The organism is Mesorhizobium sp. P2_E9, from assembly GCF_056403815.1.
Genome location: NZ_JBFUET010000013.1, coordinates 55447 through 109867 on the forward strand (window position 1 = coordinate 55447; position 54421 = coordinate 109867).

At 63.1% G+C, this 54421-nt stretch carries 61 protein-coding genes and 1 pseudogene (2 of these 62 running past the window's edge); 42 read left to right on the forward strand and 20 right to left on the reverse strand.

Going from position 1 to position 54421, the window contains the following annotated elements; all coding sequences use genetic code 11:
• The 3 genes from AC1D05_RS23095 to AC1D05_RS23105 all read right to left on the reverse strand — a co-directional run.
• A protein-coding gene (locus AC1D05_RS23095) for a DUF1344 domain-containing protein (RefSeq protein WP_172348989.1) crosses the window boundary here: on the reverse strand, positions 1-163 show its 5' portion. The gene continues 80 nt to the left of window position 1, outside the view; only the first 163 of its 243 coding nucleotides appear in the window; the start codon lies at positions 161-163; its stop codon lies beyond the left edge, outside the window.
• Positions 164-620: 457 nt separating this feature from the next.
• Positions 621-1574, reverse strand: a complete 954-nt coding sequence (locus AC1D05_RS23100; protein WP_477444071.1) for a hypothetical protein — start codon at positions 1572-1574, stop codon at positions 621-623.
• An 80-nt stretch (positions 1575-1654) separates the two neighbouring features.
• On the reverse strand, positions 1655-2707 hold the full coding sequence (locus AC1D05_RS23105; RefSeq protein WP_477444072.1) for a CapA family protein: 1053 nt from the start codon (positions 2705-2707) through the stop codon (positions 1655-1657).
• A gap of 161 nt (positions 2708-2868) precedes the next feature.
• Here AC1D05_RS23105 and AC1D05_RS23110 point away from each other — a divergent pair, with 161 nt between their 5' ends.
• Complete coding sequence (locus AC1D05_RS23110) at positions 2869-4125, forward strand: hypothetical protein (protein ID WP_477444073.1); 1257 nt, start codon at positions 2869-2871, stop codon at positions 4123-4125.
• Between the two features lie 257 nt (positions 4126-4382).
• Here AC1D05_RS23110 and AC1D05_RS23115 read toward each other — a convergent pair whose 3' ends face one another.
• Positions 4383-5588, reverse strand: coding sequence for a clavaminate synthase family protein (locus AC1D05_RS23115; RefSeq protein ID WP_477444074.1), 1206 nt, complete (start codon positions 5586-5588; stop codon positions 4383-4385).
• 100 nt (positions 5589-5688) lie between these two features.
• Here AC1D05_RS23115 and AC1D05_RS23120 point away from each other — a divergent pair, with 100 nt between their 5' ends.
• Complete coding sequence (locus AC1D05_RS23120; RefSeq protein ID WP_477444075.1) at positions 5689-6618, forward strand: LysR substrate-binding domain-containing protein; 930 nt, start codon at positions 5689-5691, stop codon at positions 6616-6618.
• Positions 6619-6630: 12 nt separating this feature from the next.
• Here AC1D05_RS23120 and AC1D05_RS23125 read toward each other — a convergent pair whose 3' ends face one another.
• From AC1D05_RS23125 to AC1D05_RS23135, 3 genes are read right to left on the reverse strand one after another with little or no spacing between them, the layout of a single operon-like run.
• Positions 6631-7566: a hypothetical protein gene (locus AC1D05_RS23125; RefSeq protein WP_477444076.1), complete on the reverse strand. Its 936-nt coding sequence runs from the start codon at positions 7564-7566 to the stop codon at positions 6631-6633.
• Complete coding sequence (locus tag AC1D05_RS23130) at positions 7566-10265, reverse strand: hypothetical protein (protein ID WP_477444077.1); 2700 nt, start codon at positions 10263-10265, stop codon at positions 7566-7568. Before AC1D05_RS23130 ends, AC1D05_RS23125 begins: the two co-directional genes overlap by 1 nt.
• Before the next feature lie 22 nt (positions 10266-10287).
• A complete protein-coding gene (locus AC1D05_RS23135) occupies positions 10288-11157 on the reverse strand; it encodes a protein-L-isoaspartate O-methyltransferase family protein (RefSeq protein ID WP_477444078.1) in 870 nt (289 codons plus the stop codon).
• On the opposite strand from AC1D05_RS23135, the gene AC1D05_RS23140 reads away from it, so the two are divergent.
• From AC1D05_RS23140 to AC1D05_RS23175, 8 genes are all read left to right on the forward strand, one after another.
• Positions 11156-11461 (forward strand): hypothetical protein, encoded by a 306-nt coding sequence (locus AC1D05_RS23140; protein ID WP_477444079.1) that lies wholly within the window; start codon positions 11156-11158, stop codon positions 11459-11461. The genes AC1D05_RS23135 and AC1D05_RS23140 overlap by 2 nt on opposite strands.
• A gap of 213 nt (positions 11462-11674) precedes the next feature.
• Complete coding sequence (locus AC1D05_RS23145; RefSeq protein WP_477444080.1) at positions 11675-13285, forward strand: DUF2778 domain-containing protein; 1611 nt, start codon at positions 11675-11677, stop codon at positions 13283-13285.
• Between the two features lie 129 nt (positions 13286-13414).
• On the forward strand, positions 13415-16582 hold the full coding sequence (uvrB, locus tag AC1D05_RS23150) for an excinuclease ABC subunit UvrB (protein WP_477444081.1): 3168 nt from the start codon (positions 13415-13417) through the stop codon (positions 16580-16582).
• A 176-nt stretch (positions 16583-16758) separates the two neighbouring features.
• Complete coding sequence (locus AC1D05_RS23155; protein ID WP_477444082.1) at positions 16759-17298, forward strand: hypothetical protein; 540 nt, start codon at positions 16759-16761, stop codon at positions 17296-17298.
• A 354-nt stretch (positions 17299-17652) separates the two neighbouring features.
• Positions 17653-19179: an ABC-F family ATP-binding cassette domain-containing protein gene (locus tag AC1D05_RS23160; protein ID WP_477444083.1), complete on the forward strand. Its 1527-nt coding sequence runs from the start codon at positions 17653-17655 to the stop codon at positions 19177-19179.
• A 135-nt stretch (positions 19180-19314) separates the two neighbouring features.
• A complete protein-coding gene (locus AC1D05_RS23165) occupies positions 19315-19596 on the forward strand; it encodes a type II toxin-antitoxin system RelE/ParE family toxin (RefSeq protein ID WP_477444084.1) in 282 nt (93 codons plus the stop codon).
• A gap of 13 nt (positions 19597-19609) precedes the next feature.
• On the forward strand, positions 19610-19909 hold the full coding sequence (locus AC1D05_RS23170) for a HigA family addiction module antitoxin (RefSeq protein ID WP_477444085.1): 300 nt from the start codon (positions 19610-19612) through the stop codon (positions 19907-19909).
• A 127-nt stretch (positions 19910-20036) separates the two neighbouring features.
• Complete coding sequence (locus AC1D05_RS23175; protein WP_081850515.1) at positions 20037-20210, forward strand: hypothetical protein; 174 nt, start codon at positions 20037-20039, stop codon at positions 20208-20210.
• Positions 20211-20259: 49 nt separating this feature from the next.
• Here the strand turns inward: AC1D05_RS23175 and AC1D05_RS23180 are convergent, their stop codons facing one another.
• Complete coding sequence (locus AC1D05_RS23180) at positions 20260-20874, reverse strand: glutathione S-transferase family protein (protein WP_477444086.1); 615 nt, start codon at positions 20872-20874, stop codon at positions 20260-20262.
• 225 nt (positions 20875-21099) lie between these two features.
• Here AC1D05_RS23180 and AC1D05_RS23185 point away from each other — a divergent pair, with 225 nt between their 5' ends.
• The 3 genes from AC1D05_RS23185 to AC1D05_RS23195 all read left to right on the forward strand — a co-directional run bounded on the left by AC1D05_RS23185 (position 21100) and on the right by AC1D05_RS23195 (position 22627).
• The gene (locus AC1D05_RS23185) at positions 21100-21522 is read left to right on the forward strand and encodes a VOC family protein (protein ID WP_477444087.1); all 423 of its coding nucleotides are present in this window, start codon (positions 21100-21102) and stop codon (positions 21520-21522) included.
• Between the two features lie 103 nt (positions 21523-21625).
• On the forward strand, positions 21626-21979 hold the full coding sequence (locus AC1D05_RS23190; protein ID WP_477444088.1) for a DUF1428 domain-containing protein: 354 nt from the start codon (positions 21626-21628) through the stop codon (positions 21977-21979).
• Positions 21980-22072: 93 nt separating this feature from the next.
• On the forward strand, positions 22073-22627 hold the full coding sequence (locus AC1D05_RS23195) for a dihydrofolate reductase family protein (protein WP_477444089.1): 555 nt from the start codon (positions 22073-22075) through the stop codon (positions 22625-22627).
• A gap of 235 nt (positions 22628-22862) precedes the next feature.
• Here AC1D05_RS23195 and AC1D05_RS23200 read toward each other — a convergent pair.
• A pseudogene (locus AC1D05_RS23200) lies at positions 22863-23159 on the reverse strand (sulfotransferase); the annotation flags it as partial.
• An 80-nt stretch (positions 23160-23239) separates the two neighbouring features.
• On the reverse strand, positions 23240-23464 hold the full coding sequence (locus AC1D05_RS23205; protein WP_477444090.1) for a hypothetical protein: 225 nt from the start codon (positions 23462-23464) through the stop codon (positions 23240-23242).
• Between the two features lie 326 nt (positions 23465-23790).
• On the opposite strand from AC1D05_RS23205, the gene AC1D05_RS23210 reads away from it, so the two are divergent.
• From AC1D05_RS23210 to AC1D05_RS23230, 5 genes are all read left to right on the forward strand, one after another.
• Complete coding sequence (locus tag AC1D05_RS23210) at positions 23791-23997, forward strand: cold-shock protein (RefSeq protein ID WP_096449281.1); 207 nt, start codon at positions 23791-23793, stop codon at positions 23995-23997.
• 184 nt (positions 23998-24181) lie between these two features.
• Complete coding sequence (locus AC1D05_RS23215) at positions 24182-24451, forward strand: hypothetical protein (protein WP_477444091.1); 270 nt, start codon at positions 24182-24184, stop codon at positions 24449-24451.
• Positions 24448-24714, forward strand: coding sequence for a hypothetical protein (locus tag AC1D05_RS23220; protein WP_477444092.1), 267 nt, complete (start codon positions 24448-24450; stop codon positions 24712-24714). Before AC1D05_RS23215 ends, AC1D05_RS23220 begins: the two co-directional genes overlap by 4 nt.
• A gap of 45 nt (positions 24715-24759) precedes the next feature.
• Positions 24760-24897 (forward strand): hypothetical protein, encoded by a 138-nt coding sequence (locus AC1D05_RS23225; protein WP_197033284.1) that lies wholly within the window; start codon positions 24760-24762, stop codon positions 24895-24897.
• A 100-nt stretch (positions 24898-24997) separates the two neighbouring features.
• Positions 24998-25216, forward strand: coding sequence for a hypothetical protein (locus AC1D05_RS23230; RefSeq protein WP_172225382.1), 219 nt, complete (start codon positions 24998-25000; stop codon positions 25214-25216).
• 149 nt (positions 25217-25365) lie between these two features.
• Here AC1D05_RS23230 and AC1D05_RS23235 read toward each other — a convergent pair whose 3' ends face one another.
• Positions 25366-25788 carry a Kazal-type serine protease inhibitor domain-containing protein gene (locus tag AC1D05_RS23235; RefSeq protein ID WP_477444093.1) on the reverse strand — a complete coding sequence of 141 codons (423 nt, stop codon included), beginning with the start codon at positions 25786-25788 and terminating at the stop codon, positions 25366-25368.
• A gap of 503 nt (positions 25789-26291) precedes the next feature.
• Between AC1D05_RS23235 and AC1D05_RS23240 the strand changes: the two genes are divergently transcribed.
• The 3 genes from AC1D05_RS23240 to AC1D05_RS23250 all read left to right on the forward strand — a co-directional run bounded on the left by AC1D05_RS23240 (position 26292) and on the right by AC1D05_RS23250 (position 27671).
• On the forward strand, positions 26292-26504 hold the full coding sequence (locus tag AC1D05_RS23240; protein ID WP_006202520.1) for a cold-shock protein: 213 nt from the start codon (positions 26292-26294) through the stop codon (positions 26502-26504).
• A 325-nt stretch (positions 26505-26829) separates the two neighbouring features.
• Complete coding sequence (locus AC1D05_RS23245; protein ID WP_008877668.1) at positions 26830-27042, forward strand: cold-shock protein; 213 nt, start codon at positions 26830-26832, stop codon at positions 27040-27042.
• 200 nt (positions 27043-27242) lie between these two features.
• A complete protein-coding gene (locus AC1D05_RS23250) occupies positions 27243-27671 on the forward strand; it encodes a BA14K family protein (protein WP_477444094.1) in 429 nt (142 codons plus the stop codon).
• A 191-nt stretch (positions 27672-27862) separates the two neighbouring features.
• Here the strand turns inward: AC1D05_RS23250 and AC1D05_RS23255 are convergent, their stop codons facing one another.
• The 3 genes from AC1D05_RS23255 to AC1D05_RS23265 all read right to left on the reverse strand — a co-directional run bounded on the left by AC1D05_RS23255 (position 27863) and on the right by AC1D05_RS23265 (position 29999).
• Positions 27863-28501 (reverse strand): MBL fold metallo-hydrolase, encoded by a 639-nt coding sequence (locus AC1D05_RS23255; protein WP_027044078.1) that lies wholly within the window; start codon positions 28499-28501, stop codon positions 27863-27865.
• Between the two features lie 141 nt (positions 28502-28642).
• Positions 28643-28960 (reverse strand): hypothetical protein, encoded by a 318-nt coding sequence (locus tag AC1D05_RS23260; RefSeq protein WP_027044077.1) that lies wholly within the window; start codon positions 28958-28960, stop codon positions 28643-28645.
• 145 nt (positions 28961-29105) lie between these two features.
• Complete coding sequence (locus AC1D05_RS23265) at positions 29106-29999, reverse strand: branched-chain amino acid aminotransferase (RefSeq protein ID WP_477444095.1); 894 nt, start codon at positions 29997-29999, stop codon at positions 29106-29108.
• 260 nt (positions 30000-30259) lie between these two features.
• Between AC1D05_RS23265 and AC1D05_RS23270 the strand changes: the two genes are divergently transcribed.
• From AC1D05_RS23270 to AC1D05_RS23285, 4 genes are all read left to right on the forward strand, one after another.
• Entirely contained in the window at positions 30260-30793 is a 534-nt protein-coding gene (locus AC1D05_RS23270) for a MarR family winged helix-turn-helix transcriptional regulator (RefSeq protein ID WP_027044075.1), read from the forward strand.
• On the forward strand, positions 30780-31499 hold the full coding sequence (locus tag AC1D05_RS23275) for a response regulator (RefSeq protein ID WP_475458862.1): 720 nt from the start codon (positions 30780-30782) through the stop codon (positions 31497-31499). Before AC1D05_RS23270 ends, AC1D05_RS23275 begins: the two co-directional genes overlap by 14 nt.
• A 49-nt stretch (positions 31500-31548) precedes the next feature.
• Positions 31549-32964, forward strand: a complete 1416-nt coding sequence (locus AC1D05_RS23280; RefSeq protein WP_477444096.1) for an ATP-binding protein — start codon at positions 31549-31551, stop codon at positions 32962-32964.
• 207 nt (positions 32965-33171) lie between these two features.
• Positions 33172-34194 (forward strand): glycosyltransferase family 4 protein, encoded by a 1023-nt coding sequence (locus tag AC1D05_RS23285; RefSeq protein WP_477444097.1) that lies wholly within the window; start codon positions 33172-33174, stop codon positions 34192-34194.
• A 567-nt stretch (positions 34195-34761) separates the two neighbouring features.
• On the opposite strand, the gene AC1D05_RS23290 is transcribed toward AC1D05_RS23285, so the two are convergent.
• The 3 genes from AC1D05_RS23290 to AC1D05_RS23300 all read right to left on the reverse strand — a co-directional run bounded on the left by AC1D05_RS23290 (position 34762) and on the right by AC1D05_RS23300 (position 36280).
• The gene (locus AC1D05_RS23290; protein WP_477444098.1) at positions 34762-35121 is read right to left on the reverse strand and encodes a tRNA-binding protein; all 360 of its coding nucleotides are present in this window, start codon (positions 35119-35121) and stop codon (positions 34762-34764) included.
• A gap of 17 nt (positions 35122-35138) precedes the next feature.
• Positions 35139-35639, reverse strand: coding sequence for a type III secretion system chaperone family protein (locus AC1D05_RS23295; protein ID WP_027030631.1), 501 nt, complete (start codon positions 35637-35639; stop codon positions 35139-35141).
• Positions 35640-35977: 338 nt separating this feature from the next.
• Entirely contained in the window at positions 35978-36280 is a 303-nt protein-coding gene (locus AC1D05_RS23300; protein WP_477444099.1) for an accessory factor UbiK family protein, read from the reverse strand.
• 220 nt (positions 36281-36500) lie between these two features.
• On the opposite strand from AC1D05_RS23300, the gene AC1D05_RS23305 reads away from it, so the two are divergent.
• From AC1D05_RS23305 to AC1D05_RS23335, 7 genes are all read left to right on the forward strand, one after another.
• Positions 36501-36734 (forward strand): BrnA antitoxin family protein, encoded by a 234-nt coding sequence (locus AC1D05_RS23305; protein ID WP_477444100.1) that lies wholly within the window; start codon positions 36501-36503, stop codon positions 36732-36734.
• 134 nt (positions 36735-36868) lie between these two features.
• Positions 36869-37729: a prolipoprotein diacylglyceryl transferase gene (gene lgt / locus AC1D05_RS23310; RefSeq protein ID WP_477444101.1), complete on the forward strand. Its 861-nt coding sequence runs from the start codon at positions 36869-36871 to the stop codon at positions 37727-37729.
• Positions 37726-38814 (forward strand): class I SAM-dependent methyltransferase, encoded by a 1089-nt coding sequence (locus AC1D05_RS23315; RefSeq protein ID WP_477444102.1) that lies wholly within the window; start codon positions 37726-37728, stop codon positions 38812-38814. The genes lgt and AC1D05_RS23315 overlap by 4 nt, the downstream gene beginning before the upstream one ends.
• Positions 38815-38929: 115 nt before the next feature.
• Complete coding sequence (gene pgeF, locus AC1D05_RS23320; RefSeq protein WP_477444103.1) at positions 38930-39724, forward strand: peptidoglycan editing factor PgeF; 795 nt, start codon at positions 38930-38932, stop codon at positions 39722-39724.
• Positions 39724-40875, forward strand: coding sequence for a M24 family metallopeptidase (locus AC1D05_RS23325; protein ID WP_477444104.1), 1152 nt, complete (start codon positions 39724-39726; stop codon positions 40873-40875). Before pgeF ends, AC1D05_RS23325 begins: the two co-directional genes overlap by 1 nt.
• Positions 40876-40918: 43 nt before the next feature.
• On the forward strand, positions 40919-41521 hold the full coding sequence (locus AC1D05_RS23330; RefSeq protein WP_477444105.1) for a hypothetical protein: 603 nt from the start codon (positions 40919-40921) through the stop codon (positions 41519-41521).
• 168 nt (positions 41522-41689) lie between these two features.
• Positions 41690-42625, forward strand: coding sequence for a ribose-phosphate pyrophosphokinase (locus tag AC1D05_RS23335; RefSeq protein WP_015316090.1), 936 nt, complete (start codon positions 41690-41692; stop codon positions 42623-42625).
• On the opposite strand, the gene AC1D05_RS23340 is transcribed toward AC1D05_RS23335, so the two are convergent.
• The gene (locus AC1D05_RS23340) at positions 42622-43512 is read right to left on the reverse strand and encodes an AraC family transcriptional regulator (RefSeq protein ID WP_477444106.1); all 891 of its coding nucleotides are present in this window, start codon (positions 43510-43512) and stop codon (positions 42622-42624) included. The genes AC1D05_RS23335 and AC1D05_RS23340 overlap by 4 nt on opposite strands.
• 144 nt (positions 43513-43656) lie before the next feature.
• Between AC1D05_RS23340 and AC1D05_RS23345 the strand changes: the two genes are divergently transcribed.
• The gene (locus AC1D05_RS23345) at positions 43657-44898 is read left to right on the forward strand and encodes an MFS transporter (RefSeq protein WP_477444107.1); all 1242 of its coding nucleotides are present in this window, start codon (positions 43657-43659) and stop codon (positions 44896-44898) included.
• Between the two features lie 80 nt (positions 44899-44978).
• On the opposite strand, the gene AC1D05_RS23350 is transcribed toward AC1D05_RS23345, so the two are convergent.
• The gene (locus AC1D05_RS23350) at positions 44979-45836 is read right to left on the reverse strand and encodes an alpha/beta fold hydrolase (RefSeq protein WP_477444108.1); all 858 of its coding nucleotides are present in this window, start codon (positions 45834-45836) and stop codon (positions 44979-44981) included.
• Positions 45837-46005: 169 nt separating this feature from the next.
• On the opposite strand from AC1D05_RS23350, the gene AC1D05_RS23355 reads away from it, so the two are divergent.
• Positions 46006-46437, forward strand: a complete 432-nt coding sequence (locus AC1D05_RS23355; protein WP_477444109.1) for a MarR family winged helix-turn-helix transcriptional regulator — start codon at positions 46006-46008, stop codon at positions 46435-46437.
• Positions 46438-46502: 65 nt separating this feature from the next.
• Here the strand turns inward: AC1D05_RS23355 and AC1D05_RS23360 are convergent, their stop codons facing one another.
• Positions 46503-47540: a LacI family DNA-binding transcriptional regulator gene (locus AC1D05_RS23360; protein ID WP_477444110.1), complete on the reverse strand. Its 1038-nt coding sequence runs from the start codon at positions 47538-47540 to the stop codon at positions 46503-46505.
• A 285-nt stretch (positions 47541-47825) separates the two neighbouring features.
• Between AC1D05_RS23360 and AC1D05_RS23365 the strand changes: the two genes are divergently transcribed.
• From AC1D05_RS23365 to AC1D05_RS23400, 8 genes are all read left to right on the forward strand, one after another.
• Positions 47826-48845 (forward strand): sterol desaturase family protein, encoded by a 1020-nt coding sequence (locus AC1D05_RS23365; protein WP_477444111.1) that lies wholly within the window; start codon positions 47826-47828, stop codon positions 48843-48845.
• A gap of 94 nt (positions 48846-48939) precedes the next feature.
• Positions 48940-49920: a sugar ABC transporter substrate-binding protein gene (locus AC1D05_RS23370; protein ID WP_477444112.1), complete on the forward strand. Its 981-nt coding sequence runs from the start codon at positions 48940-48942 to the stop codon at positions 49918-49920.
• A gap of 174 nt (positions 49921-50094) precedes the next feature.
• Positions 50095-51096 (forward strand): ABC transporter permease, encoded by a 1002-nt coding sequence (locus AC1D05_RS23375; RefSeq protein ID WP_477444215.1) that lies wholly within the window; start codon positions 50095-50097, stop codon positions 51094-51096.
• Positions 51096-51920: an ATP-binding cassette domain-containing protein gene (locus tag AC1D05_RS23380; protein ID WP_477444113.1), complete on the forward strand. Its 825-nt coding sequence runs from the start codon at positions 51096-51098 to the stop codon at positions 51918-51920. The genes AC1D05_RS23375 and AC1D05_RS23380 overlap by 1 nt, the downstream gene beginning before the upstream one ends.
• A gap of 111 nt (positions 51921-52031) precedes the next feature.
• Positions 52032-52343, forward strand: coding sequence for a MocE family 2Fe-2S type ferredoxin (locus tag AC1D05_RS23385; RefSeq protein WP_477444114.1), 312 nt, complete (start codon positions 52032-52034; stop codon positions 52341-52343).
• Position 52344: 1 nt separating this feature from the next.
• Complete coding sequence (locus AC1D05_RS23390) at positions 52345-53127, forward strand: TIM barrel protein (protein WP_477444115.1); 783 nt, start codon at positions 52345-52347, stop codon at positions 53125-53127.
• Between the two features lie 10 nt (positions 53128-53137).
• Positions 53138-53950, forward strand: a complete 813-nt coding sequence (locus AC1D05_RS23395) for a 3-methyl-2-oxobutanoate hydroxymethyltransferase (RefSeq protein ID WP_477444116.1) — start codon at positions 53138-53140, stop codon at positions 53948-53950.
• 169 nt (positions 53951-54119) lie between these two features.
• Positions 54120-54421, forward strand: the beginning of a protein-coding gene (locus AC1D05_RS23400; protein WP_477444216.1) for an alpha/beta fold hydrolase. 514 nt of this gene lie beyond the right edge of the window; the window shows 302 of its 816 coding nt (coding positions 1-302); the start codon lies at positions 54120-54122; its stop codon lies beyond the right edge, outside the window.

Below are 54421 nucleotides of genomic sequence, written 5' to 3' on the forward strand. Positions count from 1 at the left end.
TACCGATCTTCGCTTCCGGCGACAGCTGGTAGATCTTGCCGTCGTCGAGCGTGATCGACTTGGTCGTCGGATCGACCGCCTGGATGGTGCCCTGAACGGACGCGGCATAGGCCGTGCCGAGGAAGGCGAGCAGAGCGGCGGTGGTTACGAGGGTTCTTTTCATCGGATGTACTCCGTGCTGTTTCGGTTTTCCGGGCCGTCGTCTTGGGTAACGACAGCACCGAACAAGCCGACACTGGGCCGGAAAGCCTGCTGGTCGCAAATCACGTTGGATGAATTTTCGCAAACAAAATCATAGGCTTAATTCTGACACATTGCTTGCGGGTCAACAACGCTGGTGTCATCTCGCGCCAATTGCGTCAGCGAATTCTGCCATGAAAAGAGTCGGTTAGATGCCACATGACTGTCATCATGCCACTGCCGTATTTGCCGTCCGGCGGGATCACAAAAAATGTTCCGAGAAATCGACAAGGACACGTTTTGTTTCGACGCCGGCCAGAGCAATTCCAGGAAAAGTGTGATCGGTTTTCTCGGGAAAAGCGCAGAGCGCTTTCCCTTGGGAATTGCGTGAAAACAAAGGCCTAGAGCAGTTCACCGTTTCCGTGAAACGGCGAACTGCCCTAGCCCGCGTCCTTGGCGCCGATCTTGCGCACCAGTGCCGCCGTCGCCAGCATGGCGCCCATGTCCGAGATCATCGGCGCAACATGCCTGGTATAGTCGAGCGGCACCGATATTTCGGGCAGCTCGAAGAAATTCTTCGCCTGCGGCAACAGCAGGAAACCGTCGCCGCCATTGAGCGCGACGCGGGCGGGATCGTCCGGCCAAGTCTCGCCCAGCCATTTCAGCGCCTGTGCCAGCCGGCCCATCACCAGCGGCCGCGCCGCCTCGACATTGTCGGTGCGGAATTCATAGGCCGCATCGAGTTCGGGCACGCCGGATGACAGTTCCTGGATTTTTTTGCTGGCGAACATGCCGCGGAAGAAGCCCATCACCGCATTGGTGCGCCGCGTCGCCACCAATATTCCCGGGAACGGCTCGATGGCCTCGAAAGCAACGATGACGCCCTTGAAGGTTGTCGCCTTGGTCTTGGTCGACGCCCCATCCCAAAGGTCGGCTTCGTAGAGTTCGAACGCAAACCCGTCATAGCGTCCCGAAATGATATCGTCGAAGCGGCTCATGCTGGCGCCGCCGACCGTCTCGCGCGGCAACCGGTCGAAGGAATTCGGCGTCACGTCGCGCTGGTAGCGCATATCCCCGATGAAGCCGAAGATGATCGGCATCAGCGTCTCGCGAAACGATTGCCGCAGCCGCGTCGCCGGCCGGATCGCCCGGAAATAGAGCAGGATCGCCGTCACGAAACCGATGATGTAGAGAAACACATGCGGCGTCGAAAACCATTGCTCGTTGGGGTCGGCGACCTTGTTGAACAGCCACGCGATCACTGCCACGGCCACCAGCACCAAGCCAACGAAAAGCGGCGTCCGCCAGCGCACCTGCCGCAGCGTCGAGGCCCTCGCCGCTTCATAGGCTTCGATGCCCCTCCGGATGGCTGCGATGACAGTCTCATCAGGCATGAAATCCGCTGTTTCCACTGCCATCTCTCCGCCGCCAGCACGCCTGCATGATAGCTGCTTTTGTGAGGGCCGCCAGACGGCTAGGCAGTGACATCCTCTTCGGTTGCCAGAGAAGGAAAGATCGCTCTCAGCCGCCCCTCGACCTTGTCGCGCATGCGGCCCTCCAACCCTGCCACCGGCACCAGCCGTTCATGATCCCCGGCCCGCAGCCGCACAAAGGGATGCAGCCGGTAGGACGCAACCACACCGCGCGTCCCCGCATCCGCGCTGACATCGACGACGAAAATCCCGCCAATGCGCCCCGGCCATGGCTGCCGGGCAAGGGCGGTGCCGAGGAAATCGCCGAGCCCGTAAGCGATGACCGCGTCACCAATCCGTTCCACCGGCTGCACGACATGGGCGTGATGGCCGGCGATCAGCCCGACGCCCTGCCCGGCCAGGCGCATGGCCAATGCCCTTGTTCCGGCGCGTGGAAAATGCCGGAACTCCCAGTCCCAATGCGGCACGGCGCAGAGAAGGTCGAAATGATCGCGCTGCCAGCCTGTCGGGTCCATCGACACACGCCCGGCGAACAGGTTTTCATCGGCATTGCGCCACAGCGTGAAGGCGGCGAAGCCGACATCCAGCGGCCCGACCTTGACCGGCTGCACCGGGCCGTCGGCGGCGAGGCCAATGGTGCGGATGCCAAGCCGCTTCAGCGCCGCCACCGTCTCCTCGAAACCGGCGACGCCCTGGTCCAGAACATGATTGTTGGCCAGCGACAGCACCAGTTTTTCGCGCGCAAGACCGACCGCCGCGAGCGCCTCGGCCAGAAACCGCTCGCTCATCGCATGATGCGTGCCGAGCTTCGTTCCGAGCACGGCGCTCGGCCTGTCCACGACAGGGCTTTCGCAATTGCCGATCACCAGATCGGCAGTGCCAAGCAGCGCCTTGATCGCCGGGTCACAATCCGGCGCCCGACTGTTGGCCACCGCCGAGATGTCGCCGATGAAGGCGAGCCGCACCGTCTTTATCGGCGGTGGCTCCATCAACGTTCCCGCCATCGGCGCAAACCCTTTGGCATCACCGTCGAGCGACGGTTTCAGGAAACGCGGCAGCCAGGACAATTTGTAGGAAAGCGGATAGTTCGACACGCAATGCCCAATCGTTTGCCTTGTTTAGACTGTCTAGTGGCTGGGTTGAAGCCGTCGGCAATCGACGATGTGGACTGCGCGTCGGCGCTGACAGGCGCGATGCCGCAAATAGCCGCAAATCTGTGTATTGTTGCCGGCGACAAATGCATGGGAGGGAAAGTATGACACGAATAGCAAGCCTGATGGCGTCCGCCTTCATTTTGCTTGTGCCATTGTCTTCGGCGCATGCCGCCATGCCCGAAGCGGCAACCGCTCTGTTCGAGGCGAAGACCGTGGCCGCGCGTGACAGCGCCCTGTCGACGCTGGAGGCCGCCGCGCCAAAGGACCCGGCAGCGGCCTATGCCGCCGGCGCCGGCGAGTTCTTCACAGCACTCGAGTTGCTGGCCAGCGGCCTGCACCGCCATGGTTTCGAAAGCCCGCAATCCTTCATGCTGCCGCTGATGCAGCTGCCGGTGCCATCAAATCCCAACCCCGAGCCGCTGACCTATGAAGAGTTCCGCGCCATATTGGTCGCCTTCCGCGACCGACTGGCGAAATCCGCCGCCACGCTAGGCTCGGTGCCCGCCGATGCCGATATCGGCATGGTCATCGACCTCACCCATGTCGGCATCGACCTCAACGAGGACGGCACCATCGCGCCCGATGAAAGCATGGCGGCGATCATGGCCGCGCTGTCGCGCGGCAGCATCTCGCAGGGCGATACCGCACCCGCGCTCACCTTCCGCTTCGACCGCGCCGACGGCTATTGGCTGCAGGGCTATGCCGAGTTCCTGATGGCGCAGGCCGATTTCTGGCTGGCGCATGATTTCAGAGGTACTTTCGACGGCTCCTTCCACATGCTGTTCCCGCGCGCCAAGCTGCCGCTGCAGGACATTCTCGTGCCGCCGCCGAGCGAGATGGGCTCGAGCATCTTCTCGTCGGAATGGCGCATCGCCGATTTCATCTCTATGGTGCACATGATCAACTGGCCGGTGGTCGAGCCGGAGCGCCGCAAGGCGGCCCGCCAGGAATTGCTGGAAATGATCCGGCTGTCACGCGAGGACTGGAAGGCGATCCGCGCCGAGACCGACAATGACCGCGAATGGCTGCCCGGCCCGCAGCAGAAGGGTCCGAACCCGCTCACCGGTCTCGAAGTCGGCGAGGAACAGGTCCAGGCCTGGCTCGCCACCTTGACCATGGCCGAGGACCTGCTCGAAGGCCGCGCGCTGCTGCCGCATTTCCGCATCACCGGCAAGGGCATCAACATGAAGCGCTTCTTCGACGAGCCGAAGAACTTCGATCTGGTGCTGTCTATCACCGGCCCGGGAATCGCGCCCTACCTCGAAAGCGGCAAGATCCTGACCAGCGAGGATTTCGACCAGATCCAGCGCGAGTTCGGCGGCGGCGGATTTTTGACGTTTGCGCTGTGGTTCAACTGAGCGGCCTATCAGAACTTGGGTTCCTCGCCCCGCAAAGCGGCTATGCTATGCACACATTTTCTGTGACTGGCGCGACTGATCGGCGCGAGGCTTGATTGCCACGTGGTTCCCCCAATCCGTCGCTGCTTCGCAGCGCCACCTTTCCCCCCTCCGGAGGGAAAGGAAAGGAGCGTTGCTGGACGAGCGTTGACGGCAAAAGCTTGGCGCCTTTCCTCTACCCCGTCGATCGGGGGCGAGGAAGCCCTGCCCCGTGGCCCTTAGAAAATCGCCCCCTGATACAGCACCGCCTCCGCCTCCTCCGGCGCGAACCGTCTGGCCAACGTCCGAAACGCACTATGCACGCCGTCGCGGTCGATGTTGCAGCTTCTGAGATGGCGCACGGCAAGCGTCGGGTCGAAGGCGCTGCGGCCGTGCAGGACGCGCTGATTGTCGAAGACCAGCACCTCGCCGGGCTGCAACTGGTGCTGGAACTGGTTCTGCGGATCGCACATCAGCCGCGTCAGTTCGGCCAGCGCCTCGATCAGACCGTCGATCCGATCCAGAGGCGCCCATTGCGGCGCCAGGCAGCGGTCATTGTAGCGGATGCCGGTGACGGCGCCCGCAGCATCGAGGCTGATGACATGCGCCTCGGCACTGAAGAAGACTTCGCCGGCGTGCTCGCGGTGAAAGGTGACGCCGTGCCGCGTCAACAGATCGAACAGCTCCGGCGTGCGCGTCCGCATCCGTTCGGCGACGTGAAAACCGTCGACCATCAGCGAGGTGCCGCCGGTGCCCGCTCCCGTGCGGATGGCGTGGAAGAAGATGAAGCCCGGCGGTGCATAGCGGAACGGCTCGTCGGTGTGCGGGATTTGCGCCCGTGCCGTCTCGCCCGCCACCCGCGCATCCGGCCGCGAGATCAGGTCAAAGACCTTGCCGTAGCTGGTCTCGCGGATTGGTCCATAGCGGCCGGCAACCCGCGCCGTCGCTTCCGTCTCGGCCGGAACGCCGGTCAACATGGCGATGCCGTGATCGCGCAGCGCCCTGAGCGACTGGAACAGCGCCTCGTCATCCGCGACCACCGCATTGAAAGCGAAGCGGCCAAGCCGTGCGGCGAGGTCGCTGTCCCACAGAAGCGGCTGAAACCGGACGGGACCCGAGCTGTCGATATGGGCTGCGAGCAAAGCCGCGCCGTAGTGCGAGACATGCCCGTCCTGCCAGATGGCGGTGACCTGTCCGGGCGTGGAGACGTCGAAGCTTTCGACATGGACAGCCTCGCCGACATCGGCCGGTGTCAGCCACCTCTTGCCCGAGGCGGTGTCGCCGCATTGCTCGCATTCGCAGGCGAGCCGCAGCCAGCGCGTCGAGAGTTTGCCGGTCCGGCCGTCCGCCAGATCGACAGCGACATGTGCCCCTTCGGCGCGTATGGCGCGGATCGGCACGACAGCATGTCTTGGCTGGCTTGCTTGCTTTGGCGTGTCGAGCATCTGACGTCCCCTGCGGTTGAATTTCTTCGACAAGACTAGGCAAGGAAAATCCCCCGTTCAAACGAGTTCCCTTCCCCAGGTTTTGAGATAAATTCAAAACATGACGACGTTGAAGGATTTGCCGCTTTCCGGCTTGCGAGCGCTGGTGGCCGCCGCCAGGGCCGGCAGCTTGACGCGCGCCGCCGAGGAGCTGGGCGTCACGCCCGGCGCCATCGGCCACCAGATCCGGCAGTTGGAGGAGCGGCTCGGCGTCAAGCTGGTGCGGCGCGAAGGCAATGGCATTGTGCTCACCCGCGCCGCCGAGGCCGCCTTGCCCGACATCGACCGCGGCTTCGACGCGCTTGCCTCCGGCATGCGCCGGCTGCGTTTCGAACGTCGGGCCGAGACCTTCACCATCTCTGCCGATCCATCCTTCGCCTCGCTTTGGCTGGCACCCCGGCTCAGCCGGGTGCGGACAGCGCTGGGCAAGTTGGACGTCCGCATCGTCGCCTCGATCGCGCTCGACGCCATGGCCGAGGAAGGCGTCGACCTCGCCATCAGCTATCGCAGGGGCACCGCCCCGGACCTCGCCTCGCTCGACCTGTTCACCGAGCGGGTGATCCCGGCCTGTGCGCCCGCTTTGGTTCGCGACCATGCCAAGCCGGATGCGGCCGAGGTGCTGGACAGCATGCCGCTGCTGCACATCGACCCGACGATGGGCGACGATGTCTATCCCGCCTGGCGCGACTGGTTCGCTGCCGCCGGCCGCCAGCCGAAAGGCATCGACCAGGGTCCACGCTTCGGCCTGACCATCGTCGCGGCACAGGCGGCGATCGCCGGCATGGGCGCTTTACTAGCAAGCGAACTGGTGCTGCGGCGCCATCTCGAGCCCGGCCATCTCGTCGAAATCGCCCGCGACGTCCCGGCACTGGCCATCAAGCGCCGTCTCGTCTGGCCAGAGCATGGTCCAAAGGCGCGCCGCGCCGCCGCCATTGCCGCCGAACTGGCAGCCATTGCCGACATCGGCATCGATGGCGCCCTGCCCGAGTGAGCCCAGCTGAGATTAGCGTGCGAACCCGTGCAGCCGCCCTAGCAGCCACTGCAACGGATTGCCGACGAACGCCCGCGTGACGAACGTATCGTGGGCGGCATCCGAGGCGAGGAAGGCGATGGTGCCGGCTTCGAGGCGGCGCGGCGGGTCGGAACTGGCATTGATGCCCTGGCCCGCCAGCAACTGCCTGATCTCGGCATTGCCGGAGGCCGAGGATTTGCCATAGGCGCTGACGAAGAAACTCTTCCGGTGCTGCGCGATCCAGCTGGCGAAAATGTCGGCCTCGTCGAACACCGCGTCGAGCAAGATGACACCGAGCAGGCGTCCGCTGATGTCACCGTTCTTGAGAATGGAGGCGGCCGGGTTGTAGCCGCCACTATAGGCGACCAGCACCACCGGCATGGCGTCGAACCTTGCCGCCTTGGCACCGGTCAGCTTGGCCAAGCCTTGCGCCGCCTCGGCCATAAACCCGGCAAAATAGCCCGGCGTCCAGAAATTGCCGGCGCTGGAATCCTGCGCATTGCTGGCGAATTGCGGCGCCACCAGCACGGCGTTGAGGCCGGAGGCCTCGACCTGGGCAACGACCCGCTGACGGCCGACGACATCGCGCTGCAAGGTGGCGCCATTGCCGTGGAAGAACACGACGATGACCGCTGGCTTGGCCGGATCGAACCCTTTCGGCACCGCCAGCAGCGTCGAGCGGTCGGAATAGGTCTCGTCCTCCCAATAGATGCCGCCGCGCGGTGAGGTGTGGCCACGCCTTCCATCCGCCGCCGTCACGTCGAGAAATGGAGCGGAGCCATCGGGCAGCTTGCCCCGATAGGGAAACGGCGACGCCTTGAACGGCACGATGGTCGAGATGGCCTTGTGCAAGCGCGCCCCCTGGCTCGCCACCGGAAACGCCGCCGTGGCCAGCAATCCGGCAACGATGGCGCGCCGGTCCGGCATCAGGCTGGCACCAGGCGTATGGCCGGCGCCTTTGACGGCAGCAGCACCGCGAAGAAGGCCGGAATGGCGATGAGATAGGCGATCGCCGACCATTGCAGCACGGCGCTCAAGCCAAAGCTGGTGGCGACGATCGGCACCGCGGCCGAGCCGATGACCGAGAAACAGCCATTGATGCCCCAGGCCCAGACGAAGAGATGCTCCTTGCCGAGCCGCGCCAGCCAGGTCATGGCGGTGGCCATCGGCATGCCCATCAGGAAGGCCGGCGGCGACACCAGCAGGAAGCAGAGCAGCAGCCGCACCGCATAGGGATAGGCGCCGATCCAGTCGAGCACCGGCGACAGGTAGAAGCCATAGGCGAGCAGCAGCACGCAGATCGCCAGCAGCACCACCGGCAGCAGCGTCCTGGCGCGGTCGAAGATGCGTTCGGCAAACAGGCTGCCGAGACCGGAAAACACCAGCATTGAGGAGATCAGCACCGAGGCCGACACGGTCGGATTGGCGAGCGCCACGGTGAAGCGGCTGATCAGCCCGACCTCGACCATGATGTAGCCGAGGCCGAGGCAGGCGAAATAGAGGATGGTGCCGAGCTTGCCGCGCGAGCGCGAGAACACGATGCGCCAGCCGAAAAGGACCGGCAGCAGCACCAGCGATGCCGCCGTGATGCAGGCGATGCCGAGCGTCGCCCAGATCAAGAGATAGCCCCAATCGTCCTGGAACAAATCGAGCCGGTCCAGTGTGCGCGGCAGGTCGGCGACCTTCACATAGGCGGCGAAATAGGGCTGGTCGTTGCTGAGCGCCCGCGCGTCGAAGACATAATCGCCAGCGAGTTTTTCCCAGCCGCCGGTCAAAAGCGCGTGCCAGGTCATGCGCTGCAGTTCCGTCGCCGGCAGCACCTGGGGGCCGGCATCGCCGCCGGCGCCCGCACAGGCATCGAGCGTCGGATCAGCAGGTGCCGTCGGGTCGCAATCGGGATTCCCAGGCGCGGTCGGGTCGGCAGGCGCATCGGCGGCCGGCTGGGTCAGCGTTGCATCCTCGCCGCTGCCGAAAATCGAGGCACGGTAATCATCGAGTACCTTTTGCGCGCCCGAACCGTCATAAACCATTCCTGGATAATAGACTTCTTCCCAGGACATCGACTTGGTGTAGTCGCGCAGCGTCTTGATTTCGGCCTCGCTGAAGCCGCCGCGCTTGAACAGCACAGTCGTGGTCGAGAGGTAGCTCGACACGGCGAAGATATCATTGGCGGCACCTTGGCTGTCGAACGTCCTCGCCGCCTCGGCGATGGTCGAATAGAGCTTCAGCACCGACTTCGGCGGCTCTTCCTTGTTCCACAAGGTGACCGACAGCACGCCGCCATCGGCCAGCGCATGCATGTAGCTCAGCATCGCTTCGCGCGTGTAGGCATATTTCTCCGAGATGGCGAAGCCGCCCGGATTGGACAGGCCGACGCTGTCTGCGAGGCTGAGGTCGATGACGTCGTAGCGCTCCGTCGTGTTGGCGAGGAACAGGCGCCCGTCATAGTCGATCACCTTGAGCCGCGGCTCGGCCAGGATGTCGCCGGTAACATCCCTGAGGATCGGATCGCGGAATGCCCGCAACGTCATCGGATTGCTCTCGGCAACTGTGACCGAGGTCGAACCGGCATTGAGCGCGGCCTGCGTGGAGATGCCGCCGCCGAACTGCACCACGAATGTCTTGGGCTTCTCCTTGATGACATAGGGATAGTGCATCGGCAGATAGCGGAAATAGACCTGCTCGGCCGGCGCCAGATTGCGCATGATGCCTTCCGGCCCGTCGCCGTCGCGATACATGCCGACATAGGTGTTGGCCGGCACCTCGGGCATGCCGAAGGCGGCATTGTCGCTCAAGCCGGGCGCGAAATGCATGTAGGAGCTGGCATAGACCTGCAAATCGCCGAACGGCGAGATGCTGCGGTAGATGCGCTTGCCGTCCGGAAAGTTGCGGGCATAGGCGACGCCCTTGTACTGCGACACGGCAATGTCGGGGATGCCGAGCAGGCCGGGCAGCAGGAGGTAGCCGGCGATCGACAGCGCCGCCACGACCACGCCGGCGACAACGCTCTTCCACGCGCCGAACGCGAAGAACCACAGCAGTGAACCGGCGGCCCACAGCAGCAGCGGCACGACGATGATGGTTTCCGGCGCGAACAGATAGAGCGACACCAGCACGACGATGCCGGCGAGCCCCGAGCCGGTAAGGTCGGCGAAATAGACGCGGCCGAAGGCGGTGCGGCTTTTCAGGAAGACGATGCCGAGGAAGAACGCACCAGCCAGGAACGGCAGGAGGTAGAGCAGGAAATTGGCCAGCAGCCGCCATTTCTGCTCGGGATCGGAGACCAGGAAGATGGCGTTGAACGGCACCGTCTGGGCAGCGAGGTTGGCGCCGACGGCAAGCGGACCGATCAGCAGCAAGGCCGCGGTGGCCGCACCTTGCCAGTGGCGGTCGAACCAGCCCTTGCCGGCGAAGATGACGACGCTGGACAGCGAGAAGCCGAGCATGGCGAGGCTGACCACCAGCGAGCCGAAATGCGACCAACTGCCGACGGCGAACACCCGCATGACCGCGATCTGCAGCGCGATGATGGCGCCGGCGATCAGCCCGACCGCGAGATAGTGCGCGAGCCGCGGCGCCTCCAGCGAGGCGATGCTTGGTCGAGAGGTCGATACGACAGCCGTCATTCAGGCCCCTTGATGCGGCAACTCAACCGTTGTGCGTGCCGACGATCTGGTCGCCTTCCAGCTTGGTGAACGGCACGAACGGCACCACCTTGCCATTGTAGATGTCCGAGCGGACGATGTTGAACGTGCCGTCGGCAAGCTGCTGCTTGATCACCTTGAGCACGTGCTGGGCGCCCGGTGGGCCGACCGGAATGACCATCACGCCATTGGGCTTGAGCTGCTGCAGCAGCGACGGCGGAATGTGGTCGATGCCGCAGGTGACGATGATCTTGTCGAACGGGCCGACGCTTTCCCAGCCATAATAGCCGTCGGCATTGCGGCTGGTGACCGAGCCGAACACGCTGTAGCCGCGCTCGATCAGCGCGTCATAGGTGCGCCGCGTGCGCTGCGCCAGCGGATTGATGATCTCGATCGTGTGCACCTTGTCGGTGAGGTTGGCGAGATACGCCGACTGGTAGCCCGAACCGGTGCCGACCTCGAGCACGGCCTCGCCGAACTGCACGTCAATGGCCGTCGTCATGCGTCCGACCAGATGCGGGCCGGAAATGGTCACGCCATAGCCGATGTCGAGGAAGGCATGGTCGTAGGCGCGCGCCAGATTCTGCGGCAGAACGAATTCTTCACGCGGCGTCGAAAGGAAGGCGCGCTTGTTGCGGTCGTCCAGCACATCCTTGTTGTAGACCATGATCTGGAAGCGATCGAATCGCTCGGCCAGCAACTTCGGATCCTCGCCGCGATTGGCAACCATCCAGTCGATGAAGGTTTTTTTGTCCTTGAACGGCACTTCGGCGTTGCGGTCATAGGCCACCGGCAAGGCAGCCCTGACCGTGGCCGGAAGAATGGAGAACGCCGCCGCACCCGCCGACAGCGTCAAGAAATCCCGACGCTTCATGGAAAAAAACTCCAAAAGTGGCCTTTGCCGCCCCAAAACCAAGCACTTCAACGGGATTGCACCGCCTCCCAAACGAGTCAATGGCCGTCGGGAGGCGGGCGTCCGGGCCGGAAAAATGTTGCAAACGGGCAACAGTTTTTGCGATGCAATCGGCTTTTTCAGCACCGTGCAATGGCGCGCCGCATTGCCGCAGGGCTCGCTGGAGCGCCTTTGTCTTAAATTAGCAAGGGCCGTTTTGCTTGACTCGGCCGGCAAAAACAGGCAGCAAACCTGCTTCGGAAGGGCTGAAATACCGCGTGCATGATCGTGGACGAGCCTTTTTTGGCACAAAGTCCACGTCTCTCGGTTGGTTTTGAGAGGGATTGGTTAACCAACTTTGTCCATATTTTGAAGCAATCGGCAATCAACGACAGGCGCGGCAAACGCGTCGGGGACCACCCTGGGATCACTCGCAGAATGGTCGTCGCGGCTGACAAGGCCACGTACGGGGATAACCGATTGGAGCGAGATTGGTTGCATGGCGTTGTCGAGTAAACACAAAATAATCTGGGACCAGCGCGAGGGCGGCGAGTTCGTCGATGCGCAGCGTGCCCCTTCCTTCAACCCGAAACGGATCGTCCGCTGGGTCGCTGTGCCCGGCGCCAGCGCCGCCGTCGGCCTGTGGCTGATCGGCACCATGGCCGGTCTCAGCTCCGTCGGCGCCTCGCTGTCGGCGACGTCGGGCGGCGGCCTGCCGCAGACGCTGGCCATGCCGGGCTCGCTGGCGATGGCCGATCCGCTGAAGCAGCATTTCCTCAGATCCTCGGCGCCATTCGTGCTGGCCAATGCCCATGGCGGCGCGCAGGCGCTGCACGACCACGCCGTGCAATGCGGCGCCAGCTGCTTCAAGCTGGCCAGTGTGAGCCCGCTGGCGGTGAAATCCGCGCGCCTCGTGGCGCATGCGAAGCCCGAACAGCCAATCCTAGTGTCGAAGGCGCAGGAGCGCTTCGAACGCATGGAAGCGTCGTTGTCGCCGACCAAGCTCGCCGCCGCCTTTGCCGGCGCCGGCAAGCCGGTGGCCGTGGCCGACGCCCGCCCCGTGATTTCCAGCATCGGGGCGCAGATCACCGAGGCATCGCTGGTGCCGTCTGTCCAGGTCATGGCCAGCCTGTCGGATGACATGCCGGCTCCGGCGGCGGAACGTTTCGCCCGTGCCGATACCGTGGTCCAGACCGCGCTGGCCCCGCAGGGCTTTGCCCAGTCGCAGACGCCTGACAACACACAGCTGGCGCTGGCTCTCGTCGAGTCGATGCCGGTCGAGGACGAGGCCTTCGCCTCGCCGCTGCCGATGACCGAATCCTCGGCCGATGTCGCCGTCGCGCCTGTCGAGACCGAGCAGCAACAGCCCGGCGACGCCGCCTCGCTGCCGGATGCGCTGACCGACGGCGTGCCGCTGCCGACCCGCCGCCCGCAATACGATGCGCCGCAACCCAAGGCGGTGGAGCAGGACAAGCCGGCGCCGCAGCCCAAGATCTCCCAGCCCAAGATCGTGCAGCAGAAGCCTGCGCCACAGGCAAAGCCGGTCCAGCAAGCCCGGCAGCCGACCCGGCAAGGCCGCGATGGCGGCGATGTGTTGGCCTATGCCAAGCCGGACACGCCTTCGGGCGGCCTTGGCCAGGCGTTCAGGAACCTGTTCAACGGACCGAACCCAGGAAGCGGCGCCGGCCACGGCGTCGCCGTCTATGACATCAGCGCCAAGACCGTCTACATGCCGGACGGCCAGCGGCTCGAGGCGCATTCCGGTCTCGGCGCCATGGTGGACCAGCCGCGCTATGTCCACGTGAAGGATCGTGGCCCGACCCCGCCCAACACCTACAATCTGTCGCTGCGTGAATCGCGCTTCCATGGCGTCGAGGCCCTGCGCCTGACCCCGGTCGGCGGCGGCAACAAGTACAACCGCAACGGCCTGCTTGCCCACACCTACATGCTGCGCGGCGGCCGCGCCGAGTCCAATGGCTGCGTCGTCTTCAGGGACTACGCCCGCTTCCTCGCCGCCTTCAAGAAGGGTAAGGTCACCCGCCTCGTCGTGGTGCCGCGCCTGAACGGATCGCCGACCCAGGTGGCGACGGACAACGCACGCGGCGCCTGACCACCACAGGCAGGCATCCCCCGATACCTGACTTCCTCCTGACAGCCTTCTGTCAGGAGCCGCATCCGGGCATGCGCCTCGCCGCATCCCGCTCTTCCCATTTTGGCCAAGACTCACCATATTCGGGGCATGGCCAAATCCCCCGACAAGAGAACGCCGCCGACGGCGGATGACGACCGCGCCGCGCCGAAGCGGCGCAGCCCATTGACCGATTTCCTCGACGCCTCGGAGCCGCTGCACAGAGGCGGCTTCGCCGAGATGCCGCAGCCTGAACTGTCGGGCACGCCGCTGACCGGTTCGATCGCCGACTGGGCCGAGCAGATCGAGCAGGAGGCAGAGAAGGAAGGGCGCCAGACCGGCAAGGGCGGCAAATCGCCAAAGCCGTCGAAGAAGATTCCCGAGCGCTCCGCCGCGCCCGGTCGCAGCCCGCGCGGCACTTCGATGGGTGGCGCGGCAACGGCCAGGGAGCGGACCGCGGCCGGCCTCAATCCGGTCGCCGGCCTCGATATCTCGCTGGAAGACGCCGAGACAATGGCCTCGAGCAGTGTCACCGCCACGGTGGCGGCGCTGTCGGCACTGATCGAATCCGGCAATCCGCTGCACAAGGATGGCGTGCTGTGGACGCCACACCGCCCTGCCCGCCCTGAGAAATCCGAAGGCGGCATTGCCATCAAGATGGTGTCGGACTTCGAACCGGCCGGCGACCAGCCGACCGCCATCAAGGATCTGGTCGAAGGCGTCGATAACAACGACCGCACCCAGGTGCTGCTCGGCGTCACCGGCTCCGGCAAAACCTTCACCATGGCCAAGGTGATCGAGGAGACGCAGCGCCCTGCCCTGATCCTGGCGCCCAACAAGACACTGGCGGCGCAGCTCTATTCCGAGTTCAAGAAATTCTTCCCCGACAACGCTGTCGAGTATTTCGTCTCCTACTACGACTATTACCAGCCGGAAGCCTACGTTCCGCGCACCGACACCTTCATCGAGAAGGAATCCTCGATCAACGAGCAGATCGATCGCATGCGCCATTCGGCGACGCGCTCGCTGCTCGAGCGCGACGACGTCATCATCGTCGCCTCGGTGTCCTGCATCTACGGTATCGGCTCGGTCGAGACCTATACGGCAATGACCTTCCAGATGCAGATCGGCGACCGGCTCGACCAGCGCGCGCTGCTCGCCGACCTCGTCGCCCAGCAATACAAGCGCCAGGACGTCAATTTCGTTCGCGGCTCGTTTCGCGTGCGCGGCGACACGATCGAGATCTTTCCGGCCCACCTGGAAGACCGCGCCTGGCGCATCTCGATGTTCGGCGACGAGATCGAGCAAATCACCGAGTTCGACCCGCTGACCGGCCAGAAGACCGGCGAGTTGAAGAGCGTCAAGATCTACGCCAACTCGCACTATGTGACGCCGCGCCCGACACTCAACCAGGCCATCAAGTCGATCAAGGAAGAGCTCAAGCACCGTTTGGTCGAACTGGAACGCGCCGGCCGCCTGCTGGAAGCACAGCGGCTCGAACAGCGCTGCCGCTTCGATCTGGAGATGCTGGAAGCCACGGGCTCCTGCGCCGGCATCGAGAACTATTCGCGCTACCTCACCGGCCGCCAGCCCGGCGATCCGCCGCCGACCTTGTTCGAATACATTCCCGACAATGCGCTGGTCTTCATCGACGAAAGCCACGTCACCGTGCCGCAGATCGGCGGCATGTATCGCGGCGACTTCAGGCGCAAGGCGACGTTGGCCGAATACGGCTTCCGCTTGCCGTCCTGCATGGACAACCGGCCGCTGCGCTTCGAGGAATGGGACGCCATGCGCCCGCTCTCCGTCGCCGTCTCGGCGACGCCGGGCGGCTGGGAGATGGAACAGGCCGGCGGTGTCTTCGCCGAGCAGGTCATCCGCCCGACCGGACTGATCGACCCGCCGGTCGAGGTGCGCCCGGCGAAAAGCCAGGTCGACGATGTCGTCGGCGAGATCCGCGAGACCACCAAGGCCGGCTACCGCACGCTGGTCACGGTGCTGACCAAGCGCATGGCCGAGGACCTGACCGAATATCTGCACGAGCAGGGCGTGCGCGTGCGCTACATGCACTCCGACATCGACACGCTGGAGCGCATCGAGATCCTGCGCGATCTGCGCCTCGGCGCCTTCGACGTGCTGGTCGGCATCAACCTTTTGCGCGAGGGCCTCGACATTCCCGAATGCGGCTTCGTCGCCATTCTCGACGCCGACAAGGAAGGTTTTTTGCGCTCGGAGACGTCGCTGATCCAGACCATCGGCCGCGCCGCCCGCAATGTCGACGGCAAGGTCATCCTCTATGCCGACCAGGTCACCGGCTCGATGGAACGGGCGATGGCCGAAACCAGCCGCCGCCGCGAAAAACAGATGGAATGGAACGCCGCCAACGGCATCACGCCGGAATCGGTCAAGTCGCGCATCTCCGACATTCTCGATTCCGTCTACGAGAAGGACCACGTCCGCGCCGACATCTCGCAGTTCACCGACAGCGCCGGCGCCATGATGGGCAACAATCTCAAGGCGCATCTCGACGCGATGGAGAAACAGATGCGCGACGCCGCCGCCAATCTCGACTTCGAGAAGGCGGCCCGCATCCGCGATGAGATCAAGCGTCTGCGCGAGATGGAACTGTCGATCTCCGAAGACCCGCTGGCCAAATATGCCGACATGGAAAGCCCGGTGTCGGGCCGTGAAAAGGGCAAGCATAACAAGGGCGTGGCCAAGCACCGTACGTCAGAGGAACAGGAGCGTTTCCGCAAGCTCGACGAAGCACGTGCCGCTGAAGAGGCCGCCAAGGCTGCCCGGCCCAACCTCTTCCGTAAGCCCGATCTCGACGAGATGGGCGCCGACGGCGCCGTGCCGGTGAAGAAGCCGCTGTTCGCCAAACCCTCGATAGACGACATGGGCCCGGGCACCGACATGCCGACGCCGGCAGGCGCCGTATCGCGCTCGCTGTTCAAGAAACAGTCGGCCGAAGAGGCGCATGGCTCCGACTTCGGCATTCCCGGCGACGCCACCAAGCCGCTGTTCAAGAAGAACTCTCTGGACGAGATGACGGTGCGGCGGACGGAGAAGCCGGTCGAAGGAAAAGTGCCGGCAAAGCCACAGCCGATCTCCCCCCTTGTGGGGGAGATGTCCGGCAGGACAGAGGGGGGCGCGAAGGATCGCGACGTCGTCAAACCAATCATTCGCCAGCGCGCCGGCATCGGCTCCTACGAGGATCCAGGCGATGCGCGTCGCGAAAAGCGGCGGCCGGGCAAGACGGGACGGCCGGGGAAGTAGCGTTTCTTCGCTTCTCCCTTGCGGAAGAAGGTGGATCGGCACGCAGCGCCGAGACAGCGTTGGTGTTCCTCAGTTGGCGGAAACGATAGGCGCGACTGCGACTCCGCTTCGGCGCGGCCGGTTGATACTGCGCAGGCACGTTGCGAAGTGATGCCCTGCCAATTACGGTCTGATCAATGCGGCAACAAGGCAAACTCCATATTCTGCCCCTGATTTTAGGCAGCGAAGACACGCCGTTGTGGGTGGGTGCCGATCTTGGTTCGGTCCAGAAACACCTCGGTTTTCCCAAATGGCTGTATGTCTACCAGGATCAGCCATGTGGTTTTCTTCTGGGTTATCGCGATCTCGAAATCGACATCCTGACTAGCCGCAATCGAGCGCGCGTCCACCGCATCAGCATCAAGCTTTGGCATATGCCCGATATCCCCAAGCCTTTGCCTTTGAAATGGAGCGGCAACAGCCAAATCGATCTCGATGGCTTTAGCCCGGCAATGACGCTTTCGGCCGCCAAAACACGCGTTGCAAGTCTCGGATTGCAGGGTGAGGAATATACAATGGACAGCGCTTTTGAAACTGTCCGGCGGTTGGTACTTCCTCATGCCGAACTTCATTTCTTCAGGGGAGCAGAAGAACCCATCCTGATGGAATTTCACTTCCTAACACCACAGGAAATCCACCGAACCAAGGGTGACTGGGTATTCCCTCTGCCAGACTAAAGCCTGCCTGCAGAGGAACCACTTGCGACCCACCCCGCCTTTGGTGTAATCGCTCCCTACACTCAACGTCTTGTCTTGAAAGGAGGGCTCACGTGTTTACGTTTCATCGTCACCATCGTCAGCGTGGCCCGATTTCTGCCCTGCGAGCTAGCTTGCAGGGCTGACCAGGACGGTCCGGGTTTTTCCCGTTTCGATTTTTAGGTCTGCCCTTCGTGGTGCCGCAAAACCTGTTCTGATGGACAGCACGCGCACCGTCAAAGTGCACCCGGAGTTGTTTCCGGCAAGAGCGCATGCCCCCGAAAGCCGGATGGTTTTCGGAAAGGATCATGCGCCAACCAAAAAAGCGAAATCACAATGGCCCTGATCAGCCTCAAATCCCTCGGCGTCACCATGAGTGCGCCGCTCTTTGCAAACCTGGACCTCACCATCGGCAGCGGCGACCGGCTCGGCATCGTTGCCGCCAATGGCCGCGGCAAGTCGACCTTGCTCAAATGCCTGACCGGCGAGATGGAGCCGACCTCCGGCGACATCACCCGCACGCGCGGCCTGCGCGTCGGCCATGTCGAACAGTCCATTGCGCCTGCCCTTCTCGGCCGCACCTTTTATCAGGTCGTTGCCGACGCCTTGCCGGCCGAGCAGGCCGACAGCGAGACGTGGCGCGTCGACGTGGTGCTGGATTCGCTCGACGTGCCCGAAGCGATGCGAGAGCGAGAAATGCGGGCGCTGAGCGGCGGCTGGCAGAGGCTGGCGCTGATCGCCCGCGTCTGGGTCACCGATCCCGACGTACTGCTGCTCGACGAACCGACCAACCATCTCGACCTTGCCCGCATCAGCCAATTGGAAAGCTGGCTGAACGGGCTGCCGCGTGAGGTGCCTGTGGTCATCGCCAGCCACGACCGCGCCTTCCTCGACGCCGCCACCAACCGGACGCTTTTCCTGCGCCCGGAACAGTCGCCGGTGTTTGCACTGCCCTATTCGCGGGCGAGACAGGCGCTCGACGACGTCGACGCCTCAACGGCGCGCAAGTTCGAGCGCGACATGAAGGTCGCCCAGCAGTTGCGAAAGCAAGCCGCCAAGCTCAACAACATCGGCATCAACTCCGGCAGCGACCTGCTCACCATCAAGACCAAGCAACTCAGGGAACGCGCGGAGAAACTGGAAGACGCGGCGAACCCGGCGCATCGCGAGAAATCGGCGGGCGCAATCAGGCTCGCCAACCGCGGCACCCACGCCAAGGTGCTGATCACGCTCGACGATGCGGCAGTGGAAACACCCGACGGCACGCTGCTGTTCAGGACCGGCAAGCGCCACATCTGCCAGGGCGACCGCATCGTGCTGCTCGGCCGCAACGGCGTCGGCAAATCGCGCTTCGTCACCTTGATCCGCAACGCCATCGCCGAACCCGACACGATCCGGAACGTGAAGGTGACGCCGTCGACGGTGCTCGGCTACAGCGACCAGGCGCTGTCGGGCATCAGCGGCGACGACACGCCGCTGGCGATGGTGTCGCGCCGCTACGATGTCGGCGAACAGCGCGCCCGCTCGCTGCTTGCCGGCGCCGGCGTGGTCATCGAGATGCAGAAGAAAAAGATCGCCGTGCTGTCCGGCGGCCAGAAGGCGCGGCTGATGATGCTGGCGCTGAGGCTCGCCAACCCCAATTTCTATCTGCTCGACGAGCCGACCAACCATCTCGACATAGACGGCCAGGAGGCGCTGGAGGAGGAATTGCTGAAGCACCAGGCAAGCTGCGTGCTCGCCTCGCACGACCGCTCCTTCATTCGCGCCATCGGCAACCGCTTCTGGCTGATCGACAAGCGGAAACTAACCGAGGTGGAAGATCCCGAGGACTTCTTCCGCGAGGTGGCCGAGGGTGCCGGCTGAACAGAGAAGACCAATATCGCGCTGACATGACGTTTCGACCTGTTTGCGACAGGTCGAAACTTCGTATCATTGCGTGAGACGTTGTCTTGACTCGCCGAACGTATCATGCGATGGTACGTCCATTGGATTTGAGTCATGATACGCTCGTTCAAGGACAAGACCAGCGAAGCCGTCTCGAACGGCAAGGCTCCAAAGGGTTTCCCTTCGGATCTTGTCCGGTCAGCCCAACGCAAGCTGTTCATGATCGACAACGCGGCCGAACTGTCCGACCTCAAGACGCCTCCCGGCAACAGGCTTGAGCTCCTGAAAGGCAACCGTGCCGGTCAGCATTCGATCCGTATCAACGATCAGTTTCGCATCTGCTTTCGCTGGGTGGACGGACAAGCCGAGGATGTCGAAATAACCGACTATCATTGAAGGACAGGTTTCAATGCTGAACATCAACCCGCCTATTCATCCCGGAGAAATTCTCCGCGAGGAATATCTCATACCGCTTGGCCTGAAGCCTTACACACTGGCCAAAAAGCTGCATGTGCCGCGCACGCGTATCGAGCGCCTGGCAAGCGAGGCGACACCAGTGACGCCCGACACCGCGCTGCGCCTTGCCAAGTTCTTCGGGACCACGCCGCAGTTCTGGATGAACATGCAAGCGAGTTATGATCTTGCGGTTGAGGGGGAGGCCAAAAAAGCCGACCTTGAAACGATCGAGCGCATGGAGGCGGCTGCCTGAAGTAGCGCATCACACCGATCGCAGAAACGGCTACAAAAAATTTCGACGATCTGTCGGATCGCCTGAACCTGCCTCGTCCTTGGGATGCCGACACGATGATGCCGGCTTCATCTGAGGAGAAAGCATCATGTCCATTCTGTCATCCCTGGGTCGCGTTGCCTCCCGTTACGCACAGAACCGAGCCCGCCACCGCAGCGAACGTGAGCTGCTGTCCCTGCCGATCGAACTGCGCAAGGATATCGGCTGGCCGGAAATCGTCATCGACGCACAAAACAGTCCGCGGATCCGCAGGGCACCCTGACCATGCGGTCGGAAAATATCGATGCAGGCCGCGGCGGGGCGACCATTGCTCAATCATGCGTGTCGCCGGAGAGCGGCGTCGCCTGCATCGATCCGCGCTTTTCGAAAGCGTCGAACCAGCGCGCCAGCCGCGCTCGCGCATGGAAAGCCGGCAGGTTTCGGAACGCCATCCAGGACAGCGTGGTGGCGAGCGCTATGTGGCCGAGATGGAGCGGCGATTCGTCGTCCAGCGTGCTTTCGATCCAGTCGTAGCTCGCCTCGATCTTGTCGCGGTAACCCTGCGCAAGAGCGTCATAGCGCAGCGGCTCGGGCCGTCTTTCCGTCTCCCAGCGCAAGGCGATGCCCGTCTGCGCCAGGCCTTGGGCGACCGACTGCAGCCGCAATGCCTGCCAGCGCGCCTCGCCCTCTTGCGGCAACAGCTTGCGGACGTCATGCAGCGTGTCGAGATAGGCGCAGATGACATCGGAATCGAAGATCGCCGATGCGCCGGGCCGCAGCAGCACCGGCACTTTGCCGAGCGGGTTTTCGGCGTAGACACGAGCGTTGCGCAAGGTCGGACTGGTCTCGTGATGAATGACCTCAAGCCGATCGGCAATGCCGGCCTCATGCGCGAAGACGAGCGCCTTGCGCGCGAAAGGTGAGTGGGTCTGGTAGTAGAGGATCATTGTCGTCTCGGGAGTGAGGAAGCGGCGCGATCCACCCGTTCTAGCCTGCGCGCTGCGAGAATTGCGCTCTGATTGGGGGCCGCAGGCGCAAGTTCGTTTCACGCCTTCTTGCACGGCCGGCCCGGAGCCGGCCCGCCAGAAAAATTTCGCGGCCATGTAGGATTGCCGCCACCTCGTGCGTCCTAGGGCTCGCAAGGCCAAACCAGACGCAAAGAGGAGCAAGACATGACTGACCAGACCCCCGTTCAGCCCAGGGCAGAAGTGCTCGGCGGATTGACCCCTTATCTGCAGGTTGACGGCGCCTTCAAGGCTGCCGATTTCTACAAGAAAGCCTTCGGCGCCAAGCAGGTCTTTGCCTATCCGGCGGATGAGCAGGGCCGCACCATGCACATCCATCTCCACGTCAACGGCTCAACGCTGATGCTTGGCGACGCCTATCCCGAGCACGGCCATCCGCACAAGGCGGCGCAGGGCTACACGCTGCAACTCCATCTCGACGATGGCGACATCGACAACTGGTGGCAGCGCGCCGTCGATGCCGGCTGCGAAGTGGTCACGCCGTTGCAGGTGATGTTCTGGGGCGACCGTTGGGGCCAGCTGAACGATCCGTTCGGCGTCGCCTGGGCAATGAACGCGCCGGTGAAGTAAGGCTTTCTAGCGAGCAGGCGTCGCCCGCCTTGGGCTGACGCGCTCACCGCGCCGGGTCGTATCCCCGCCGACCCGGCGCTCGTTTTCAGCAGAGGAGAACCACATGTCCTATGTCGATGGTTTCGTGCTTGCCGTGCCAAAGGCCAAGCTCGACGACTACAAGAAGCTGGCCAACCTCGCAGGCCCCATATGGATGGAACACGGCGCGCTCGCCTATGTCGAATGTATCGGCGACGACGTGCCCTATGGCGAGTTGACCTCGTTTCCGCGGGCCGTTCAGGCAAAAGACGACGAGATCGTCGTCTTCGCCTGGGCGGTCTACGCATCCAGGCAAAGCCGCGACGCGGTGATGGCCAAGGTGATGGCCGACCCGCGTTTGACACCCGATTTAGGCCCCATGCCCTTCGATATGAAGCGCATGATCTTCGGCGGCTTCAAGCCGTTCATAGAACTGTAGGCCGTAACATCCCGACGGATCGCCAGCTGCCGCATGCCGACGCCGACAGCAGGGCGCGAAACCTCGTTCCATCTCTCAAAATAGGACCGACTTATGCGCAAACTGATCGTATTCAACAGCATATCGCTCGACGGCTATTTTACCGACGGGCACGGCGCCATGGACTGGGCGCACAGCCAAGATCCGGAATGGAACGCTTTCGTCGCCGACAATGCCAAGGGCGGCGGCATGCTGGTGCTGGGCCGGGTTACTTATGACCTGATGATCCAGTTCTGGCCGACGCCGATGGCCGCCCAGATCGCGCCAGTGGTGGCCGAGCGCATAAATGACATGCCGAAGGTCGTGTTTTCCCGCACGCTCGACACGGCGAGTTGGAACAACACCGAGTTGGTCAAAAGCGAACCGGCCGCGAAGCTTCGGGAATTAAAGCAGCAGGCAGGCAACCACATGACTATCCTGGGAAGCGGCAATCTCGTCGCTCAATTGGCCGAGGAGAATTTGATCGACGAATACCAGTTCGTCATCGTCCCGATCATGCTTGGCGCCGGCAGGACGATGTTCGAAGGCATCGGCAACCGGCTTAACGTCAAGCTGGCCCGGTCGCAGGCCTTCGGCAACGGCAACGTTTTCCTGCGCTACGAGCCGTAGGCCGGCTACGGCAATTCCAGGAAAAGTGTTTGCGGTTTTCCGTCCGGAATTGCGTCAAAACAAAGAGTTAGAGCAGTTCGCCGTTTCCGTGAAACGGTGAAATGATCTAGCGAATTTCACCCAAAAAGATCAAGACGGCGGTTCAACCAACGTCATCCTGATCCAGCGCAGGGGATTCGGCTGACCGTTCAGCCTAGCTTGTCGAGCAGCGGCTTCAGCCGAGCCTTGATACATCGCCCCAGGGAAAGCCGCCCGGCATGGTCGCCGGGAACTGCTTGCCGACCACCTTCTTCAGGATGCTGAGCTCGCCAGCGCCAAAGACCTTGCGATGGCTGGCGATGATCTGCTCGATCAGCGTCGTGCCCGACCGCGGCATGCCGACGATGAAGATCGGCGCGTCATCGGTGATCGGGCTCGGTCTGTGCTTTTCAAAGAAGCCGGCATCGAACACCGTCTTCATCGCCTCGAATTCCGCCCGCGTCCTGACGGGATCATAGTTGATCGCCTTGCGGCGAATGGCATTGTTGTCCGCCTGCCGCGATCTAGGCCATTGGCGCGTCAGGTTCAAGTCTTCGGCGTGGTTCTGCAGCTTTTCCGTCGCCGCGAAAGCGGTCAGATCAGACGGTTGGCCTCGGCAACCTGCCTGGCCCGCCTCACCGTGCCATCGGTATCGGAGATCGTTCGCCTTGCCGCCTCATCGCTTCTGATGGTCAGCCGTGCCGACTTGACGATCATCGGCTGGCCGTTGGCGCCAACGGCAATGGCATGGATGGCGATTGGCTTGATGACCGGATTGACCGCGACGGTCTTCGCCCTTGAGCTTCTTGTGGAAACCATGGTTCTGTCCTTATTCCAGAGTAAATAAAAATATGAACACTGGGAAAATACCCCAGCGCGCTCTCAAGAATTTTTAGAAATATGCCAAACCATAGCAGAATTATCGGAACATCCCCAGCGATTCTATTTTTTAGCAGCGGTTGGTTTATTTTCTGAATCGTCTTGAACAGGCGGCCTGATCGATCTACATAAGGAAGATCGTTTTGGCCAGAATTGGCATCTCGCGGCGTCAGAGGTTCTCGACCCGCCAATATCATTCCAAATCGTCGATACCGGACGCGTAGCAATTCGCCGTGCGACGATTTTTCAATTCGCGAAAGACACGCATGACCACCGGAACCGTGAAGTTCTACAATGGCCAGAAGGGTTTTGGCTTCATTCAGCCAGCCGATGGCGGCAAGGACGTTTTCGTCCATGTCAGCGCGCTGGAGCGCGCCGGATTTCCCGGCCTCGCGGAGGGCCAGAAGCTGCAGTTCGAACTGGAGCGCGACGGCAAGGGCCGCGAGTCGGCCGCCAATCTGCAACTGATCTGATCCGGCCGAATTCGATGAACGCTGACCACGGATGTACTGGCAGCTCTCGAAAGCGGCTTATTTCCAGCGATTGCCGGAAATAGGAAAGCGGGGCTCGTCCCCGCTTTTTTGCTTTCAGGCCGCTGTTTCGCATGACGCCCCAAGGTGTGAGCCAAAAAAGGCGTAAACCAATCGAAGGCCAGGGATGCCGGACCGCACCACCCATTCAATCGCCCACTTCACCGCGGCTTTCGCGCTCGGTGGGCTGGAGGGACCGTTGCCGGCTGGCGACTACGACATCGATCATGACGAAGAGCTGATCGAGGGCATGTCGCATATTGCCTGGCGCCGCGTCGCCACCTTCATTCACCTGCCGGCAAGGGCGGTGAAGAACCCGATCACCAGCCAGCTTGTCGCCATCGACCATCTCGAACTCGAAACCGCGCTGAAGCGCGACCGGGAGAATGCAGCATGATCCGTTTCCAGCAGAATACGCGTCCGCGCACCGACACGCCCTCGCACCTTTTCGCCATTGGCCAGACGGTGCGCATGAAGAGCCGCACCGGCCTCGTCCAGAAGACGGCGGAGCTGTTCGAGATCAAGAGCAGGCTGCCGGTCAAGGACGGTTCGCCGCAATACCGCATCCGCAGCGAGCAGGAGACCTACGAACGGGTCACCACGGAAGACAATCTCGAACCGGTCGACAATCCGATTGTCGCGAACAATCCGGTCGTCTGAGACCACGCCACAACGCCAAACCAGCACGCGCACGAGGAACAGTCCATGTCCAAGGGTCAACAGCGAAGCAACCGCGAAACACGCAAGCCGAAGAAGGACAAGGTCGTGGCCAAGGCCGCCGCCCCCTTCGGCTCTTCCGTCAAGCAGGCGGAGAGCAGCCTGAAGCCAAAGTCAAAGGGCTGACAGCCCCTTGGGGGCGCTTCGCATGCGCCCCTCGCCCCGCTGTGAGCAGGCGTTGAACTGACGCAACAGGTCCACGCAATGCTCTGCCACGGAGGCTTGCTTGAATTTCGTCATCGAGTTCTATCGGTCGCGCGACGCCGAGGAAGCAACACTCGACAAGGTGTCGCTGGAAGCGCCGACCCTGCGCGCCGCCCTGCAGGGCGCCACCGCACTCTTGCATACGCTGGCAATGCCGCAGATCCCCGACCGCCTGCGCATCTCCGATGAGCATGGCAGCGAGCTCTATGCCGGGCCTGCCGATGGGGCTTATCCGGCCTAGGCACCGCCCGAGCAAGTGCCTCACGACGTTGAGCCCGCAAAACTATTGCGGCAGCCCGAAATGTCCCTCGCCGTCTTGAAGGCCAAGCCCTACGTCGACGTGGGAAAATGGGCGAGGGCTTTCCTTCTCCCACGCGGAGAAGGAAAAACTCAGCACGGTCCATCGCCGACGATGCGGTAGTCCGCGGCGCGGGCTTCGCAGGCGTTGGGGAAGCTGCGCATCTCGCCGTGCCGGCGGGCGCAGACGGGCGCGTATTCGCGGGTACAGAACGTCTGCTCGTCGCCGCCACCGTCACCGCCGTCACCGCGGCAGGGGCCGTCGCGCACGATGCGGTAGCCGGCGCGGTCGGCAAGGCAGCCATTGGCGAAGGTCTGGCGATCGCCGCCGCGGCGGGCACAGACCGGTTCGTATTGCCTGGTGCAGAATTCCGGTTCGGGACGCGGGCGCGGTCCCGGCCCGTCGTCGACGACGACGGTGCAGGCGGCCAGAAGTGCCGACAGGGCCAGCACGGCAAATGCTTGCCGCGAAAAGCCAAAACCTTGCCGCGAAAAAATCGACGCCAGGAATTTCATGCTGATCTCTCCCTCGATCCCGTCTCCGATCGCGATCCTCGCCATTCCCCTGTCAAATGCAACCCGTTCGCGGCTCTCCACGGGGGAAACGGCGGTTGCAGCCATGGCGGGCAAGCCGTTCTCGCCACTGGCAATCCTGGCCCATGCGTGCCCCCTTCCGTGGGCCGATGACCCGATCCGCAACCGAGCCTATTTGCGGCCGGTCGACGCTCAGATCGGTCGATTCTTGCGTCGGGATGCGCCCAGTGCGGCGGCCCGCGGCGCTATCTTGCAACCTTCACGTTTCCGTGCGATAAATTCCGTGTTCGGGCATTTGCGACCCGGAGAGCGGAACGTTTTGGACGACCTTTCCCCGATACTGTGAATCTCTGACGGCCCCGTTTTCGGCGGGGGGTTTGACCATGCGCCAATGCATGACTGCCGAAGCAACCACCGGGAACTGCCCTCGACGCCAGGTGGCGGGCAGGACCACCAAAGACTGAACGGGTGAAGGAGTTTCCCCAATGGCCCAGACCGGCACCGTTAAATTCTTCAATGCGACCAAAGGCTTCGGTTTCATCACGCCCGACGGCGGCGCCAAGGACGTGTTCGTCCATATTTCCGCGATCGAGGCATCGGGCCTGCGCACGCTCGTCGACGGCCAGAAGGTCACCTTCGACGTCGAGCCGGACCGCATGGGCAAGGGCCCGAAGGCGGTCAACCTCCGCGCCGCCTGAACCATCGGCGGACTGCTGTCTTTGACGGCGGACGAACGAGGTTAGGAGCTTGCCCAGTCTCTGGGCACGCAAACAGATTTTTGAAAAGGCGCGGCGATTTTCGTCGCGCCTTTTTCATGTCCGCGACGCAGCATGAATGTATGTCGCCCGGAAGTGGATCCGGTTCCGGGTCAACGACATGCATCATAACAAGGGCTTAAAGCGTGACGCGCTTTAAGTGCCCGCAAAACTTTCTCTTGCCGATGACGCTAAAATAAAGGACAAATTTCCTCTCGGGCATTTGCCGGCCCGAGACTGGAGTTTATGGGATCAAAGGGAGCTTCCCATGCCGCAGACCGGCACCGTCAAATTCTTCAACCATGCCAAAGGCTTCGGCTTCATCACGCCGGACGATGGCGCGAAGGATGTCTTCGTCCATATTTCGGCCGTGCAGGCGTCGGGTCTTCCCGGTCTCGAAGATGGGCAGAAAGTGACATTCGACACCGAGCCGGACAAGCGCGGCAAGGGACCCAAGGCCGTCAACCTGTCGGTCGGCTGAACCGGCCTCAGACCGTCGGCTTCAGCAGGGCAGCCCAGCTCATTTCGAGCGTGGTTTTTGACGCCTCTTGAACACGCCATTTTGAAAAGGCCGGTCGAAATCCGTTCAGCCTCCGTTCAGCCACGGTCGCATATTAGTCTCGGGTAAAGCCGGACCGCATCCCCTGCAACACTGCACGGCCCGGTACGAAGGAGACCAAGATGAACAGAATTTTCAAGACTGCCGTGCTGTCCGCCGCCGTGGCCGGCACCATGCTTGCGGCCTTGCCCGCGGCCAACGCCGATGACTGGGGTCATCACCGCCGCCACCACAATGGCGATGCCATTGCAGCAGGCGTGCTTGGCCTCGCGGCCGGCGCGCTGATCGGTGGCGCGTTGGCCAATGACCAGCCCCCGCGCTATGCTGACCGCTACTACGATGACGGTTACTACGATCGTGACGTAGTGGTGCGCCCGGCCCCGGTCCGTCGCTATTATGTCGAGCCGCAGGTGGTCTATGCCGATCGCTACGCCGAACCGTGGACGCGCGGCTGGTACGAGTATTGCTCGGACCGCTACCGCAGCTTCAACTCCCGTACCGGCACGTTCACCGGCAATGACGGCGAACAGCATTTCTGCTCGGCCAACTGAGTGCATGTCGCCCAAAAGTGCGCAGCGGTTTTGGGATAACGACTTGCACAAAACAAAAAATTAAAGCGCGAAAGCGCTTTAGGACTTCCCTGCCCCAAACAAAAAGCGCTGACCGCAAGGCCAGCGCTTTTTTGTTGTTCGACTTCGACCGCTTTGAACCCCTTACGGGCGGGCGCGGCTTCAACCAGTAATCAAGTGAGGAACGGATTGGTCATACGTTCCTCGCCAAAGCGGCCGCCAGGGCCGTGGCCGCAGATGAAACCGATATCGTCGCCGAGCGGCAACAGCTTGTTTTTTATCGAAGCGATCAGCGTCGCATGATCGCCGCCCGGCAGGTCGGTGCGGCCGACCGAGCCACGGAACAGCACGTCGCCGACATGGGCGAACTTGGCGGCGCGGTTGTAGTAGACGACGTGGCCCGGCGCATGGCCGGGGCAATGCAGCACCTCGAACACATGGCCGCCGAACGACACGGTCTCGCCTTCGGTGAGGAACCGGTCGGGCACGCAGTTGCGCGAACCGGCAATACCGTAGCGCCTGCCCTGGTTCTCCAGATTGTCGAGCAGGGACTTGTCGGCTGCATGCGGGCCGATGATGTCGATGCCGAGCGCCTCCTTCAACTCCATGGCGCCGCCGGCATGGTCGATATGGCCATGCGTGATCCAGATCGCTTCGGCCGTGATCGCGTTGTCCTTCAGCACCGCCAGCACCTTGTCGATGTCGCCGCCCGGATCGACGACGACGCCGTGCTTGTCGTCCATGTCGAACAGGATGGTGCAGTTCTGCTGGAACGGTGTGACCGGCACGATGCCGGCATTGAGCTGACCCATGATCGTCCTTTCGATGTTCACGCGGTGATGTAGAGGCGCGAACAAAGGGCGTCCACCCCTCGAAAGACGAACAGTCAGTCGTTTTAGAACAGAAATGGGCGGCCGAAGCCGCCCATTTGAACAAACCTGAGACCGTCAGGCTTACTTCTTCATGGCGCCCAGGACCGCGCCGATGATGCCGGTCAGGATCGCGCCGCCGCCGGCGCCGCCGACGATGTTCTTGAGATCCAGAACGCTGCCCAGGCCACCAGCCGCAGTAGCTGCCGCCGCTGGGTCGATCGTGCCACCGCCAAGCAGGCTGCCGAGGATCGCCGCCCCGCCGACGCCGCCAATGGCACCGCCCAGGATTTTGGGCAGCTGACCCATCGCCGCGTTCTTGAGTGCAACACCGACCGCCTGACCACCGATGATACCCGTAATCACCTGTACAATGATCGGAAGAAGCGTGTTCATGTCCATATGATTAGTCCCTCCATAGCTGCCAGCCTCCCGGGCCGACACCATCATGAGACGCCGAATTGGATGAAAGTCAAATGCAGAAACGCTGAAATAAAAGGGGCGGCTGGAAAACCGCCCCTGCTTGCGAGAAAAGCTGTGACTATCGTTATTCTGCGGCGATCGCGTGCTTGGGCTGCACCGCGGCAGAATAGTCGTTCATAAGGTTCTTGGCGATTTCGCCAACCTCGAATCGGTAAGGGCCGATCTCCGAAACCGGCGTTACTTCCGCTGCCGTTCCGGTCAGGAAGCATTGCTCGAAACCTTCGAGTTCTTCCGGCAGGATGGCGCGTTCGATTACCTCAAGGCCACGATCCTTGGCCAGCCCAATGACCGTGCGGCGGGTGATGCCGTCGAGGAAGCAGTCGGGCTTGGGCGTATGGATCTTGCCGTCCTTGACGAAGAAGACGTTGGCGCCGGTTGCTTCGGCGACCTGGCCGCGCCAGTCGAGCATCATGGCGTCGGCATAGCCTTTGGCTTCCGCGGCGTGCTTGGACATGGTGCAGATCATGTAGAGGCCGGCGGCCTTCGACTTCGACGGCGCCGTGCGCGGGTCGGGCCGGCGCCATTCCGCCACGTCGAGGCGAATGCCCTTCAGCTTCTGCGCCGGATCGAAATAGCTTGGCCACTGCCAGATGGCGATGGCGCAGTTGATGCGGCTGTTCTGCGCCGAAACGCCCATCTGCTCGCTGCCGCGCCAGGCGATCGGCCTGACATAGGCGTCCTGGAAACCCTGCTTCTTCAACAGCGTGGTCGAGGCGTCGTTGAGCTCGGCGACCGAATAGGGAATCTTGAAGCCGAGCAGGCGCGCCGATTCATGCAGGCGCTCGGTGTGCTCGTTGAGCTTGAAAATGGCGCCGCCATAGGCGCGCTCGCCCTCGAAGACGGCGCTGGCGTAGTGCAGACCGTGCGTCAGCACATGGATCTTGGCGTCGCCCCATGGAACGAACTCGCCATTCATCCAGATGAAGCCGTCCAGCTGATCGAAGGGAACGGATGCCATGGTAACCTCCCGCGGGCAGCCGCCCGCATATCTTGGTGTCGTTGCGTGTTCTTTTTGGCCGCGCCATGCGATTGGAGACGCCGGCCGGTGTCTCGAAGCGTAGGCGGAGAATCGCGCTCTGGCAAACTCAGGAAGTTCCGGAAAAACCGGCCTGCCTTGCCTTTTTGTTCGCAATCGGCCCAAAAGCTTGTCAAAAATTACCATTGCAGGGAAATTACGTCAATAGTACTGACATAATCTCCCATTCCCTTGGAGACATGATGACGGATCGAAGCGCAGCCGCCGGAAAACCGATCAGGACCGCGATCACGGACGAGGACGGCATCGACTTCGCCATCATCGAACTGTTCTTCTTCGCCTATCGCGACTTCACCTCCGATCCCGATCAGATCCTGGCCGACTATGGCTTCGGCCGTGCCCACCACCGGGTGCTGCATTTCGTCAACCGCCGGCCGGGCCTGACGGTTGCCGAGTTGCTCGACGTGCTGAAGATCACGAAACAGAGCCTGGCGCGTGTGCTCAAGCAACTGATCGACACCGACCATGTCGTGCAGTTGCAAGGCCCGCGCGACCGCCGCCAGCGCGAACTTTATCCGACGGCGAAGGGCCGTGCGCTGGCGCTGGCGCTGGCGCGGCCACAGTCGCGCCGCATCCGTGCTGCATTGGAAGATTCCGGCGCCACCGAACGGACCTTGGTGGAACGCTTCCTCGAAGCGATGGTCAATCCGGAACTGAGAGCGCAGATTGACGTTGGGTCCGCAAAAATGTCAGGGAAAAGCCATGGAGAGCACTGAGAGGGTCGATCAGACGGCCGCACCGGACGACGATGCGCCGCATCTGCTCGTCGTCGACGACGACACCCGCATCCGCAATCTTCTCAAGCAGTATCTGACCGAGAACGGCTTTCGCGTCACCGTTGCCGGCAATGCCGGCGAAGCCAGGCGCAAGCTTGCCGGCCTCGATTTCGACCTGCTCGTGCTCGACGTGATGATGCCGGGCGAAACCGGCGTCGATCTGACCAAATCGCTGCGGGCCGAAAAGAACGTGCCGATCCTGATGCTGACGGCGCTGTCGGAAACCGACAGCCGCATCTCCGGGCTCGAAGCCGGCGCGGACGACTATTTGCCAAAGCCCTTCGACCCGCGCGAGCTGATCCTGCGCATCAACAACATTCTGCGCCGGGGCGGCCCGGCGACGACGCCCAAGGTCGAACAGCTGGTCTTCGGCCCCTACACCTTCCAGATCGCCAGGCGCGAGTTGAAGCGCGGCGGCGAGGCGCTGAAGCTGACCGACCGCGAGCAGGAGATCCTGGCGATCTTTGCCGCACGCGCTGGCGAGACCATCCCGCGCCACGAACTGGTCGGCGACGATTCCGAGGTCGGCGAGCGCACCATCGACGTCCAGATCAACCGGCTGCGCCGCAAGATCGAGCGCGACCCGTCCAACCCGGTCTGGCTGCAGACCGTGCGCGGTATTGGGTATCGGCTCAGCGTGGAATAGAATACCGCCTGCGGCCCGCTGAACGGCCGCGGATGAGCGAAAAGATCGAATGGCGACCACGGAACTGGAACAGCCGGGGAATAACGGCTTGAGCGCACGCGCCACGCGAACGCTCAAGGCGGTGCCGCGCATCTGGAACCGGTTCTGGCGCCTTGTTTCGCTCTACATGCCAAAGCGCCTCTATGCGCGCTCGCTGATCATCGTCATCGCGCCGATGATCCTGCTGCAATCGGTCGTCGCCTTCGTCTTCATGGAGCGCCATTGGGCAACCGTGACCCAGCGCCTGTCGCAGGCCACCGTGCGCGACATCGCCGCCATCATCGACCTGATCGAGACCTACCCGCACGACGCCGACTACGCCAACATCATACGCATCGCCCAGGACCGCATGCAGCTGAAGGTCGATCTGCTGCCGCCTGATCCTTTGCCGCCGCCCGGTCCAAAACCGTTCTTCTCGATCCTCGACGATGTTCTCTCGTCCGAGATCACCCGCCAGATCAACCGGCCGTTCTGGATCGACACGGTCGGCAATTCCAACATCGTCGAGGTGCGCGTCCAGCTCGAGAACAAGGTGCTGCGCGTCTTCGTGCGCCGCAGCCAGGCCTATGCTTCGAACACCCACATCTTCCTGATCTGGATGGTCGGCACCTCGCTGGTGCTGCTGATGATCGCCATCCCCTTCCTGCGCAACCAGATCCGGCCGATCCTGACGCTTGCCGAAGCCGCCGAAAGTTTTGGCAAGGGCCGGCCGATGCCGCGCGATTTTCGCCCGCGCGGCGCCGAGGAGGTTCGCCGCGCTGGCTTTGCCTTCATTCAGATGCGCGAGCGCATCGAGCGCCAGATCGACCAGCGCACCGCCATGCTGACCGGTGTCAGCCATGATCTCAGAACCATCCTCACCCGCTTCAAGCTGCAGCTGGCGCTGGCCGGCGGCAAGGCCGAGACCAAGGCGGCGCTCAACCAGGACATCGACGACATGCAGTCGATGCTGGAAGGCTATCTCGCCTTTGCTCGCGGCGAAGCCTCGGAGGATCCGGGGCGTTTCGATCTCGAAGCCTATTTCCAGAAGCTCAGCGAAGAAGCCGCCTTGCGCAAATGCAAGCTGTCGACCGCGCTTTCCGGCGATCCGACCGTGCATGTCAGGCCGAACGCTTTCGCCCGGCTGTTGTCCAACGTCATCGGCAACGCCTTCCGTTATGCCAAGACGGTGGAGGTCAGCGCCAATCACGGCCGTGGCTCGCTCGTGGTCACCGTCGACGACAACGGCCCCGGCATTCCGGCCGACAGGCGCGAGGACGTGTTCAAGCCTTTCGTGCGGCTCGACGAGGCCCGTAACCTCGACGCCAGCGGCACCGGCCTCGGCCTGTCGATCGCGCGCGACATCGCCCGCAGCCATGGCGGCGACATCACCCTCGACGACAGCCCGCTCGGTGGCCTGCGCGCCATCATCAAGGTTCCGGCCTAGCAAGCCGAATACCAAGCTTCATCCGCTCGTCATGAAATCATGGTGAAGAGCGCGCATGAAACGCGCGACATCACTTGATTCGGCTTTGCCGCCCCACTTCGACCCCGTGCCCACCCGGGTGCGCTGGAGCGAAGCGAGGGCAGCCGGCTGGTCGCCGTTCCGGCATCGTCTCAAGGCAACCGTCGACCTTTCCAGCAAAGGGCCGCCATGCGCATATTGATGGTCACCGACGCTTGGCGCCCGCAAGTCAACGGCGTCGTCCACACGCTGGAGCGGCTCACCGAAACGCTGAAATCCTTCGACGTGGCGGTGGATTTCCTGACGCCCAACATCTTTCGCACGCTGCCCCTGCCGACCTATCCCGACATCCGCCTGGCGCTGACAACGCCCGGCCATGTCGCGCGCCTGATCGATGCCTACAAGACGGACCACGTCCACATCGTCACCGAAGGCCCGCTCGGCATCATGGCGCGGCGCTATTGCCGCAACGCCGGCCGGCCGTTCACCACCAGCTATCACACGCGCTTTCCCGAATATCTCAGCGCCCGCCTGCCGGTGCCGGAGAGCTGGGCCTATCGCTGGCTGCGCGATTTCCACAATTCCGGCCAGGGCACGCTGGTCGCCACCCAGTCGCTCGCCGACGACCTTTCGGCGCGCGGCTTCAACAAGCTGAGGCCATGGACGCGCGGCGTCGACACCGACCATTTCCGCCCGGATAAGCGCAAGGACCTCGGCTTCCCCGGCCCGGTATTCCTCTGCGTCGGCCGCGTCGCCATCGAGAAGAACCTCTCCGCCTTCCTCGACCTCGACCTGCCCGGCAGCAAGGTGATCGTCGGCGAAGGACCGGAGCTTGCCAAATTGAAGGCGAAATATCCGAAGGCGCATTTCCTCGGCCATCGTCCCAATGACGAACTGGCCGAGATCTACGCCTCGGCCGACGTCTTCGTCTTCCCCAGCCGCACCGACACCTTCGGCAACGTCATCATCGAAGCGCTGGCCAGCGGCACGCCGGTCGCCGCCTATCCGGTGACCGGGCCAATCGACATTGTCGGTGACGGCATCGGCGGCGCGGTCTCCAACGATCTGCGCGAGGCGGCGTTGGCCGCCCTCAAGGTCGACCGCGCCCAGGCCAGAGAACGCGCCATGCGCTACAGCTGGAAAGCCTGTGCGGAAATGTTCCTCGACTGTGTCGAGGAAGCGCTCGGCAGGACCCGGAAACTGGCGGCCTAAAGAATAACCGGTATGTCCAGGCGGTTACGCACTCAATGGACGTCGATATTTCCCGCACCAAGATTCTTGGCCCGCCTCCTATCCAGGTGACATTCTCGGTAGACTCGTTAATGTGGCGGCGAATTTCCATATCACCAAGCGCTAAGCTTCCATCTATTGCGGGTGCGGAGTTGCCCAACACTGGGCGGAATAGAGTCGTGCATGCAGATCTTCCACAGGTTTAAAAATGTTGGTTGGAAGGCCGCAACAGTTCTGTTGTCGTTGATCCTTTACGTCGGCGCATACTCAGCCGATATAAATCACTGGATGTTATTGACATTTCCAATATTGATTACTTTGATATGCATATTCTCAACGTGGAACAGAAGGGGAAATGTAAAGAATTTTGTTATGTCGTTCCTATACCAGATTTCTGCCTATTTCGTTCTAAGCGTTGGCATTTTGGCCGACAAAAGCCTGCTGATATTAAGCTTCATTTCCGTCCTATATATTTTTGCTGGCGCAGAAAGAGTACGCCAGCTTTAAGTGCGTTTCGAATTTCTACGGCAACAACGGATTGGAGTGCGCTTAAAACAGCCGCCCGCCGTCCGGCACCTTGCGCTCGATCGCGCCGAGCACCACGGCGCCCTCCTCGTCGGGAAAGCCCAGCGTCAGCACTTCCGACATGAACGGCCCGATCTGGCGCGGCGGGAAATTGACCACGGCGAACACCTGCCGGCCGATCAGCGTCTCCGGCGTATAGTATTTGGTGATCTGCGCCGACGATTTCTTCACCCCGATCTCAGGCCCGAAATCGATCTTCAGCTTGAAGGCAGGCTTACGTGCCTCGGGAAACGGTTCGGCCTCGACGATCGTGCCGGCGCGGATGTCGACACGATCGAAATCGGCAAAACGGATCTCGGGCTTACGCTCGCTGCTCGAACTCATGTCTCTGCCTTGACGGCTCAGGCGTTGCCATAGGTCTCGAACAGCACGCCGGCGAGCGCGTCCTTGGCCGAGGTTCCCGACCAGACGACGAATTGAAAGGCCTGGAAATAGCATTCGCAGGCTTCCAGCGCCGAGGACAAGAGCACCTCGACCTGCTGACTCGACGGCTCGACCCCGCCTGCCAAAAGCAGCGACTGGCGGAACATGATCGCGCCTTCCTGCTCCCACAGGTCGAAATGGCCGAACAGCATCTGCTCGTTGATCAGCGATAACAGCCGCATCACTTCCAGCGCGCGGGTCTCCGGCACCTTGATGTCGAAGGCGCAGGCCAGGTGCAGAGCCTCGAAATCTTCCATCCAGGAGAAGGAGACGTGATAGTCGGTCCAGCTGCCGGCGACCGAGATCGAGATTTCATCATCGCCGGCCCGTTCGAAGGACCAGTCATTGTTGTGGGCCACCTGCTCGATAACATCCACCGGATGGATTTCGCGGGAGTATTCGAGTTCGAGAAGTTCCATGGAATGCTTCCTGTGTTCAGGGGGAGCGCCTCACGCTCCGCGGGGCACACACGACGAACAATCTGATCTAGAACTCGGACGGCCAGGACTTTCTTCGCGCTAGAGACTACTTCTCGACGCAAAGACCCCAGACCGGACCCCACCGCCCGGCCGCATGACCCTGCTCCGAATCATGCAACAAATTCAGTCTATTGATCGGGAGTCGCGTGAACAGCCCAATTTTTCGCACTGCGGCATTCGCATGTGGAAAGGCGCTGTCACAAAGATTCATGCAATGCCGTTAAGCGATTCACGGCAAAGCGATTTTCAGGATCGCACTATGTGGAAAAGTTTAACGATTATTTTTTTGCGCGGGGCTTCGCCGCCGCCGCTGGTGCGGCATCACCGGCCAGTTCGGCGAGCTTGGCTTCGAGCGCCTCGATGCGGGCGGCAAGCCTGCTGTTCTCGTCCCGGGCCTTGGCGGCCATCTCGCGGGCGGCCTCGAATTCCTCGCGCTGCACCACGTCCATCGAATTGAGGATGCGCTCCGCCTGCCCTTTGAAGGCGGTCTCCACCTCACGGCGCACACCCTGTGCGGCACCCGCGGCATCGGTCATCAGCTTGGCGAATTCATCGAGAATGCGGTTCGGTCCGGTCGACATGGCAAATCCTCGCTTGCTCGAAATGACGTAGTGGCGCGGAGCGCGGAATGCAAGAACGTTGAGGGCTGGTGCGGCGTCTGCGTTGCTATGGCGCATGGCGATACCATGCCTGTAGGAAGCTCTCAAACAGCCCCAAGCTGTACTTGAGAACGCCAAATCGCCTATTGTGTTTCCTCGCGTCTCGCGTCCAGCAGCGCTCGTCTCCAATCAGGGTCAACCAATGGCAACGCCCCCACGCCGACCGACAAATCCGTTCGAAGCCGCCGAAGCGGCCTTCAAGCCGGTCAAGAAGCCGGCAGCACCGCCTCGCGAACCGTCAACCGCCCCGAATGTGCGCGAGCTTGTTTCAATCCGGATCGACCGGGCCGTGCTCGACCATTTCCAGGAGGATGGCCCCGGCTGGCAGGACAGGATCAACGACGCATTGCGGCAGTTGGTGGGCGCCAAGGGTTGAGCGCAACACCCACGGCGCGGTGGCTCGCGATGGGGATCCGTCGCGACACTTGACGGCGACCAGCTTGCCTTGACCCTGCCAAAACCCTGCCGCATGGTCCGCGCCCGAACGCGACCGCAACCGAGAGCTCCCCGTTGAACGAATATTTCCTGCTGCCGCTGGCCTCGCTGCCCTTCCCCAACATCAACCCGATCCTCATCCAGATCGGGCCGCTGGCGGTGCACTGGTACGGCGTCGGCTATATCGTCGGCATCCTGTTTGCCTGGTGGTACGCCAAACGTCTCGCCGCCAACCCGAAACTGTGGCCCGACGGCATCCTGCCGATGAAACCGGAGGACCTCGACGATTTCATCGTCTGGGCGGCGATCGGCGTCGTGCTCGGCGGCCGCACCGGCTATGTGCTGTTCTACGATTTGGCGCGCTACATCGCGCACCCGCTCGACATCTTCGCCGTCTGGCAAGGCGGCATGTCGTTCCATGGCGGCCTGCTCGGCGTCATCCTCGCCATGACGCTGTTTTCCATCAAACGCGGCATCCGCACCTGGTCGTTGTTCGATGTCGTGGCCGCCGGCGTGCCGGTTGGGCTGGGCCTCGTGCGCGTCGCCAACTTCATCAATTCCGAGCTTTGGGGCCGACCGACCGATGTGCCCTGGGGAATCGAATTCCCCAATGGCGGACCGTTCACCCGCCATCCGAGCCAGCTTTACGAAGCCTTCCTCGAAGGCATCGTGCTGTTTATCGTGCTGCGCATCCTCACCCATTCGCGCTTTAAGCTGAAGACGCCGCGCTTCGTCGGCGGTGCCTTCATCTGCGGCTATGGCCTGTCGCGCATCTTCGTCGAGTTCTTCCGTGAACCCGACCAGCAGCTCGGCTATCTCCTCGGCACCAACTGGCTGACCATGGGCATGATCCTGTCGACGCCGATGGTGCTGGCCGGCATCTGGGCGATGGCGACGGCCAAGCCGGTGACGCAAGCGCAGCCACAGGCGACATGACGCGGCTGAAGACCCGCATCGTCGACCTGATCGAGGCGCTCGGCCCCCTTCCCGTCAACGAATACATGGCGCTGTGCCTGTTCGACCCCGCGGACGGCTACTACACGACGCGCGAGCCGTTCGGCGCCGCCGGCGATTTCGTCACCGCGCCGGAGATCAGCCAGATGTTCGGCGAACTCGTCGCCGTCTGGCTCTACCAGGCGTGGCTGGCCACGGGCAAACCGATGCCGGTCACCATCGCCGAGATCGGCCCGGGCCGCGGCACACTGATGAAGGACATGCTGCGCACCCTGTCCCGGCTCGATCCTGATCTGACCAATGGTGCCGCCTTCGCCATGATCGAGACCAGCCCGCGCCTGGCGGAAGTCCAAAAGCAGACGCTAGGCGCGACACCTTTCGCGGTTCGCTGGCACGAGACCATCGAGACCTTGCCCGATCAGCCGCTGCTCATCGTCGGCAACGAATTGTTCGACGCCGTGCCGATCCGCCAGTTCGTCCGCACCGGTACGGGCTGGCGCGAGCGCATGGTCGGCCTGGACGACGAGAATGCCCTTTGTTTCTACGCCGGCGCCGGCTCGGTCGACCCGACACTGCTGCCCGTCGACGCGGCTGAAGCGCCGCAAGGCGCGATCGTCGAGGTGGCGCCCGCCCGCACCGCGCTGATGGCGGCCATCGCCGAGCGCATGGCCCGCCATGGCGGCGCCGGGCTGTTTCTCGACTATGGCCATCTCCAGCCGGGTGTCGGCGACACGCTGCAGGCCTTGCGCCGGCACAATCACGAAGATGTGCTGGCCAATCCCGGCGAAGCCGACCTCACCTCGCATGTCGATTTCGCCGCCCTTGCCGCCACCGCGCGCGCGCATGGTCTCGACGCCCATCTGTCGACGCAAGGCAATTTCCTGCTCGGCATGGGCATTCTCGAGCGCGCCGGCCGGCTTGGCGCCGATGCCAGCCAGGCGGCCCGCGACAAGATCACCAGCGATGTCGAGCGCCTTGCCGGACCGCAAGCCATGGGCGAGCTGTTCAAGGTGCTCGCCGTGTTGCCGCGCGGTGTGCCGATCCGGCCCTTTGCCACGGCGGATTGACTTTTCACCGCTGCCTCTCCCAATCTCCCTCCGGCAAAAGAGCGGCCGAACCGCCGGCCACCTCGCTTCCGGACTTTTTCTTGACGAAACCGCCCACACGGACAACAACGCCCGCATGCTGAATCAGACCAAACCGGATCCCGTTCGGTCGCCGCTGCTGGACAAGGCGCAGGCACAAGGCATCCGCCACGGCTATTTCACCCGCACCGGCGGCGTCTCGACCGGCATCTACCAGGGCCTCAACATCGGCACCGGATCGGATGACGACAAGGCTCTGGTGGCCGAGAACCGCGCCCGTGTCGCCGCCTGGATGGGCGTGCCGGCGAGCCATCTGTTGACCGCCTGGCAGATCCATTCCCCTGACGTCGTCGTCGCCAGGGAACCTTTTGCCGGCGAACGTCCGAAGGCCGACGCCATCGTCACCGACCGCCCGGGCGTCGCCATCGGCGCCTCGACCGCCGACTGCGGCCCGGTGCTGTTCGCCGATGCCGGGGCGCGCATCATCGGCGCGGCGCATGCCGGCTGGAAAGGCGCTTTTACGGGCGTGCTGGAAAACACCATTGCCGCCATGGAAAGCCTGGGTGCCCGGCGCGAAAACATCGTTGCGGTGCTCGGCCCCTCGATCGGCCCCGACAATTACGAGGTCGGGCCGGAATTCGTTGCCCGCTTCGTCGAGGCCGACGCCGAAAACATCGGCTACTTCGCGCCCTCCGCCACATCAGGCCATGCCATGTTCGATCTCAACCGCTACACGGTCGACCGGCTGACCAAGGCCGGCGTAACCGCCGAGGCCCTCGGCCGCTGCACCTATGCCGAGGCAGATCTGTTTTACTCCTACCGGCGCACCACGCACCGCAAGGAGCCCGATTACGGCCGGCAGGTTTCGGCCATCGTTTTGGAGAAGGTATAATGGCGCTGCATTTTGAACGATCGGAATTTGACGCGCGGCGCGACCGCCTGATGATCGAGATGGCCGAGAAGAAGCTCGACGCCATCCTGCTGTTCGCGCAGGAGAGCATGTACTGGCTGACCGGCTACGATACGTTCGGCTTCTGCTTCTTCCAGTGCCTGGTGGTGAAGGCCGACGGCTCGATGGTGCTTTTGACTCGCTCGGCCGACCTGCGCCAGGCACGCCACACCTCGATCATCGACAACATCGTGCTGTGGACCGACCGCAACGGCGCCAACCCGGCGGTCGACCTGCGCAATCTGCTCAACGACCTCGACCTGCTCGGCGCCCGCATCGGCGTCGAATACGACACCCACGGCCTGACCGCCTACAATGGCCGCCGGCTGGACGAGCAATTGCAGACATTTGGCCAGATCGCCGACGCATCCGGCATCGTCGGCCGCCTGCGCCTGTTCAAGAGCCCGGCCGAGATCGCCAAGGCCGAGAAGGCCGCCAACCTCTCCGACGACGCGCTCGACGCGGCGCTGCCGCTAATCAAGCAGGGCGGCGACGAGGCGCTGATCCTTGCCGCCATGCAGGGCGCGGTCTTTGCCGGCGGCGGCGACTATCCGGCCAACGAGTTCATCATCGGCTCCGGCGTCGATGCCCTGCTCTGCCGCTACAAGGCGGGCCGCCGCAAGCTCACCAAGAACGACCAGCTGACGCTCGAATGGGCCGGTGTCTTCCATCACTACCACGCGCCGATGATGCGCACGGTGCTGACCGGCAAGGTGTCGAAGCGCCATCAGGAACTGTTCGACGCCGCGCGTGCCGCCCTTCTCGCGGTCGAAAAGGCGATGGCGCCGGGCAATACATTTGGCGATGTCTTCGATGCGCACGCCCGCACCATGGAGACGCACGGCCTGACCAAGCACCGGCTGAACGCCTGCGGCTACTCCGTCGGCGCTCGCTTCACGCCGTCCTGGATGGACATGCCGATGTTCTATCAGGGCAATCCCGAGCCGATCGCGCCGCACATGACGCTGTTCGCCCATATGATCATCATGGATTCCGAGACCGAGACGGCAATGACGCTTGGCCGCACCTACCTGACCACCGAATCCCAGCCGAAGCCGCTGTCCCGCCATGATCTCGACTTGATCGTACAGTGAATCCATAATGGGAGGCGTTCTTCGCCAAGGAGTTAGAAGGCAAATGAGACGATCGCATGTGACGACCGTGTCATTGCTTGTGGCATTGGCTCTTGCCTCCTGCACCAACGCAAAGGACGTTCTCGAACCTTCCGCCATCACCCCGCCGGCGACCTCGGCGCCGGCAGCACCGGGCAGCACGGCGGCCACGGTTCCCGCAACGTCACCAGCCGCGCCGGCCACCACCACCGCGCCGCTCACTTCGGCCCAGAGCGCCGCCATTCTGTCGAAGACCCGGCTGCAGATCGCGCCGATCGTCGGCGCTTCGGTGGAGGCCGCTACACCGCTGACGGCGGAATTGCAGACGCGCGCCAAGCAGCGTGGCATCACGCTTGCCGGCAGCGCCGACCAGACCGCGACGCATGTGCTGAAGGGCTATTTCTCGGCGATTTCGGAAGGCAAGGACACCACCGTCATCTATGTCTGGGACGTCTACGATCCCGCCGGCAACCGCCTGCATCGCATCAACGGCCAAATGAAGGCGCCATCGGCTGGCAATGGCGGGGGCGCCGACAGCTGGAAGGATGTCTCGTCTGCCACCATGCAGGCGATCGCCGACCAGACCATCGACCAGTTCGCGGCATTTCTCGGCGGCAAGGCGGGTTAGCAAGGCGTGCTGGAGTGTTGCCTCTCGGCGATGGCACGAACCTTTCTTGAGTTTAGCCGGCGGATTCCCGATCTCGGCGCTTGCAATACCGGCGCGGGCCGCTAAAAGCCCGGTTAACGGGCGCAGGCGAGTCCGTGAGGTCTCGCTATCCTCCACCAGGAACGGTGCATGAAACTCTTCGCGGGCAATTCCAACCGGGTGCTGGCCGAAGCGGTCGCCCGTTATCTCAATGTCCCGCTGGGCAAGGCCAGTGTCAGGCGCTTCGCCGACCAGGAAATCTTCGTCGAAATCCAGGAAAACGTGCGCGGCGAGGACGTCTTCATCCTGCAGTCGACCTCGTTCCCGACCAACGATCATTTGATGGAACTGCTCATCATGATCGACGCCTTCATGCGCTCCTCGGCCAAGCGCATCACGGCGGTGATTCCCTATTTCGGCTATGCCAGGCAGGATCGCCGCGCCTCGGGCCGCACGCCGATCTCGGCCAAGCTGGTCGCCAACATGATCACCCGCGCCGGCGTCGACCGGGTTCTGACGCTGGACCTCCATGCCGGCCAGATCCAGGGTTTCTTCGATATCCCGACCGACAATCTGTTCTCGGTGCCGGTGATGGCCCGCGACGTGAAGGCGAAATACAAACAGCTCGGCAATGTCGTGGTGGTATCGCCCGATATTGGCGGTGTGGTGCGCGCGCGTGCGCTGGCCAAGCGCTTCGATGCGCAACTCGCCATCGTCGACAAGCGCCGTGAACGCCCGGGCGAATCGGAAGTCATGAATATCATCGGCGCGGTCGCCGGCAAGGATTGCCTGCTGATCGACGACATCGTCGATTCCGGCGGCACGCTGTGCAATGCCGCCGATGCGCTGCTGGCCAATGGCGCCACCAGCGTCACCGCCTATATCACCCACGGCGTGCTGTCGGGCGGCGCTGTCGCCCGCATCAGCGGCTCGAAGCTGCAGGAACTGGTGATCACCGATTCCATCCAGCCGACGCAGGGCGTCCTCGACGCCCCCAACATCCGCGTCATCTCGATCGCCGACCTGATGGGCGAAGCGATCTCGCGCACGGCGACCGAGGAATCGGTGTCGAGCCTGTTCGACTAAACCCCTGACGGCAGCAATCTGGTTCCTGCATCGGGTGCCGCTCGCCGCGAGCTTTCGCCGCCATCGCGCGTGCCACTCATATAGCCGCGCGGCGAGGAGCCCAGCATGCGCTTGAACATGGTGATGAAGGCCGGCACGCTGTCATAGCCCAAGTCGAGCGCCACCCGGGTGATCGGCTCGCCATCGGCGAGCCGCGGCAGCGCCGCGAACAGGCAGGCCTGCTGGCGCCATGTCGACAGCGACAGGCCGGTCTGGCGCTGGAAGGCGCGCGTGAACGAGCGCCGGCTCATGCCGGCGGCATCCGCCCATTCGTCGATCGTCGCATGTGGCGAAGGTGCCGCGACAAAGCGACGGCACAGTATCGCCAGCCTCGGATCTGACGGGAATGGCAGGCCGAGCGGCCGTTCCGGCAAGGTCGGGATTTCATGCAGCAACAGGTTCATGATCAGCCCGCCGCGCCCTTGCAACTCGCCGCCTTGCGGCAGTTTCTCCGATTCCACGATCAGGCTGTGCATCAATTCGGTGACGCCGACGACGCGCAAGCCTTCCGGCAGGCCGGGAATCGCGCCCGGCATGACATAGACCGAGCGCATCGAGACATCGCCCAGCATCTCGACGGAATGCTCCGTGCCGGCCGGAATCCACATTGCGTGGTCTGGCGGCACCATCCAGCGCCCGTGCCGCGTCGTCACCAGCACGACGCCGACCAGCGCGTGCAGCAACTGGCTGCGGCTGTGGCGGTGTTGCGGCACATGGTAGCCATCGGGATATTCGGTAGGCAAAGCCACTGCCGGCCCGGCGACCTCCTCCAGCCATTGCCAGCGACTCTCATGCAATTGGCCAAGATCGGCATTGCCGGCACGAAAGATTTCCCTGCCATGTGGCATCGGCTATGGCCCACTTGCGAAACTATTGGACCAAACCACGAAAGAAGTCGCACGGCAAGCAGCCTATAAGGCAACCGTCCCTAAGGCGGCCGCACCGCCAGATTGCCTGCGGGCGTGCCCGCCAAAAAGACCACGGAGCCATCCTTGACCGATACGACAGCCGCCAGCGTCGCGCCACCAGCGCCCGCCAGTCACACTTCCGCCCAGGCGACGGCCTTCACCGTCATCCTGGCGGTGAGCTTCTGCCACTGCATCAACGACATCATGCAGTCGCTGCTATCGGCCATTTATCCCTTGCTGAAAGAGAATTACGGCCTCGATTTCTGGCAGATCGGCCTGTTGACCTTCACCTTCCAGGTGACCGCCTCGCTGCTGCAGCCGGTGATCGGCATGATCACCGACAAGCGGCCGATGCCCTATTCCCTGCCCTACGGCATGGCCTCGTCGCTGATCGGCCTGGTCGTGCTGGCCTATGCCGGGCACTACTATCTGCTGCTGATCGGCGCCTCTCTGATCGGCATCGGCTCGGCGATCTTCCATCCGGAATCCTCGCGCATCGCACGCTTCGCCTCGGGCGGCCGGTTTGGCCTGGCGCAGTCGCTGTTCCAGGTCGGCGGCAATTTCGGCCAGTCGATGGGGCCGCTGCTGGCCGCCTTCATCGTCGTGCCCTTCGGCCAGACCAGCATCGCCTGGTTCGCCGTCGGCTCGCTGATCGGCATTGTCGTTTTGTGGCAGGTCGGCGGCTGGTACAGCCGGCTGCGCGCCGCGCAAGGCACCCGCAAGGCGGCAAGCTTCGTCTCGCCCTTCCCGCGCCGCAAGGTGATGAACGCGTTGATCGTGCTGACCTTGCTGGTACTGAGCAAGAACGCCTACATCGCCAGCCTCGCCAGCTACTACACCTTCTACTCCATCCATAAGTTCGGGGTGTCGGTGCAGATGTCGCAGATCATGCTGTTCCTGTTCCTCGGCGCCTCGGCGCTCGGCATCCTGCTCGGCGGCCCGTTCGGCGACCGCTACGGACAGAAGGCAATGATCTGGTTCTCGATCGTCGGCGTGCTGCCCTTCACGCTGGCGCTGCCCTATGCCAACCTGGAATGGACCATGGTGCTGACCGTGCTGATCGGGCTGATCCTGTCGTCGGCCTTCTCCAACATCGTCGTCTTCGCGCAGGAACTGGTGCCGGGCCGCGTCGGCATGATCGCCGGGATCTTCTTCGGCTTCGCCTTCGGCATGGGCGGCATCGCGGCTGCCGTGCTCGGCGTCGTCGCCGACATGAAGGGCATCGATTTCGTCTTCCAGATCTGCTCGTATTTGCCGTTCCTGGGACTGCTGACCGTGTTCCTGCCGAACATGAAGGAAGCCCGAAAGGCTCAGGCGACCGCTTAAATTCGGCTGACCCTGAACTGATACAAAAAAGCACCCGCCAGCCGGCGGGTGCGATTCTTTTCTCTGCCGTCCCCGGGCAATTACGCCTTGAAGAAGGCCAGCAGGTCGGCGTTGATGATATCGGCATGGGTTGTCGCCATACCGTGCGGAAAGCCCTTGTAGACCTTGAGCTCGCCCTTCTTGAGCAGCTTGATCGACAGCAGCGCCGAATCGGCGATGGGAACGATCTGGTCGTCGTCGCCATGCATGACCAGCACCGGCACATCGATCGCCTTCAGATCCTCGGTGAAGTCGGTTTCCGAGAACGCCTTGATGCAATCATAATGCGCCTTGGTGCCGCCCATCATGCCCTGGCGCCACCAATTGTCGATGACGCCCTGCGAGACCTCGGCACCCGGACGGTTGAAGCCGTAGAACGGACCGGCAGGAACGTCGCGGAAGAACTGGGCCCGGTTGGCCGCCTGGGCGGCGCGGAAATCATCAAAGACCTCGATCGGCAGGCCGCCGGGATTGGCAGCTGTCTTGAGCATGATCGGCGGCACCGCCCCGATCAGCACCGCCTTGGCGACGCGACCGCCTGAGCCGTATTTCGCGACATAACGCGCCACTTCGCCGCCGCCGGTCGAATGGCCGACATGGATGGCGTTCTTGAGGTCGAGATGCGCGGCAAGTTCCGCCATATCGGCGGCATAAGTGTCCATCTCGTTGCCGATATCCGTCTGGGTCGAACGGCCATGGCCGCGCCGGTCATGGGCGATGACGCGGTAGCCTTGTGCCAGGAAGAACAGCATCTGGGCGTCCCAGTCGTCGCTGCTCAACGGCCAGCCATGATGGAAGACGATGGGCTGACCGGTTCCCCAGTCCTTGTAGAAAATCTGCGTGCCGTCCTTGGTGGTGATCGTGCCGCTGCCGGAGCCCGACTTTGTCTGCGAAGCCATCTCAATCTCCTCTGATTGTTTTCGCGATAAACAATATCGCGATACCAATATAGCTAATGCAGGTCGAAGGCCTTGTCTACAAAAAAATATATATCGCGATATCATTTTTCGTGGTATCGAATTCCTACGTCGGCAAACAAGGCCCTGCGTGGCAAACAAGGAATGCGTCGTGCCTCTCCCGTTGGACAATCAGCTCTGCTTCACGCTCTACGCCACCTCGATGGCGATCAACCGCACCTACAAGCCGATGCTGGACGAGATGGGGATCACCTATCCGCAATATCTCGTGCTCAACGCGCTTGCCGAGGCCGACGGCATGTCGGTCGGCACGATCGCGCACCGGCTCGCTTTGGAATCGAGCACCATCACACCGCTGGTGAAGCGGATGGAACAGGCCGGTCTGGTCACCCGCCAGCGCAGCCAGACCGACGAGCGCCAGGTGCAGGTCGACCTGACATCAGCCGGTCGCGCGCTGCTGGTCCAGTGCAACTGCCTCAACGAGACCTTGATCGAGCGCTCTGGCATGACGCTGGCTGAACTTGATGCGCTGAACCGCCAGATCCAGGCGCTGCGTAACGCGCTGAGCGGCAATCAGGAGTAGCCGATGCCAGGCGCTCCCCAGCGCCTGTGCCGCAACCGCAGTCGCCTCGGCGTCGCAACCACCAGTCAGATATTCTCCCGCGTATAAATTTCGAACGGCACGATGGTGGTGAAGTTGCCGCCCTCATTGGGGCTGGCGACAGCGCGCACCATGCCGCTCAGCGCTTCCTTGGCGATACGGGCGAGCGGGTGCGAAATGATGAAGGTCAGCGTGCCGTCGAGCAGCGCCGGACGGGTCGACTCCATCAGTTCGTAGCCGACGACGACGACGCTTCCGGCGCGGCCGGTGGAGCGCAGCGCGGCAATGGTGCCGGTGATACCGCCACCGGCGACATAAAGCCCGGACAGATCCGGGTTTTCGTTCAGCAGCTTCTCGGTCATCTCCTGCGCGATGGCGCTGGATTCGAAGGTCAGCAGCGGCTCGAGCAACGTGAAATCAGGCGCATGCTCACGGAAATAGGAGCGGAAGCCGCTTTCATTCATCTCCTGGCAGCGATAGCGGTGATTGCCGACGAGGATGCCGAGCTTGCCGGGCGCCTTGCAGACATGCTCGAACACCCAGGCCGCCGTGCGCCCGACCTTCCAGCCGTCCAGCCCGATATAATGAACCTGACCCGTCGCCGAGATCTGCGAGATCAGCGCAAACACCGGCACGTTGCGGGCCTGCAGCGCGTCGACCGCCTGGGTGACCAGCGGATGGACGGCGGCGACAACGCCGACGGCGTCGCATTCGGCGCCGAGCGCCAGCAGGCGCGCTCCAACGTTCTGCGGCGACAGATCGTCGAGAAACTCGATGCGCAGCTCGATCTCGCAGTCGGGCATGGCCGGCGCCACCGCGCGCAGCGCCTCGGCGATGTTGCGGTAGAAGGCGCGGCCCGGCTGGTGCAGCAGGAAGCCAAAGCGATAGTGCGGCCTTGCGGCCGCTATGCGGCTGCGCAGCGCGCCCATGCCGTAGAAGCCGATCTGCTCGGCCGCCAGCCTGACGCGCTCGCGCGTGCCCTGGCGAACGGCGCCGGCGCCGCTCAGCACCCGGTTGACGGTGGCCACCGAAACATTCGCCTCGGCGGCGACATCCCTGATCGTCGGCCGCTTGTTCTGATCCATTTCGTCTCATCCGCCTGGTGCAATTGATACGAAAATATCATTCATTAAGCCAGATTGATATGAATGACACAATCCATTTGGAACAAACATTCTATTCTTGATTCATTTTGGATCAAGATGTTTATCTCATCAAAAGCAAGCAAGGCGGACGCACCGCCAGCCCAGGGATAGCAACAGCACAGCGCAGACGGGTTTTCGCCCACCGCTCACAGGCGGTGTGAGGCAGCGCGCGCGTGCGGTCCATCCCAAGGCGTAACGGGTGCGGCATTGCGGGTGGAGGATTGCATGGACGATCTCAAATACGGCGTGCGCGACAAGCGCGGCGACTGGAAGCCGAACGGACGCATCGAGGGCGCGCCGTTGTGGAACTGGCCGCCCAGGCTGCCGAAGATCCTGGCATGGCTGCCCGGCTATATCTGGCCGTGGAATGCCTTCCACATGGCCACGGCGCTGCTCTACTGGTTCTATGTCGTGCCTGGCGTCGAGACGATGAAGACGATCAGCTGGGGCTGGGCGCTGTGGCTCTACGCCGTCAATGCCGCCGCGATCCTGATCTTCTACGGCATCTTCGAGCTGCGCTATTACATCAAGCGCACCCAGGCGACGCGGTTCAAATACAACCACAAATTCCCCGGCGATGCGCCCTCCGACGTGTTCTGGTTCCAGAGCCAGAACCTCGACAACTTCCTGCGCTCGTTCTTCGTCACCATCCCGCTGTGGACCGTGGTCGAAGTCGTCTTCCTCTGGTGTTTTGCCAATGGCTACGTGCCTTGGGTCGGCTGGTCGGATCATCCGGTCTACCTCGCCGCACTGGTGCTGGTCGCGCCGGCCATCCACGAGGTGCATTTCTTCTTCATCCACCGCCTGATCCATTGGGGTCCGCTCTATCGCTGGATCCATTCGGTCCACCACAATTCGATCAACCCCTCGCCCTGGTCGTCGCTGTCGATGCATCCGGTGGAAGGGTTCCTCTACCACGCGGTCGCCTTCTGGCACCTGGTCATCCCGTCCAATCCGATCGTCGCGCTGTTCCAGCTGCATGTTGCCGGCTTCGGCGCCGTCAATGGCCATCTCGGCTTCGACAAGCTGGAAGTGACCGACGACAAGGCCGTCGATAGCCACGCCTACGCGCATTACCTGCACCACAAATATTTCGAGGTGAATTATGGCGGCGACGGGTTGATCCCGCTCGATCGCTGGTTCGGCACCTGGCACGACGGCACCAGGGAGGGCGAAGCCAAGATGGACGCCCGCTTCCAGAAAAAGAAGGAACGCATGAACGCCAAAGCCGCGGCGAACCATTGATCACATGACGCAACGCGCAACGGGAGAGGTGCGCCTGCGGATGAATTCGATTTTTTCTAAACCCGTCTGACGACGGCAACCGGGAGGAAATGAAATGAAAACGATCACGAAACTGCTGACGGCGATCATGCTTGCGGGCGTGGCGGCGACATCTGCCACCTCGGCAATGGCTGACGGGGCGAAGATCTTTGTCATCGGCGGCAAGGCCGACGACCCGTTCTGGTCGAAGGTCAAGAAGGGCGCCGACGATGCCGGCAAGGTCGCCGAACTGACCGGCGGCTCGGTCACCTGGCTCGGCCCGCAGAACTACGACAATCTCGGTCCCGACGCGGCCAAGCTGATCCGCACCGCGCTCAGCCAGAAGCCGAGCGCCATTGTCGGCCCCGACTGGGTGCCGGAGGCCATGGATGATGCCTTCAAGGAAGTCGTTGCAGCCGGCGTACCGCTCATCATCTACAATTCCGGCGGCATGGGCGCGGCCAAGCGGCTCGGCGCCATGAACTATGTCGGCAATGAAGAATACGCGGCTGGCCTCGGCGGCGGCGCCTATTACGGCAGCCATGGCTCCAAGAACGTGTTGTGCGTCAACACCTTGCCGGGCGCCACCAACACCGAAGACCGCTGCAAGGGCATTGCCGACGCCATCGCCAAGAGCGGCGGCAAATCCAGCCAGCTGCCGCTGCCCTCGTCCAGCTTCGGCAACCCGACCGCGGTCGCCGAGGCGATCAAGGCCGCCGTGCTGAAGGACAACACCATCGACGGTGTCATCACCATCAGCGCCGGCGACGCCAACAGCGCCGCCAACGCCATCAGCCAGGCCAATGCCGGCGACAAGGTCAAGCTCGCTTCGTTCGACATGGACGAGACCGGCCTGCAGCGCATCAAGGCTGGCACGCAGATGTTCGCGGTCGACCAGCAGCCCTATCTGCAGGGCTATCTCGCCGTGTCGCTGCTGAACGGCTTCGTCAATTACGGGCTCGACCTGCCGACCAAACCGGTGCTGACCGGACCGGGAATCGTCGACGCCGCCAATGTCGACGCGACGATGGCGGGTGCCGCGGCCGGCGCTCGCTAGCTTCTGCAGACAGAATGTCCGGCCCATCCGTGGGCCGGACATCATCTGCCACGCGCCGCCGATGACTGGCCACGCCAGGCTCCCATTGTTCAAGCCAGGGACATTTCGATGACATCCCAAGCCCATCACCAATCCGCCGTGGCAGCCACCGCGCCGCCCGCGCCGCACTCTTCGATGCCCTCGATCGGCAGCCTCGTGCGCCGCCCAGAAGTCGGCTCGCTGATCGGCATGATCGCCGTGCTGGTGTTCTTCTCGATCTTCGGCGGCGCCAATTTCATGTCGGCCGGCGGTGCAGCGAGCTGGCTCAACGTCGCCTCGGAACTCGGCATCATCGCGCTTCCGATCGGCCTGCTGATGATCGCCGGGCATCTCGATCTCTCCGTCGGCTCGATGGTCCCCGCCAGTTCGATGACCATCGCCATCCTGTCGGGCCATTACGGCCTGCCGATCATCGTCGGCATCCTCGCCGCGCTCGGCCTTGGGCTCGCCGTCGGCTTCGTCAATGGCGTGCTGGTGATCCGCACCAAGGTGCCGTCCTTCGTCGTCACGCTCGCCACGCTGTTTGCGCTCGCCGGCTTGACGCTCGGCCTCTCGGTCATCCTGTCCGGCAGCACCAGCGTCGCGCTGAAGAGCGGCCCCACCGCCAAGCTCTTGTTCGGCGACTATCTCGGCGGCAAGTTCGAGGTGACGCTGTTCTGGTGGATCGCCGCCATCCTGATCGTCGGCTTCATCCTGAATTTCTCGCGCTTCGGCAACTGGATCCTGGCCATGGGCGGTGACGCCGTCAGCGCCCGCAACGCCGGCATCCCGACCGACCAGGTGACCATCGCGCTGTTCATGAGCAGCGGCCTGTGCGCCGCCTTCGTCGGCATGTCGCAAGCCATCCTCTACAACAGCGCCCAGGTGGCCGCCGGCCAGTCCTTCATCTTCAACTCTATCATCGCGGTGGTCATCGGCGGCGTGCTGCTGACAGGCGGCTATGGTTCGGTGGTCGGCATCGTCTTGGGCACGCTGACCTTCGCCATCGTCAACCAGGGCATTTTCTACACCGGCTTCGACGCCAACTGGGCAAGCCTGATCATCGGCGTCCTGCTGCTGGCGGCCGTGCTGATGAACAACACCTTCCGCACCATGGCGCTCACCTACGCACCACGTGCCAAATCGAGGGCTCGCTGATGACACCGCCCCTGCTCAGGTTGACCGGACTCAACAAGTCGTTCGGTCCTATCGACGTGCTCCACGACATCTCGCTCGAGGTCAACAGAGGCGAGGTGCTGTGCCTGCTCGGCGACAACGGCGCCGGCAAGTCGACGCTGATCAAGATCCTCTCCGGTGTCCACAAGCCGACATCGGGCACGATGGAAATGGACGGCCAATCCGTCGCCTTCGACAGTCCGCGTGATGCCAGCGACCATGGCATCGCCACCGTCCACCAGTTCGGCGGGACATTCCCGCTGATGAGCATCGGCCGCTCTTTCTTCGTCGGCGCCGAGCCGACGCGGCGCTGGGGGCCGCTGACCATCTACGATCGCAAACGGGCCAACGAGATCGCCGTCACCGAGATGCGCCAGCTCGGCATCACCCGCATCGACGATGGCGACCGCCTGGTCGGCGGACTGTCCGGAGGCGAACGCCAGGCGCTGGCGATCGCGCGCGCCGTGCATTTCGGCGCCAGCGTGCTGATCCTCGACGAGCCGACCGCCGCACTTGGCGTCAAGGAGGCGGCGCACGTGCTGCGCATTGTGCTGCAGGCGCGCCGCAAGGGCATCGCGGTGATCTTCATCACCCACAATGTCGTCCATGCGCTGACCGTCGGCGACCACTTTGCCGTCCTCATCAGAGGCGCCAAGGCCGCCGACTTCCGCAAGGGCGAGAAAAGCCGCGAGGCGATCACCGACCTGATGGCGGGCGGCGAGCAGATGGCCGAGCTCGAAGCGGAGATCGAGAGCTTCTCGGCGGCTGACAACGGGTATGCGTCGCAGGGCGCGAGCCATGCGTGACCAGTGAAGACGCCCATCTCCTCCTCCCGGGCATCTTCCTGTACGGCCGGCGGAATGCGTGGTCCGCCGGCCGCCTTTTTCAACCAACCAAAGACAGACGGCAGAGTGACAATGGCGAAATGGATCAACGCGTGCGCGACCGATGACATCGAGGAAGAGGACGTCATCCGTTTCGATCACGAAGGCCGGACATTCGCCATCTACCGCAGCCCCGACGATGCCTTCTTCTGCACCGACGGGCTATGCACGCATGAGAAGGTGCATCTGAGCGACGGGTTGGTTATGGAACACAGGATCGAATGCCCGAAGCACAACGGCGTGTTCGATTACCGGACCGGCGAAGCGCTGCGCGCACCGGTCTGCGTGAACCTGAAAACCTACACCACGAAGGTCGAGGACGGCCGCGTGTACATCGAGGTCTGACATGTCCGATACATTTACGCTTGCGGCTTGCGTCGAAATGCTCTGGCGCGACCGACCGATGGAATGGCGCGTCAAGCGCCTGACCGAAATGGGTTTTCAGGTCGGCCTCTGGAACTGGCCGGACCATGACCTTGCTATGCTGGAAAGATCCGGCGCGACCTTCTCGATCATGAACGGCTATTTGCGCGGCCGGCTTGCCGATGACGAGGGTGCCGCCGAACTGTTGAAGACCGCGAAGGAGACGGCGGCGGTCGGCAAGCGCCTCGGGGTCGCGCGGCTCAATCTGCACGGCACCGGGCTGGGCGATGGCGGCCTGCCGGTCACGCCGTGCGAGACCGTCACCGGCGCGATGTGGCTCAAGGCGCGCGAGACGCTGAACCGCATCGCCGACCTTGCCGAGGCCGAAGGCGTGACCTTCACGCTGGAGAATTTGAACCTGCCGGTCGACCATCCCGGCGTGCCGTTTGGACGCGCGGAGGACACACTAGCGCTGGTGTCGAGCGTCAACCGGCCGGGCCTGCGTCTCAATCTCGATCTCTACCACGCGCAGATCGGCGAAGGGAATTTGATCGAACTGTGCCGCGCCTGCCTGCCATGGATCGGCGAGGTCCAGGTGGCCGACGTGCCCGGGCGCATGGAGCCCGGCAGCGGCGAGATCAATTACCGGGGCATCGCCCGGGCGTTGAGGGACATGGGCTACAGCGGGCCGGTCGGCATGGAGGCGTTCGCCTCAGGTGATCCCGAGGCGGCCCTGCTGGCCTTCCGCGAAGCTTTCACCGTCTGAGGGAACAAGAATGGTCGCCAAGAGCACTCGTCCAACCGTCGCCGACATCCGCGCCATGAAGAGCCGCGGACAAAAGATTTCCATGCTCTATGTCACCTCGCTCGAAGAGGCGGCGGCGGCGGATGCTGCCGGCGTCGACATGCTGTCGATCGAGGGCCGCTTCTTCTCACCCGAGATGCGCGAGGCGGCCGGCCGCTGCTTCGTGCAGGTCGGGCTTCCCTATGGCCCCGCCGGCAATCTGGTCACAGCGGAGGACTATCTGAAAACCGCCTATCACTTCATGCGCATCGGCGGCGACTGCTTCTACTGCGCCGCCTCGCTCGATATCCAGAAGACGCTCTGCGACAACGCCGTGCCGGTCGTCGCTCATGTCGGCCTGATCCCCTCGCAATGCACCTGGACCGGCGGCTTCAAGGCCGTCGGCAGGACAGCCGAAAGTGCACGCGCGGTGTGGGACCACGTCAAGCGCCTGGCGGCCATCGGCTGCTTCGGCGCCGAGCTGGAAGTGGTGCCCGACCGGGTCGCCGAACTGATCACCCAGAGCACGCCGATGATCATGCTTGGCATGGGCGCCGGGCCGCATGCCGACGCGCAGTATCTGTTCAGCGAGGACGTGCTTGGCCACACATCAGGCCACAGACCGCGCCACGCCAAGACCTACCGCAACTTCGCCGCCGAATATGAGCGGCTGCAGCGCGAGCGCATCGCCGCCTATCGCGAATTCATCTCCGACGTGAAGACGGGCGCCTATCCCGAGCTGCAGCATGTAGTCGCCATCACCGACGACGAGCTTGCGGCTTTTAAGGCTTCTCTGGGTCTCTAACCCACGACCACGTTGTTCCGCGAGAGCCCGCTTGCGATCACGAAGCGGTGACGGCTGTAACGCAGGCCCGGTAAGCCGCGAAGACTGGGCATAGGCGCCGGGCAAAGCATTTGCGGCGTGTCCTAGCTGAAGTCTGGACGCGATCCGCCAACACCTCAAGGAATCCACGATCATGTTGAATAGGCGTACTTTTTCCACCGCGCTTGTCGCCGGGGTGGCGACGAGCATCCTGGCCGGCTCCGCCAAGGCGCGAGCCCAGACGGGCTCCAAGGTTCGCCCCGACGTCCGCCCCGAGGTCCGCCCCGAGATCCGCAATGTCGTCCTGGTCCATGGCGCCTATGCGGATGGCTCGTGCTGGTCGGAGGTGGTTGGCCTGCTGCAGCAGGCCGGCTTCAACGCAACCGTCGTCCAGCACCCGCTGACCACGCTGGACGCGGGCGTCGAGGCAACACGGCGTGCGATCGCTCTCCA

What these genes read in the sequence shown, in the direction of transcription:
- AC1D05_RS23100 (WP_477444071.1), bottom strand. Translation starts at nt 1,574, where the DNA reads ATGCCTGATGAGACTGTCATCGCAGCCATCCGGAGGGGCATCGAAGCC.
- AC1D05_RS23110 (WP_477444073.1), top strand. Translation starts at nt 2,869, where the DNA reads ATGACACGAATAGCAAGCCTGATGGCGTCCGCCTTCATTTTGCTTGTG.
- AC1D05_RS23115 (WP_477444074.1), bottom strand. Translation starts at nt 5,588, where the DNA reads ATGCTCGACACGCCAAAGCAAGCAAGCCAGCCAAGACATGCTGTCGTG.
- AC1D05_RS23120 (WP_477444075.1), top strand. Translation starts at nt 5,689, where the DNA reads ATGACGACGTTGAAGGATTTGCCGCTTTCCGGCTTGCGAGCGCTGGTG.
- AC1D05_RS23125 (WP_477444076.1), bottom strand. Translation starts at nt 7,566, where the DNA reads ATGCCGGACCGGCGCGCCATCGTTGCCGGATTGCTGGCCACGGCGGCG.
- AC1D05_RS23130 (WP_477444077.1), bottom strand. Translation starts at nt 10,265, where the DNA reads ATGACGGCTGTCGTATCGACCTCTCGACCAAGCATCGCCTCGCTGGAG.
- AC1D05_RS23140 (WP_477444079.1), top strand. Translation starts at nt 11,156, where the DNA reads ATGGAAAAAAACTCCAAAAGTGGCCTTTGCCGCCCCAAAACCAAGCAC.
- AC1D05_RS23135 (WP_477444078.1), bottom strand. Translation starts at nt 11,157, where the DNA reads ATGAAGCGTCGGGATTTCTTGACGCTGTCGGCGGGTGCGGCGGCGTTC.
- AC1D05_RS23145 (WP_477444080.1), top strand. Translation starts at nt 11,675, where the DNA reads ATGGCGTTGTCGAGTAAACACAAAATAATCTGGGACCAGCGCGAGGGC.
- uvrB (WP_477444081.1), top strand. Translation starts at nt 13,415, where the DNA reads ATGGCCAAATCCCCCGACAAGAGAACGCCGCCGACGGCGGATGACGAC.
- AC1D05_RS23155 (WP_477444082.1), top strand. Translation starts at nt 16,759, where the DNA reads ATGCGGCAACAAGGCAAACTCCATATTCTGCCCCTGATTTTAGGCAGC.
- AC1D05_RS23160 (WP_477444083.1), top strand. Translation starts at nt 17,653, where the DNA reads ATGGCCCTGATCAGCCTCAAATCCCTCGGCGTCACCATGAGTGCGCCG.
- AC1D05_RS23165 (WP_477444084.1), top strand. Translation starts at nt 19,315, where the DNA reads ATGATACGCTCGTTCAAGGACAAGACCAGCGAAGCCGTCTCGAACGGC.
- AC1D05_RS23170 (WP_477444085.1), top strand. Translation starts at nt 19,610, where the DNA reads ATGCTGAACATCAACCCGCCTATTCATCCCGGAGAAATTCTCCGCGAG.
- AC1D05_RS23175 (WP_081850515.1), top strand. Translation starts at nt 20,037, where the DNA reads ATGTCCATTCTGTCATCCCTGGGTCGCGTTGCCTCCCGTTACGCACAG.
- AC1D05_RS23180 (WP_477444086.1), bottom strand. Translation starts at nt 20,874, where the DNA reads ATGATCCTCTACTACCAGACCCACTCACCTTTCGCGCGCAAGGCGCTC.
- AC1D05_RS23185 (WP_477444087.1), top strand. Translation starts at nt 21,100, where the DNA reads ATGACTGACCAGACCCCCGTTCAGCCCAGGGCAGAAGTGCTCGGCGGA.
- AC1D05_RS23190 (WP_477444088.1), top strand. Translation starts at nt 21,626, where the DNA reads ATGTCCTATGTCGATGGTTTCGTGCTTGCCGTGCCAAAGGCCAAGCTC.
- AC1D05_RS23195 (WP_477444089.1), top strand. Translation starts at nt 22,073, where the DNA reads ATGCGCAAACTGATCGTATTCAACAGCATATCGCTCGACGGCTATTTT.
- AC1D05_RS23205 (WP_477444090.1), bottom strand. Translation starts at nt 23,464, where the DNA reads ATGGTTTCCACAAGAAGCTCAAGGGCGAAGACCGTCGCGGTCAATCCG.
- AC1D05_RS23210 (WP_096449281.1), top strand. Translation starts at nt 23,791, where the DNA reads ATGACCACCGGAACCGTGAAGTTCTACAATGGCCAGAAGGGTTTTGGC.
- AC1D05_RS23215 (WP_477444091.1), top strand. Translation starts at nt 24,182, where the DNA reads ATGCCGGACCGCACCACCCATTCAATCGCCCACTTCACCGCGGCTTTC.
- AC1D05_RS23220 (WP_477444092.1), top strand. Translation starts at nt 24,448, where the DNA reads ATGATCCGTTTCCAGCAGAATACGCGTCCGCGCACCGACACGCCCTCG.
- AC1D05_RS23225 (WP_197033284.1), top strand. Translation starts at nt 24,760, where the DNA reads ATGTCCAAGGGTCAACAGCGAAGCAACCGCGAAACACGCAAGCCGAAG.
- AC1D05_RS23235 (WP_477444093.1), bottom strand. Translation starts at nt 25,788, where the DNA reads ATGAAATTCCTGGCGTCGATTTTTTCGCGGCAAGGTTTTGGCTTTTCG.
- AC1D05_RS23240 (WP_006202520.1), top strand. Translation starts at nt 26,292, where the DNA reads ATGGCCCAGACCGGCACCGTTAAATTCTTCAATGCGACCAAAGGCTTC.
- AC1D05_RS23245 (WP_008877668.1), top strand. Translation starts at nt 26,830, where the DNA reads ATGCCGCAGACCGGCACCGTCAAATTCTTCAACCATGCCAAAGGCTTC.
- AC1D05_RS23250 (WP_477444094.1), top strand. Translation starts at nt 27,243, where the DNA reads ATGAACAGAATTTTCAAGACTGCCGTGCTGTCCGCCGCCGTGGCCGGC.
- AC1D05_RS23255 (WP_027044078.1), bottom strand. Translation starts at nt 28,501, where the DNA reads ATGGGTCAGCTCAATGCCGGCATCGTGCCGGTCACACCGTTCCAGCAG.
- AC1D05_RS23260 (WP_027044077.1), bottom strand. Translation starts at nt 28,960, where the DNA reads ATGGACATGAACACGCTTCTTCCGATCATTGTACAGGTGATTACGGGT.
- AC1D05_RS23265 (WP_477444095.1), bottom strand. Translation starts at nt 29,999, where the DNA reads ATGGCATCCGTTCCCTTCGATCAGCTGGACGGCTTCATCTGGATGAAT.
- AC1D05_RS23270 (WP_027044075.1), top strand. Translation starts at nt 30,260, where the DNA reads ATGACGGATCGAAGCGCAGCCGCCGGAAAACCGATCAGGACCGCGATC.
- AC1D05_RS23275 (WP_475458862.1), top strand. Translation starts at nt 30,780, where the DNA reads ATGGAGAGCACTGAGAGGGTCGATCAGACGGCCGCACCGGACGACGAT.
- AC1D05_RS23280 (WP_477444096.1), top strand. Translation starts at nt 31,549, where the DNA reads ATGGCGACCACGGAACTGGAACAGCCGGGGAATAACGGCTTGAGCGCA.
- AC1D05_RS23285 (WP_477444097.1), top strand. Translation starts at nt 33,172, where the DNA reads ATGCGCATATTGATGGTCACCGACGCTTGGCGCCCGCAAGTCAACGGC.
- AC1D05_RS23290 (WP_477444098.1), bottom strand. Translation starts at nt 35,121, where the DNA reads ATGAGTTCGAGCAGCGAGCGTAAGCCCGAGATCCGTTTTGCCGATTTC.
- AC1D05_RS23295 (WP_027030631.1), bottom strand. Translation starts at nt 35,639, where the DNA reads ATGGAACTTCTCGAACTCGAATACTCCCGCGAAATCCATCCGGTGGAT.
- AC1D05_RS23300 (WP_477444099.1), bottom strand. Translation starts at nt 36,280, where the DNA reads ATGTCGACCGGACCGAACCGCATTCTCGATGAATTCGCCAAGCTGATG.
- AC1D05_RS23305 (WP_477444100.1), top strand. Translation starts at nt 36,501, where the DNA reads ATGGCAACGCCCCCACGCCGACCGACAAATCCGTTCGAAGCCGCCGAA.
- AC1D05_RS23315 (WP_477444102.1), top strand. Translation starts at nt 37,726, where the DNA reads ATGACGCGGCTGAAGACCCGCATCGTCGACCTGATCGAGGCGCTCGGC.
- pgeF (WP_477444103.1), top strand. Translation starts at nt 38,930, where the DNA reads ATGCTGAATCAGACCAAACCGGATCCCGTTCGGTCGCCGCTGCTGGAC.
- AC1D05_RS23325 (WP_477444104.1), top strand. Translation starts at nt 39,724, where the DNA reads ATGGCGCTGCATTTTGAACGATCGGAATTTGACGCGCGGCGCGACCGC.
- AC1D05_RS23330 (WP_477444105.1), top strand. Translation starts at nt 40,919, where the DNA reads ATGAGACGATCGCATGTGACGACCGTGTCATTGCTTGTGGCATTGGCT.
- AC1D05_RS23335 (WP_015316090.1), top strand. Translation starts at nt 41,690, where the DNA reads ATGAAACTCTTCGCGGGCAATTCCAACCGGGTGCTGGCCGAAGCGGTC.
- AC1D05_RS23340 (WP_477444106.1), bottom strand. Translation starts at nt 43,512, where the DNA reads ATGCCACATGGCAGGGAAATCTTTCGTGCCGGCAATGCCGATCTTGGC.
- AC1D05_RS23350 (WP_477444108.1), bottom strand. Translation starts at nt 45,836, where the DNA reads ATGGCTTCGCAGACAAAGTCGGGCTCCGGCAGCGGCACGATCACCACC.
- AC1D05_RS23360 (WP_477444110.1), bottom strand. Translation starts at nt 47,540, where the DNA reads ATGGATCAGAACAAGCGGCCGACGATCAGGGATGTCGCCGCCGAGGCG.
- AC1D05_RS23365 (WP_477444111.1), top strand. Translation starts at nt 47,826, where the DNA reads ATGGACGATCTCAAATACGGCGTGCGCGACAAGCGCGGCGACTGGAAG.
- AC1D05_RS23370 (WP_477444112.1), top strand. Translation starts at nt 48,940, where the DNA reads ATGAAAACGATCACGAAACTGCTGACGGCGATCATGCTTGCGGGCGTG.
- AC1D05_RS23375 (WP_477444215.1), top strand. Translation starts at nt 50,095, where the DNA reads ATGCCCTCGATCGGCAGCCTCGTGCGCCGCCCAGAAGTCGGCTCGCTG.
- AC1D05_RS23380 (WP_477444113.1), top strand. Translation starts at nt 51,096, where the DNA reads ATGACACCGCCCCTGCTCAGGTTGACCGGACTCAACAAGTCGTTCGGT.
- AC1D05_RS23385 (WP_477444114.1), top strand. Translation starts at nt 52,032, where the DNA reads ATGGCGAAATGGATCAACGCGTGCGCGACCGATGACATCGAGGAAGAG.
- AC1D05_RS23390 (WP_477444115.1), top strand. Translation starts at nt 52,345, where the DNA reads ATGTCCGATACATTTACGCTTGCGGCTTGCGTCGAAATGCTCTGGCGC.
- AC1D05_RS23395 (WP_477444116.1), top strand. Translation starts at nt 53,138, where the DNA reads ATGGTCGCCAAGAGCACTCGTCCAACCGTCGCCGACATCCGCGCCATG.